This window comes from Azospirillum sp. (assembly GCF_050789165.1).
Window position 1 is genome coordinate 1 of sequence record NZ_JBOZRT010000134.1, and the last position, 53,686, is coordinate 53,686.

The 53,686-nt window shown below is 67.2% G+C and carries 64 protein-coding genes and 1 pseudogene (1 of these 65 cut by a window edge); 14 read left to right on the forward strand and 51 right to left on the reverse strand.

Annotation, left to right across the window (positions count from 1 at the left end; genetic code table 11):
• The 21 genes from ACRWK7_RS28310 to ACRWK7_RS28410 form a co-directional block, all read right to left on the reverse strand.
• A partial coding sequence (locus ACRWK7_RS28310; RefSeq protein WP_431860046.1) for a hypothetical protein occupies positions 1–473 on the reverse strand: 473 nt, incomplete at its 3' end.
• Entirely contained in the window at positions 470–1,576 is a 1,107-nt protein-coding gene (locus ACRWK7_RS28315; protein ID WP_431860047.1) for a DUF5131 family protein, read from the reverse strand. The genes ACRWK7_RS28310 and ACRWK7_RS28315, both read right to left, overlap by 4 nt.
• Entirely contained in the window at positions 1,569–1,871 is a 303-nt protein-coding gene (locus ACRWK7_RS28320) for a hypothetical protein (RefSeq protein ID WP_431860048.1), read from the reverse strand. The genes ACRWK7_RS28315 and ACRWK7_RS28320 overlap by 8 nt, the downstream gene beginning before the upstream one ends.
• Positions 1,868–2,377 (reverse strand): hypothetical protein, encoded by a 510-nt coding sequence (locus tag ACRWK7_RS28325; protein WP_431860049.1) that lies wholly within the window; start codon positions 2,375–2,377, stop codon positions 1,868–1,870. Before ACRWK7_RS28325 ends, ACRWK7_RS28320 begins: the two co-directional genes overlap by 4 nt.
• Positions 2,378–2,382: 5 nt before the next feature.
• The gene (locus ACRWK7_RS28330) at positions 2,383–4,434 is read right to left on the reverse strand and encodes a DNA cytosine methyltransferase (RefSeq protein WP_431860051.1); all 2,052 of its coding nucleotides are present in this window, start codon (positions 4,432–4,434) and stop codon (positions 2,383–2,385) included.
• 149 nt (positions 4,435–4,583) lie between these two features.
• Complete coding sequence (locus ACRWK7_RS28335) at positions 4,584–4,919, reverse strand: hypothetical protein (RefSeq protein WP_431860053.1); 336 nt, start codon at positions 4,917–4,919, stop codon at positions 4,584–4,586.
• A gap of 428 nt (positions 4,920–5,347) precedes the next feature.
• Positions 5,348–5,860 carry a hypothetical protein gene (locus ACRWK7_RS28340; protein WP_431860055.1) on the reverse strand — a complete coding sequence of 171 codons (513 nt, stop codon included), beginning with the start codon at positions 5,858–5,860 and terminating at the stop codon, positions 5,348–5,350.
• A 280-nt stretch (positions 5,861–6,140) separates the two neighbouring features.
• Positions 6,141–6,329 carry a hypothetical protein gene (locus ACRWK7_RS28345; RefSeq protein ID WP_431860056.1) on the reverse strand — a complete coding sequence of 63 codons (189 nt, stop codon included), beginning with the start codon at positions 6,327–6,329 and terminating at the stop codon, positions 6,141–6,143.
• A gap of 2 nt (positions 6,330–6,331) precedes the next feature.
• Entirely contained in the window at positions 6,332–6,682 is a 351-nt protein-coding gene (locus tag ACRWK7_RS28350; protein ID WP_431860058.1) for a hypothetical protein, read from the reverse strand.
• A 3-nt stretch (positions 6,683–6,685) separates the two neighbouring features.
• Positions 6,686–8,392, reverse strand: coding sequence for a hypothetical protein (locus ACRWK7_RS28355; RefSeq protein WP_431860059.1), 1,707 nt, complete (start codon positions 8,390–8,392; stop codon positions 6,686–6,688).
• A gap of 301 nt (positions 8,393–8,693) precedes the next feature.
• The gene (locus tag ACRWK7_RS28360; protein ID WP_431860061.1) at positions 8,694–8,930 is read right to left on the reverse strand and encodes a hypothetical protein; all 237 of its coding nucleotides are present in this window, start codon (positions 8,928–8,930) and stop codon (positions 8,694–8,696) included.
• Positions 8,927–9,247, reverse strand: a complete 321-nt coding sequence (locus ACRWK7_RS28365) for a YkgJ family cysteine cluster protein (RefSeq protein ID WP_431860063.1) — start codon at positions 9,245–9,247, stop codon at positions 8,927–8,929. Before ACRWK7_RS28365 ends, ACRWK7_RS28360 begins: the two co-directional genes overlap by 4 nt.
• Positions 9,247–9,987: a DNA-methyltransferase gene (locus tag ACRWK7_RS28370; RefSeq protein ID WP_431860065.1), complete on the reverse strand. Its 741-nt coding sequence runs from the start codon at positions 9,985–9,987 to the stop codon at positions 9,247–9,249. The genes ACRWK7_RS28365 and ACRWK7_RS28370 overlap by 1 nt, the downstream gene beginning before the upstream one ends.
• A complete protein-coding gene (locus ACRWK7_RS28375) occupies positions 9,984–10,271 on the reverse strand; it encodes a hypothetical protein (protein WP_431860067.1) in 288 nt (95 codons plus the stop codon). Before ACRWK7_RS28375 ends, ACRWK7_RS28370 begins: the two co-directional genes overlap by 4 nt.
• Positions 10,268–10,546, reverse strand: coding sequence for a hypothetical protein (locus tag ACRWK7_RS28380; RefSeq protein WP_431860069.1), 279 nt, complete (start codon positions 10,544–10,546; stop codon positions 10,268–10,270). The genes ACRWK7_RS28375 and ACRWK7_RS28380 overlap by 4 nt, the downstream gene beginning before the upstream one ends.
• 101 nt (positions 10,547–10,647) lie before the next feature.
• Positions 10,648–11,628 carry a hypothetical protein gene (locus ACRWK7_RS28385; protein ID WP_431860070.1) on the reverse strand — a complete coding sequence of 327 codons (981 nt, stop codon included), beginning with the start codon at positions 11,626–11,628 and terminating at the stop codon, positions 10,648–10,650.
• A gap of 2 nt (positions 11,629–11,630) precedes the next feature.
• On the reverse strand, positions 11,631–12,611 hold the full coding sequence (locus tag ACRWK7_RS28390; protein WP_431860072.1) for a hypothetical protein: 981 nt from the start codon (positions 12,609–12,611) through the stop codon (positions 11,631–11,633).
• Positions 12,608–13,660 (reverse strand): hypothetical protein, encoded by a 1,053-nt coding sequence (locus ACRWK7_RS28395; protein ID WP_431860074.1) that lies wholly within the window; start codon positions 13,658–13,660, stop codon positions 12,608–12,610. The genes ACRWK7_RS28390 and ACRWK7_RS28395 overlap by 4 nt, the downstream gene beginning before the upstream one ends.
• Positions 13,661–13,937: 277 nt before the next feature.
• Complete coding sequence (locus ACRWK7_RS28400; RefSeq protein ID WP_431860076.1) at positions 13,938–14,141, reverse strand: hypothetical protein; 204 nt, start codon at positions 14,139–14,141, stop codon at positions 13,938–13,940.
• Positions 14,142–14,143: 2 nt separating this feature from the next.
• Positions 14,144–14,539, reverse strand: coding sequence for a hypothetical protein (locus tag ACRWK7_RS28405; protein WP_431860078.1), 396 nt, complete (start codon positions 14,537–14,539; stop codon positions 14,144–14,146).
• 2 nt (positions 14,540–14,541) lie between these two features.
• Entirely contained in the window at positions 14,542–14,772 is a 231-nt protein-coding gene (locus tag ACRWK7_RS28410; RefSeq protein ID WP_431860080.1) for a hypothetical protein, read from the reverse strand.
• Positions 14,773–14,884: 112 nt separating this feature from the next.
• Between ACRWK7_RS28410 and ACRWK7_RS28415 the strand changes: the two genes are divergently transcribed.
• The 7 genes from ACRWK7_RS28415 to ACRWK7_RS28445 all read left to right on the forward strand — a co-directional run bounded on the left by ACRWK7_RS28415 (position 14,885) and on the right by ACRWK7_RS28445 (position 20,195).
• A complete protein-coding gene (locus tag ACRWK7_RS28415; RefSeq protein WP_431860082.1) occupies positions 14,885–15,559 on the forward strand; it encodes a hypothetical protein in 675 nt (224 codons plus the stop codon).
• A 150-nt stretch (positions 15,560–15,709) separates the two neighbouring features.
• Positions 15,710–16,504, forward strand: a complete 795-nt coding sequence (locus tag ACRWK7_RS28420; protein WP_431860084.1) for a PD-(D/E)XK nuclease-like domain-containing protein — start codon at positions 15,710–15,712, stop codon at positions 16,502–16,504.
• Between the two features lie 17 nt (positions 16,505–16,521).
• Entirely contained in the window at positions 16,522–17,658 is a 1,137-nt protein-coding gene (locus ACRWK7_RS28425; protein ID WP_431860086.1) for a hypothetical protein, read from the forward strand.
• An 84-nt stretch (positions 17,659–17,742) separates the two neighbouring features.
• On the forward strand, positions 17,743–17,967 hold the full coding sequence (locus ACRWK7_RS28430; RefSeq protein ID WP_431860088.1) for a helix-turn-helix transcriptional regulator: 225 nt from the start codon (positions 17,743–17,745) through the stop codon (positions 17,965–17,967).
• Positions 17,964–19,724 (forward strand): AAA family ATPase, encoded by a 1,761-nt coding sequence (locus tag ACRWK7_RS28435; protein WP_431860090.1) that lies wholly within the window; start codon positions 17,964–17,966, stop codon positions 19,722–19,724. The genes ACRWK7_RS28430 and ACRWK7_RS28435 overlap by 4 nt, the downstream gene beginning before the upstream one ends.
• A gap of 11 nt (positions 19,725–19,735) precedes the next feature.
• Positions 19,736–19,915 (forward strand): hypothetical protein, encoded by a 180-nt coding sequence (locus ACRWK7_RS28440; protein WP_431860092.1) that lies wholly within the window; start codon positions 19,736–19,738, stop codon positions 19,913–19,915.
• A gap of 4 nt (positions 19,916–19,919) precedes the next feature.
• Complete coding sequence (locus tag ACRWK7_RS28445) at positions 19,920–20,195, forward strand: hypothetical protein (RefSeq protein WP_431860094.1); 276 nt, start codon at positions 19,920–19,922, stop codon at positions 20,193–20,195.
• Position 20,196: 1 nt separating this feature from the next.
• Here the strand turns inward: ACRWK7_RS28445 and ACRWK7_RS28450 are convergent, their stop codons facing one another.
• Positions 20,197–20,502, reverse strand: a complete 306-nt coding sequence (locus tag ACRWK7_RS28450; protein WP_431860096.1) for a hypothetical protein — start codon at positions 20,500–20,502, stop codon at positions 20,197–20,199.
• 193 nt (positions 20,503–20,695) lie between these two features.
• Here ACRWK7_RS28450 and ACRWK7_RS28455 point away from each other — a divergent pair.
• Together ACRWK7_RS28455 and ACRWK7_RS28460 are read left to right on the forward strand one after the other, a co-directional pair.
• A pseudogene (locus ACRWK7_RS28455) lies at positions 20,696–20,824 on the forward strand (helix-turn-helix domain-containing protein); the annotation flags it as partial.
• Positions 20,825–20,860: 36 nt separating this feature from the next.
• Positions 20,861–21,328, forward strand: coding sequence for a hypothetical protein (locus ACRWK7_RS28460; protein WP_431860254.1), 468 nt, complete (start codon positions 20,861–20,863; stop codon positions 21,326–21,328).
• Between the two features lie 215 nt (positions 21,329–21,543).
• On the opposite strand, the gene ACRWK7_RS28465 is transcribed toward ACRWK7_RS28460, so the two are convergent.
• Positions 21,544–22,353: a replication initiator protein A gene (locus tag ACRWK7_RS28465; RefSeq protein WP_431860098.1), complete on the reverse strand. Its 810-nt coding sequence runs from the start codon at positions 22,351–22,353 to the stop codon at positions 21,544–21,546.
• Positions 22,354–22,594: 241 nt separating this feature from the next.
• On the opposite strand from ACRWK7_RS28465, the gene ACRWK7_RS28470 reads away from it, so the two are divergent.
• The 3 genes from ACRWK7_RS28470 (at position 22,595) to ACRWK7_RS28480 (ending at position 24,339) form a co-directional block, all read left to right on the forward strand.
• On the forward strand, positions 22,595–23,266 hold the full coding sequence (locus tag ACRWK7_RS28470; protein ID WP_431860100.1) for a division plane positioning ATPase MipZ: 672 nt from the start codon (positions 22,595–22,597) through the stop codon (positions 23,264–23,266).
• Positions 23,253–23,546 (forward strand): hypothetical protein, encoded by a 294-nt coding sequence (locus tag ACRWK7_RS28475; RefSeq protein WP_431860102.1) that lies wholly within the window; start codon positions 23,253–23,255, stop codon positions 23,544–23,546. The genes ACRWK7_RS28470 and ACRWK7_RS28475 overlap by 14 nt, the downstream gene beginning before the upstream one ends.
• A 406-nt stretch (positions 23,547–23,952) precedes the next feature.
• Positions 23,953–24,339: a hypothetical protein gene (locus tag ACRWK7_RS28480; protein WP_431860104.1), complete on the forward strand. Its 387-nt coding sequence runs from the start codon at positions 23,953–23,955 to the stop codon at positions 24,337–24,339.
• A gap of 33 nt (positions 24,340–24,372) precedes the next feature.
• Here the strand turns inward: ACRWK7_RS28480 and ACRWK7_RS28485 are convergent, their stop codons facing one another.
• From ACRWK7_RS28485 to ACRWK7_RS28615, 27 genes are all read right to left on the reverse strand, one after another.
• A complete protein-coding gene (locus ACRWK7_RS28485; protein WP_431860106.1) occupies positions 24,373–24,798 on the reverse strand; it encodes a hypothetical protein in 426 nt (141 codons plus the stop codon).
• A gap of 129 nt (positions 24,799–24,927) precedes the next feature.
• Positions 24,928–29,115 (reverse strand): LamG-like jellyroll fold domain-containing protein, encoded by a 4,188-nt coding sequence (locus ACRWK7_RS28490; protein ID WP_431860108.1) that lies wholly within the window; start codon positions 29,113–29,115, stop codon positions 24,928–24,930.
• 15 nt (positions 29,116–29,130) lie between these two features.
• Complete coding sequence (locus ACRWK7_RS28495; protein WP_431860110.1) at positions 29,131–30,333, reverse strand: hypothetical protein; 1,203 nt, start codon at positions 30,331–30,333, stop codon at positions 29,131–29,133.
• An 11-nt stretch (positions 30,334–30,344) separates the two neighbouring features.
• Positions 30,345–32,324, reverse strand: a complete 1,980-nt coding sequence (locus tag ACRWK7_RS28500; protein WP_431860112.1) for a DUF4815 domain-containing protein — start codon at positions 32,322–32,324, stop codon at positions 30,345–30,347.
• 10 nt (positions 32,325–32,334) lie between these two features.
• Entirely contained in the window at positions 32,335–32,730 is a 396-nt protein-coding gene (locus tag ACRWK7_RS28505) for a hypothetical protein (protein ID WP_431860114.1), read from the reverse strand.
• A gap of 167 nt (positions 32,731–32,897) precedes the next feature.
• Entirely contained in the window at positions 32,898–34,343 is a 1,446-nt protein-coding gene (locus ACRWK7_RS28510; protein ID WP_431860116.1) for a hypothetical protein, read from the reverse strand.
• Positions 34,340–35,440 (reverse strand): baseplate J/gp47 family protein, encoded by a 1,101-nt coding sequence (locus ACRWK7_RS28515; protein ID WP_431860118.1) that lies wholly within the window; start codon positions 35,438–35,440, stop codon positions 34,340–34,342. The genes ACRWK7_RS28510 and ACRWK7_RS28515 overlap by 4 nt, the downstream gene beginning before the upstream one ends.
• Entirely contained in the window at positions 35,437–36,051 is a 615-nt protein-coding gene (locus ACRWK7_RS28520) for a GPW/gp25 family protein (RefSeq protein WP_431860120.1), read from the reverse strand. The genes ACRWK7_RS28515 and ACRWK7_RS28520 overlap by 4 nt, the downstream gene beginning before the upstream one ends.
• Positions 36,048–37,112 carry a hypothetical protein gene (locus ACRWK7_RS28525; protein WP_431860122.1) on the reverse strand — a complete coding sequence of 355 codons (1,065 nt, stop codon included), beginning with the start codon at positions 37,110–37,112 and terminating at the stop codon, positions 36,048–36,050. The genes ACRWK7_RS28520 and ACRWK7_RS28525 overlap by 4 nt, the downstream gene beginning before the upstream one ends.
• 96 nt (positions 37,113–37,208) lie before the next feature.
• Positions 37,209–37,997: a hypothetical protein gene (locus ACRWK7_RS28530; RefSeq protein WP_431860124.1), complete on the reverse strand. Its 789-nt coding sequence runs from the start codon at positions 37,995–37,997 to the stop codon at positions 37,209–37,211.
• Positions 37,994–39,442 carry a hypothetical protein gene (locus ACRWK7_RS28535; protein ID WP_431860126.1) on the reverse strand — a complete coding sequence of 483 codons (1,449 nt, stop codon included), beginning with the start codon at positions 39,440–39,442 and terminating at the stop codon, positions 37,994–37,996. Before ACRWK7_RS28535 ends, ACRWK7_RS28530 begins: the two co-directional genes overlap by 4 nt.
• On the reverse strand, positions 39,442–42,177 hold the full coding sequence (locus ACRWK7_RS28540) for a hypothetical protein (protein ID WP_431860128.1): 2,736 nt from the start codon (positions 42,175–42,177) through the stop codon (positions 39,442–39,444). The genes ACRWK7_RS28535 and ACRWK7_RS28540 overlap by 1 nt, the downstream gene beginning before the upstream one ends.
• A gap of 277 nt (positions 42,178–42,454) precedes the next feature.
• A complete protein-coding gene (locus ACRWK7_RS28545; protein ID WP_431860130.1) occupies positions 42,455–42,766 on the reverse strand; it encodes a hypothetical protein in 312 nt (103 codons plus the stop codon).
• Positions 42,766–43,188: a hypothetical protein gene (locus ACRWK7_RS28550; protein ID WP_431860132.1), complete on the reverse strand. Its 423-nt coding sequence runs from the start codon at positions 43,186–43,188 to the stop codon at positions 42,766–42,768. The genes ACRWK7_RS28545 and ACRWK7_RS28550 overlap by 1 nt, the downstream gene beginning before the upstream one ends.
• Before the next feature lie 11 nt (positions 43,189–43,199).
• Positions 43,200–44,915: a hypothetical protein gene (locus tag ACRWK7_RS28555; RefSeq protein WP_431860134.1), complete on the reverse strand. Its 1,716-nt coding sequence runs from the start codon at positions 44,913–44,915 to the stop codon at positions 43,200–43,202.
• Between the two features lie 14 nt (positions 44,916–44,929).
• Complete coding sequence (locus ACRWK7_RS28560) at positions 44,930–45,151, reverse strand: hypothetical protein (protein ID WP_431860136.1); 222 nt, start codon at positions 45,149–45,151, stop codon at positions 44,930–44,932.
• A complete protein-coding gene (locus ACRWK7_RS28565; protein WP_431860138.1) occupies positions 45,144–46,004 on the reverse strand; it encodes a hypothetical protein in 861 nt (286 codons plus the stop codon). Before ACRWK7_RS28565 ends, ACRWK7_RS28560 begins: the two co-directional genes overlap by 8 nt.
• A gap of 62 nt (positions 46,005–46,066) precedes the next feature.
• Complete coding sequence (locus tag ACRWK7_RS28570) at positions 46,067–46,915, reverse strand: hypothetical protein (RefSeq protein ID WP_431860139.1); 849 nt, start codon at positions 46,913–46,915, stop codon at positions 46,067–46,069.
• A gap of 22 nt (positions 46,916–46,937) precedes the next feature.
• The gene (locus tag ACRWK7_RS28575) at positions 46,938–47,588 is read right to left on the reverse strand and encodes a hypothetical protein (protein ID WP_431860141.1); all 651 of its coding nucleotides are present in this window, start codon (positions 47,586–47,588) and stop codon (positions 46,938–46,940) included.
• Positions 47,588–48,400 (reverse strand): hypothetical protein, encoded by an 813-nt coding sequence (locus ACRWK7_RS28580; protein WP_431860143.1) that lies wholly within the window; start codon positions 48,398–48,400, stop codon positions 47,588–47,590. The genes ACRWK7_RS28575 and ACRWK7_RS28580 overlap by 1 nt, the downstream gene beginning before the upstream one ends.
• A 92-nt stretch (positions 48,401–48,492) precedes the next feature.
• On the reverse strand, positions 48,493–48,783 hold the full coding sequence (locus tag ACRWK7_RS28585) for a hypothetical protein (RefSeq protein ID WP_431860145.1): 291 nt from the start codon (positions 48,781–48,783) through the stop codon (positions 48,493–48,495).
• A 74-nt stretch (positions 48,784–48,857) separates the two neighbouring features.
• Positions 48,858–50,306 carry a hypothetical protein gene (locus ACRWK7_RS28590; RefSeq protein WP_431860147.1) on the reverse strand — a complete coding sequence of 483 codons (1,449 nt, stop codon included), beginning with the start codon at positions 50,304–50,306 and terminating at the stop codon, positions 48,858–48,860.
• 41 nt (positions 50,307–50,347) lie between these two features.
• Complete coding sequence (locus tag ACRWK7_RS28595; RefSeq protein WP_431860149.1) at positions 50,348–51,016, reverse strand: hypothetical protein; 669 nt, start codon at positions 51,014–51,016, stop codon at positions 50,348–50,350.
• Positions 51,016–51,867: a hypothetical protein gene (locus tag ACRWK7_RS28600; protein ID WP_431860151.1), complete on the reverse strand. Its 852-nt coding sequence runs from the start codon at positions 51,865–51,867 to the stop codon at positions 51,016–51,018. The genes ACRWK7_RS28595 and ACRWK7_RS28600 overlap by 1 nt, the downstream gene beginning before the upstream one ends.
• 197 nt (positions 51,868–52,064) lie before the next feature.
• Positions 52,065–52,259: a hypothetical protein gene (locus ACRWK7_RS28605; RefSeq protein WP_431860153.1), complete on the reverse strand. Its 195-nt coding sequence runs from the start codon at positions 52,257–52,259 to the stop codon at positions 52,065–52,067.
• Complete coding sequence (locus ACRWK7_RS28610) at positions 52,256–52,522, reverse strand: hypothetical protein (protein ID WP_431860155.1); 267 nt, start codon at positions 52,520–52,522, stop codon at positions 52,256–52,258. Before ACRWK7_RS28610 ends, ACRWK7_RS28605 begins: the two co-directional genes overlap by 4 nt.
• Positions 52,519–52,740, reverse strand: a complete 222-nt coding sequence (locus tag ACRWK7_RS28615; protein WP_431860157.1) for a helix-turn-helix domain-containing protein — start codon at positions 52,738–52,740, stop codon at positions 52,519–52,521. Before ACRWK7_RS28615 ends, ACRWK7_RS28610 begins: the two co-directional genes overlap by 4 nt.
• A gap of 133 nt (positions 52,741–52,873) precedes the next feature.
• Here ACRWK7_RS28615 and ACRWK7_RS28620 point away from each other — a divergent pair, with 133 nt between their 5' ends.
• A complete protein-coding gene (locus tag ACRWK7_RS28620) occupies positions 52,874–53,098 on the forward strand; it encodes a hypothetical protein (RefSeq protein WP_431860158.1) in 225 nt (74 codons plus the stop codon).
• A gap of 13 nt (positions 53,099–53,111) precedes the next feature.
• A complete protein-coding gene (locus ACRWK7_RS28625; RefSeq protein WP_431860160.1) occupies positions 53,112–53,369 on the forward strand; it encodes a hypothetical protein in 258 nt (85 codons plus the stop codon).
• A gap of 14 nt (positions 53,370–53,383) precedes the next feature.
• Here ACRWK7_RS28625 and ACRWK7_RS28630 read toward each other — a convergent pair whose 3' ends face one another.
• Positions 53,384–53,686, reverse strand: partial view of a ribbon-helix-helix domain-containing protein gene (locus tag ACRWK7_RS28630; protein WP_431860162.1) — the 3' portion only. 30 nt of this gene lie beyond the right edge of the window; 303 of the gene's 333 nt are visible here — the last part of the coding sequence; the start codon falls outside the window, past its right edge — the gene reads right to left on this strand; the stop codon is at positions 53,384–53,386.

Sequence of the window (53,686 nt, forward strand, 5' to 3'; positions counted from 1 at the left end):
AAGGGGCCATGCTCGTCCGGGTCTTCCCAGCGCTCAACCTCGCGGCCAGCGTCGTTGACGGCCCGCATGTCCTCCCGCCACTCGCGCAGGCGGTCGCGCAGGTCCACCAGCGACTCCTTAGCCTCCCGGCCGCACAGCTCCTCCTTGATCGCAGCGAAGGTGGCCTCGCTGTCGTACTCCTGCCGCAGGTTGGACTTGCCCAGCAGGTAGTCGTAATCGCACTCGGCCACCCACGACACGGCGTTCACCCACGAGTTCATGGCGTGGTAGTGCGTCAGGGTAATCTCGCCGATGTCCCCCGCGACACTGAGGGTTCCGGGGTGGCTCCAGGTCACCGTGTACCAGTAGGCGCCGCCCTTCTTCCCCTCGCTGGACACCAGCCAGGACTTCGTGTCCGCCGGCGCCAGCTCGTGCTTCCCGTACCGGCCGGCCAGCAACTCGTCCAGGTAGGCTTTCGTCTGCTTGTAGTTCATGCTGCCACCTGCGGGTATTCGTCGTGGGTCCGGTCGTCCAGCTCGCGGCCGGCGGCCTTCTTGCCCTTGCGATGCAAGGCAGTTCCGTTGCCGCCATGTTCTTCAGCGGCGCCCCAGGCGATGGATCCGTCGGGCCAAGCGATGTCGGGGGTGCCGGTGCCGTAGCATTCGGCAATGCCGACCTCGTAGAAGCCAGGAGCCCATTCGCCCCACTGCTTGAAGAGGAAGGCGGTGCCGGCCGCGGCGCACTGGTCCCGGATCGAGCGCACCCAATCCGGGTGCATCGGCCGCGCCTTGGGCCCGCTCTCCCCGCCGACGATCACCCAATCCAAGCCATTGATCAGCGGTGGATCAACCGGGAGCCCTCGGCACCCGCACTCGCGGCCGTCGCAGCACATGGCTGGGCCGTTCTGGAACAGGCCAGCCGGATACTCCAGATCCACCGGCCCCAACAGCGGCTCCATGCTCAAGAACCGCACCGCGGCCGGCGTCGCCAACAGGTGTGGAATGCGCTCGTCCGCCCGGCGCTGGTCCTCGACCGACACGCCCAGCCACACGTTCGGCAGCGGCCACGCCGAGCGGTCAGCCTCGTAGTCGAAGCGCGGCAGCAGGCCGAACGCGCGTTGCAGATCGGCGATGGAGTGGCCGGTGATGACCGACACCCCGTCCGGCCCCCGGCAGCTCTCCACCACGCGCTCCCAGGAGAACGCCAGCATGTAGGCGCGCATCCGCTCCGCGCGCTTGGTCAGAACCTGGAACGTGTGCTGCCGCGCCAGCGCCATGACGGCGAATACGCGGTCAATGTCCTGGTCGGTCAGGCCCTCGTGGAACAGGTCCGACATGCTGTTGACGAAGATGCGGCGCCCGCGTTTCCAGCGGAGCGGCTGATCCAGCGCCGCCTCGTGCAAGCGCACCTCGCCGGTCCACACCGGGCGGTCGTTGGCGATGCGGGTGAGCCCGGCGTACTTCAACGCGCCCATGCGCTCCAGGCGCGCGGCCTCGCCCATGGCGTAGCAGTTGGTGCAGCCGGGCGTGGTGAGGGAGCACCCCACCACGGGGTTCCAGGTCGCTTCGGTCCACTCGATTCCGGTCTTGTCACCCACGGGCCGACTCCTTCTCCTTGAACACGCCCACCGCTTTTCCCAGGCGCGTGGCAGCTTTCACGCGGTCCTCCGCGGCCTGCCCGAGGCGACGGCTGTCGTGGTAGTTCGGCAGGTCCTGAAGGTGATGGATGGGGCGGAGGAGCGCCGTGACGTCCTCCTCGATGGCGTACAGGCGCTTCAGCTCCGCGCGAGCGCTGGCGAACAGGTTGGGCGCGTCCGGGCCGCTGGTGGCCCGGAGGCCGGCCGCAGCCGCCTCCAGGTCCTTCATCAGGTCGTAGTTCTGCGCCATGGTCACGCCGCCTCCCAGCCGCACCGGGAGCACGTCAGCACCCGGTCGGTGCAATCGCCGCAGGGCGGCGCGATGTGGCAGGAGCAATTCTCCGGCGGCGGCAGCTCCAGGGTGCCGCCACAGCCGTCAGGGCAGGGCCCTCCCTCCTCCGGCTCGACCGGCGGACGAGGCACCACAGGTGCAAATTTGGCTTTCCCCGTGCCGTTCATCTCGACGCGCACCGTCCCCAGCTTCGCGCCCGGGCGATTGACGTCCATCCGGCGCAGAAGCCATTCGGGCAGCCAGCGGTTCGCCCAGACGTTGATGCGGACCACCCCCGCCATGTGCTTCAGCACAGCGTTGAAGTCGGCCTCCGTGAGGAGCGGAGCACCACATTTCGGGCAGGGAGCATTGAGCAGCTTGGGATAGTCCTCCAGCCGCGCAGTGTCGTCACGATAGCCACAGCCAACCGCATCGCATTTGATGCCGCTGATGCTGTGCCCCAGGACTTGGTATGTCTTGCTCTTGGCCATGGCGGTCACTCCGCGGCTTGAAGTTGACGGGACGGCGCGTAGAGGGTGTGCACGGCGTTCGCTTCAGCGAGGAGCCGCGCCATGCGCTTCGGGACGCTGTTGCCCACCAAGCGCATCGCTTCGGTCTTGGTCAGCGGCCGGCGCACGCCGTCGATTTCGATTTCCTCGGGCATGGTCAGCTCGTGCGCCGCGGCAGCCTCCGCCGGCGTGAGCATCCGCATACCGATGTCGACCACCAGCCACGGGCCGACGGTGACGAACTCACGCTCGTCCCAGACGCCGTGTTCGCGGAGGAAGTCCGCCACCAAGCGCGCCCGCGCCAGCTTCTCGGGCGAGAGCTGGGGAGCGAGTTCGGCGCCGGTGATGCCGAAGCGGTCGTTGGTCGTCAGGGTGTTGAGCGGCGCTCCGCACTCCTGGTGCTGCCCGCCGACGCTGTAGTACTCGGTGAGGAAGGCGGCCGTCACCGCATCGTGCCCGCCGCCGCGCCCGCCGCCGGTGCACATGGTCCCCGCCGGATCGGTGACCGGCTGCCCGTCGCGCGAGGTGCCGCGCAGCTCGGTCAGGTACGCCGCGGCCACCTGCTGCTGCGTGCCCACCGTCGTCATGGTGGACAGCGACTCCTCCATGGCGTGGCCGGTCACGCCCGTGTTGTGCTGCACCATCCAGGCGCCGACCAGCGCGTGGTGCTCGGTCTGCGTCTGCGCCGCCAGCGGCGCCTCTGCCGGCTGCCCGACGCTGCCGGTGCGGTGCTCCTCCAGGAACGCGCCGACCACACCGAACCGCGGCGCCCCGGCCATTACCGTGTCGATGGGAGCCCGCGGGGTCTGGCCGACGCTGTTCTCCTGGAACTTGGTCAGGTGGGCCGCAACGGTGGTGGCGATGTCCTTGTCGGTGTGCGTCGAAAGAGCTTCGCGCTGATCGTACCGCCAGTCTTGGCCGCTGGGACGAACCTCAACACCCATCACGGCAAACTCGCCGCCCTTAACCCCAGCCGTCAGAACGCCCAACGGCTTGGTCCCGTCGTTAACCCGCGTCCCGGTGTGGGTGGTTGGCACCACCGTCGGCCCGATCAGCGCCACCTCGCCCCGGTGCGCGCCGGTGAACGTCGGGAAGGGCTGGACCGGGTCAATCTCCGGCCGCTCGCCATGGTGCGTCAGGTAGATCAGGAACGGGCGCTCCGCCTCGATGACGAACCGCTTCATGCCCACCGCAATCCGCTGCCGGGTGGCCGGCGCCAGCTCCTTCGAGCGGTCGAAGATCGACGGCAGCGGGAGCCGCCAGTTGATGATCTCCGCCGCCATGCGGTACGGCAGCCGCTGGCCCGAGAGCACCAGGTCGGAGCCCCGAGGCGCGTGGGTCTTCGGCATCCACATGATGGGGTGTTCATCGTTGAACACGCCCACGCCGAACAGCCGCTTGCGGCCGGTCGGAACGCCGTGCTCGGCGCAGTTCAGATCACGGTCCTCATACCGGACGCCGAGACCCTGCATGTGCCGCACCCACCGGCGGTAGGTCTTGCCGAGCCGCTTCGGGTCCCGCACGAGGAATTGCTGTTGCACAGGCACCCGCTCGCCCTTTTCGGCGGCGACAGCAATCTCCTTGGTCTTGCCGGGCTTCTTGGGGTGGGGAACCTCGACGCGCTTCAACACGCGGCCGGTCTTCGGGCAGCGTTTGGCGATCAGGGGCCCCCAGCCCCGGATTTCCCGCACGTTCTCCAGGTAGACCACCTTCGGCCCGCGCCCGCGCTTGCGCAGCTTGCCCACCCAGCGGCAGCCCTGCCACGGCATCGACCGGACGCGCGGCGAGCGCGGGGCGCCCCCCTTCGCGACGCTGTGGTCACGACAATCCGGGGACATCCAGAGGATGTTGACCTCGCGCCCGTCGGTCGCGTCGAGCGGGCAGACCTCGTAGATGTCCGCGTGGAGGTGCTTGGTGTGCGGGTTGAGCGCACGGTGTGCAGCGATGGCCACCGCGTCATGGTTGACGGCGATGTGGACGGGAAACCCGGCCTCCTCCAGGCCCTGGCAGGCGCCGCCCATGCCCGCGAACAAGACCACGTTGATTGCCCCATCCAGGGGCCATTGCGGCACAGGGCGGGCGGGACGGCGCCGCTCGTTCCTCCGCCGGCCGCGGGTGCGATCCCGGCGAGGATGGACGACAGCCTCCACCGGGAGCATGGTCTGGTCGAACAGCAAGCCGTCCATGGTCACCGTCCCCGTGCGGCGAGGAGCTGGCGCGGGTCGGTGTCGAAGACATCGCCGGGCGAGTGGATGACGGCCGCGGCGTTCAACGAGTGCTCCTCGACCACGCCGGGGAAGTGGTTGACCAGCTCGCCGATCCCGCTGTCCGCCGCCTTGCGCGCAGCGGCGTAGGACTCCAGGAGACGCACCGCGCGGCCGGTGGCGGCGGCGGACTCCGCCTGGTGGGGGAAGCCGCACCACTGGCAGGTCTCGCGGTCGGTCATGCCGTGCTGGCAGCTCGGGCAGACCACACCGTCACGACGGTTGGTCAGATCGGAGGAGGGCATCAGCGTCTGGGCCATGGGCTCGTCTCATTGTCTAGGATATTTCCTATTCTGTGAGACAAGCCGGGCGCGTTGTCAACGCCAGAAGTCGCCACGCGCCGCCAACGGGCGAAAAAGTGAGCGACTAAGACGTGAAAGTCGCTCAGTTGCCTAACTAGCCTAGGTAGCCTAGCCCCTTGACACGCCCGCCGGACGTGCCAGAATGGCGCTTCAACCTCACCCCTACGAACGGTTCGGCCGCTTAGCGGGTGCCGTGGGCTCGACCCACGGAGCCAGGAACCCCGAGCGTCCGCGATTAGGGGCTGGCTGAAAAATCGCGGGCGGCCTTCACAGCCATCAGTGAACGAGCGGGCGGCCTTCGGGCCGCCCGTTGCGTTTCCAGCTCCCAAAAGGAAAGGGCCGCCCGGGTAGGACGGCCCTGATGCGGCAACACGGTGAGGCAGCCGCTAGGCCGGGCTGAACGTCACCATGTACTCCTTGCCCTCCTCGAAACGCTCGTAGGCGCCCGGGTTGGTGATCGTCAGACTGACCTGCCCGGAGGGCGTGGCCTTGGACCAGGAGGCGTTCGGGCCGTTCGGATCGCTGTCGTACACGGGGTGCAGGTGCACCGTGCGGTGGCTGTCGCCGGCCTGGATGTAGTGGCAGCGCATCTTGGCCGTGACGGGCGACGGCTGCGCGTCGACCACCGGCGAGAGGGCGGACTCGAACAGCGCCTTGGAGCACCAGGTCTGGAACTCGTCGTGGACCATGAAGTAGTCGCCGGCCGCCGGCTGGTGGTCGGGGTTGGAAAAGAAGCGCGCGGGAACCGCGACGGTGTGGTGCTCGCCGCTCGGCAGGGCGATGGTGACCTCGCCGCGGTCGGGCGCGGCCGACACGATGGGGGCGGCGAAAACCTGCTGGTGCGACATGAAGAGGGCGAGGGCGGCGCCGACGGCGGCGCAGAAGGCGGTACGGGGCATTGGTCCTCCAGATTGCCGTGGGATCGGCCGGTGACGGCCTTTGACGCCAGCCACGGTGCTGTCACGACCGCGTACACCTCGCCAGAAACGCGAAGGGCCGCCCCGAAGGACGGCCCTTGTCTGGGATGAGGCTATTTCCGCCTATGACATAGACCGAGAATTGGTCACCGGACGGGGCCGGATAGCCTCTTGGTTCGCCGCGTCGCCCAGCACGACACCCGGAATCCCCCGTCCGGCCATCGCCGCAGCCTCCACGAGGAGCAACGCCACCACCATCACGTCACGACGGCGCGGCGGCCAGCACCTGTTCCCTGTACCACTCGCCGTGCAGCGGGCAGCCGTCACCCAGGACGAACCGCGGCAGCCCGGCGAGCTGCGGCCGGCCCTTGCCCTGGTGGTTCTCGATGATCGGGCACCGGCAGCCCTGGTGCAGGGCCGCGGTGCTGCCGGGGGCGGGGATCGTCTCCACGATTACTCCCCCTCGTGTTCGATCACGAGCGCGGCGTAGTCCAGGCCGTCGGGCAACGGCGCGGCTACCGTCTCGCCCAACAGGTTCTCCGCCTCCTTCGGGAGGATGCGGTCCGGCGTGACCAGGAACATCCAGGGGTGCGCGTGGACGGCCTCCGCCACCAAGCGCGGCGGCATGCGGAACGCCGCGGCGGCGGCGCCGACCGTCGTGTCACCGTCCTGGCATGCCGACCAGAACTGGATGGCCCGGCCGGCGAGCCGCATGCCGGGGTTGCCGTCGCCCTCTCCGTCCTCGCCGACATTCCAGGTGTCGGGATCGTCGCCGAAGCGCTCGAACGCGTAGCTGGTGCCCATGGTTCAGCCCTCCACCGACGTGTTCACCACCTCCGGCCCGCCAGCGCGGGGCGCCCAGTTGCTGCGGACGGAGCACAGGGCGCAGACCTGCGGCACCGAGTTTTCCGATACCGGCTGATGCGCGCACGTCGAGCACCCCCATTCCGCGCGCGCATCCTCGATCTCCTCCCGAGTGCGCAGCACGCCCGTCTTGACCAGAACCTCAACCGCCGGTGCGCCGGCGACTCTCTCCTCCAGCTTGGCCAGCAGGTCGACCGGCTTCAGATCGGCGAGCGCCTGGAGGATCGACCGCGCCTCGCCAGCCAGCTTAGGGTCGCGGAGCACCTCGGACTCGCACACCCGCCAGCGGAAGCCACTCAGCAGGGCGGACAGCCGCTCGGCCGCAGCGCGCCAGTCCTGCCGGGATTGCATCATGACGCCGCGCTCCTCCAGAGCCTCCAGCACCTTCGCCGCCTGCGGGTCGCAACCGCAGACCGGCCAGTCGCATTCCTGCGGATCGTTGGCACCCGTCGAGCCGGAGCGGGCGTGGCAGGTGAAGCCGCTGCGGCCGGTCTCGGCCAGCACGCTCCCGGCGAACTCGACGGCGTGCCGCTTCCCAATCCATTGGAGGCAGCCGGGCGAGTCGTGCCAGTTGGTGGGGTTGGCGAAGTTGCCGAGGGCGTCCTTCAGACGCTGCACCTCGGGCCCGCCGCTGGGCAGCGCCACCACCCAGCGGCCCTCGTCCAAGGTCAGCGGAACGGTAGCGGCGGCTTGGCGCACCTCCTTCTCCGGGTGATCGAGCGCGGCGAAGACGATCCGCGCCAGGGCCTCCTCCAGCGGGATCTTCGGGGCGTTGGCCAAGTCCGACAGATCCTCGACCGTCGGCAGACTGGAGCCGATTGCGTTGGCGAGCCCGCGCACCTGGCCGGACAGGGTAAGCACCATATCCGCCGTCTTCCTGCGCAGCGCCGCGACCTCACCCTCCAACTCGGCGACACGCACCAGCAGCAGGTCGCGCTCCGCCTCCGCGTCGACGGCGCGCGGAACCCAGCGCTCCAGCAGCGCCATGCGCTCGGCGTGCGCCTCAACCGCAAACGGCCCAGCCAGATCGACCGCGGCCTTCAGCTCATCACGCTCTGCCTCCAACTCGGCGACTCTGGCGTGCAGCTTCCTGTATCCCTCGTAGCCGGCATGCGCGACGACGTCGGCGGCACGGCTGAACTGCCGAAGCCGCTCATACGAATCCCTCAGCTCGATCACCTCGCGCTCCGCGGTGCGGCGGCGCTCAACCTCCCGGTTGTTGGCCTCCAGCAGCTCCGTGGTGCGGGCGGCGTGGTGCGCGCTCGCCTCGTCCAGTTGGTCGGCCAAGCGCCGGCTGTTGACCTCAGCGGCGTCCAGTCGGTCCAGCAGCCACGCCACCAGCCGGCCCTTGTCGGGAGCAATCAGATCGCGCTTCTCGGGCGCTTCAGCCCGCCACATTTCCAGGCCACGCAGATCGGCTTTGCGGTACAGGTCGAAGGACTGTTCCAGACCGACAGCCTGCATGAAGACGGGCGGGATGGCGCGCAGGATCACGTCCACCCAGCCGGCCACCTTGTGGCGGTCAGTCCCCAGGTAAGACATGCCGGCGTTGTATGCCTCGGCGAGCGCGGCCAAGTCGGGCAGCGCGGCTGGATCGAGCCCAGCGGGAAGGGCCAGGGTGAGCGGGTAGGCGGAAGTAATGGCGTTCATGCGGCGGCTCCTTGCGCGGCAGAGGTTGATGGGATGGCGTAGTAGCCGGCAGCGCCGCGCTCGCGCGTCCGGCGGGAGGCGCTTAGGACTGGCGAGCGGACAGAAGTCCTTCCATAAGTTTCATAGCCGGTATTACGTAAAATCGAATCCATTGCTAAGCCTTTGATATTCCTAATGATCGGACCAATAACGGCAGGCGAAGTCGGTCCTATCGGCCGTCGGCACAACATCTGGTGGGTCGGACTGCCTGAAATCCGCCGCGAGACTGCGGACAGGAATCCAGGCGAGGAATGAAAGCCGCTCATGCGGAGCACAGCGCACAGGCCGGAATGCCGGCGAGGCTGGTGCTCCAGCGGCGGTACTGGAGGAGGAGCACGCACCCGGCTTCGGTCAGCTCCAGGCCGTCGACGCCCAGCTCGACCAACTCCAGCAGCACGAGCCGCAGCACCAGGCGCATGTCCGCCCAGCCGTCGGAGCCGGCCGCGATGCGCTCCATGAGCGCCGCCTGTGCGGCGGTCAGAGGTTTCGGGGGCGTCATGCAGCGCGATCCTTCAGCAGCGTCATGCAGCCCTTCGGCTCGACGTGGTGCACGCACAGGAAGTCCTCGCCGGGGTCGTAGATGCGGCAGGTCTCGGGACGGTTGGCGTAGTCGGTGCAGCGCCCGTCAGCCCCCAGAAGCGGGCACCACCAGCGCCAGAAGCCGTTGTCCCGACGATAGAGCGGGACGAAGGGCATCCACTGCCGCGCCACCATGGCCAGCAGTTCCAATCCGATCTGACGGTGCGTCCTGGCCCCCAGCTCGAAGCCGAAACAGCACGCGCCCGGGCGAATGCAGGTGTCACACAGACTCGCCATCAGGCAGCCCTCCCGAACAGGTCAGAACCCAGCCAAGCGCGCGCCTTGTCGGCCATCAGCGGGTCCAGCTCGGCGCCAACGTAGTTGCGGCCGGCCATCTGGCACGCCTTGCCGCCGGCGCCCGATCCAGCGAAGAAGTCGCCGACCAAGCCGCCCGGCGGGCAGCTCGTGCGGACCAGGATCTCCAGCAGCGCGTCGGGCTTCTGCGTGCGGTGGATCGCGCGGCCGTGCATCGACCGCATGTAGATCACCGACCGCATGAGCTTCGGCCCGCCGTCCTCGGAGACGTAGACGGACTCGGCGTCACCGCCGTTGTGCGGCGGGCGCTTCTTGCGACGGACGGTGCGCGGCGTCTCGTCGGCTGTGGTCTGGACCTCGTTGTAGACCGCCTCCCACTCGACGTCGGCGCGGTAGAACTGCACGGCGTGCTCGTGCACGCGCCGGAAGCGGTCGTTGTGCATGTTGGAGCCGTTGTGCTTCTCCCACACGACGTCCTGCGCCATGTGCAGCCCGGCCGCCTCGAACACCGGCCCCATCTTCAGGAAGAACCGCATGGAGCCGAACACCCACAGGCTGCCCGTCGGCTTCAGGTTCTCCCGGGCGGCCACCTCCCAGCCGGCCACCAGCTTGTCCCAGTCCAGCGACGTGTCGCCGTAGGGCGGATCGGCGAGGATCATGTCGAACGGGCCCTCCGCTGGCATGACGCGCCGGCAGTCGCCGGTGATGATGCGCACCGTCATGCCCGCTTCCTCCGCGCCGGCGCCGCGGGGTAGCGGGCGGCCTCCTCGGTGCCGGCCGGGGTGGGCTGGAGGCGGCGGCAGTCGCCGGGCGCAAACTCCAGCATCCGCTTGCCGACCAGCAGCAGGTACGTGCCGGTGGCGTGCGGAAGCATCTCCCCGGCGGCCAAGCCGCGCAGGTCGAAGCTCCCCTTCTGCATGACGACGGAGCCGGCTTCGACCACCGCCTTCAGGCACTTCCGTTCGGCGTCGGTCAGGTCGGTCGGGGTGATGGTGGCGGTGCTCATGAACGTGCTCTCCGCATCTTCCGGGCAGCCGCGACCAGCGCGACGTGCACGGCGGCCCAGGTGGGCTCCTCGTTGATCCTCCGGTGACCGAGCGCGAACAGGACCTCGATGGGGCGGAGCTGGCGCGCCTGCATGTCCATGAGCTGTTCCAGCGCCTCCTCCTCCAGCTCCTTCAGCACCTCCAGCGGCTCGACGCAGGGGCGCACCGTCTCGTCGGCGATGAAGCGGCGGAGGTTCGGGAACTGCGGCAGCGGCTTGATGCGGGCCGGGAGCATCGGGACGATTCTTCCCGGAACCGTCCCAATCCCATTTTGGGAAGTCCCGTTTTGGGATGTCCCATTTGGGACGCGGAAACGGGACGCCAGCAGGGGCGGGCTCATGACGCCATCGCTTTCTGGTCGGCCATCTGCCGCCAATGGTCGGTGTTGGGGCGACGGCGCAGCAGCGCGACCAGCGGGTTCACCCACGCGTCGGCGCCGAACTTGCCGTGGCTGTCGGGCAAGCCTTCCTCTGCCAGCGCCTTCGAGGCTTTCAGCCATGCCTCCACGGAGCCGTGGCTGTCGGCCATCCACTGGCGCACCGTGGCCTTCTCCGCCGCGGTGGCGGGCGGATCGAGCGCGAACGCCGGGGCGGTGCTGGTGGACTGCGGGGCGACGGGGCGGAGCTGCCGTATCGCCCTGGTGACGCTGATCGCGTCGGTGCTCTCGACCGGGAGGGAGCGGAGCGTCGTCGCCAGCTCGCGGTACTGGGACAGGGTGACGCCTTCCCTCAATCCCCCCTCAATGTCGTCCTGGACGGTCTTCAGGGAGAGAGGGGTGGTGCTGACCCGCTGCAACGCCCTGGCAACGGTCTCGACCGTGTCACCTTCATCCCCCTCAGACGGGCCGGCTTCGCGCTCCAGTCCTTCTTTCGGTCTATCGGTATTAGATTCCTTCCTTTCCCTTCCCTTCCCTTCCCTTCCATTCCCCACAAGAGGCGTCACCTTCGCGTCGTTGTCGCGATCCCCACGCGTGCCGCACGCGTCGTCCACGGCTGGAGGAGGCGGGAGCGTAGTCTTGCTTTCCCGGTTGTTGATGATCTGGTGCTTCAGAAAGCTCGGGATGTGGGCGAACGTTTCTCCCCTAACCTCATACAGAACAATGACTTTCCGCCGGATCAGCTCGTCACAGAGTTCGTCAATGTCGCAATTATCGGCCGGCAGGTAGCGCATCTTCAGGGTCAAGGGGCGCCAGCGGAGCCGCCCTTCCCGATCTGCCTCACACCAAGTCGCGATGAACAGAATCCGGGCCAAAGGCGATAGCAGGACGATGTCCTCGGACGTGAAGAAGTCCGGCTTGATGGTGCGGATGCGCGCCATGATCAGCACCCCTCCTGGTGCGCGTCGGGAGCTGGGAAGAGAGGCGTGGCGCCCGCGTCAGGCACGCGGCGCGCACCCGTTGTTGACGCGTCACGCACGCGTGGAGCACGCGTCACCGGGGCGGGATCACCCACCAAATCGCGCTCCATGCGGTCGATCTGGGACCGGAGGTAGCCGAGCTGCTGGCGCACAGCGCCGGCATCGGCCCCGGGCTTCAGCCGGGAGATGCGCTTCTTGGCCTCCTCCATGCTGCCCCAGTCCGGCCATGCGTCGGCGCTGATGCCGAGAACGCCAGCGAGCGCAGCCCACGTCTCCTTCACCTGCTTCCCGTGGTAGGCCAGGGTCTGGATGGCTTTCGTGAGCCCCCAGCTCCCGTCCGCCTTGTCGGGGCGCCCGGTGAGGGACAGCAGCTCCGTGGCGGCCTTGCGCACGGTGTCGGCGTCCCGGAACAGGTCGGCGACGTCATTCCCGATCTCGCGGGAGACGGTGTCGCGGGTCCGCCAGCGGGAGATGTCGCGCGGCTCGACGGCACGCCGCCGGTCCATCCTCTCCAGGCCGTCCAGCATCAGCTTCTGCCACGCGGGCAGCGGCAGGTTGTCCAGCACCTTCAGCGTGGGGGCCTTGATCATGCGCCAGCCGCCGGGCCCACGCGCCATCAGGCCGCAGCCGGGCGGGATGTCGCCCTTGCCCACCAGCCCGGCCGGCACGGCGAAGACGACCGCGCAGGCGAAGGCCAGATAGCTCTGCCACTTCCCGGAGGTGACGTCCGAGCGGAAGTCGGCAACGCTGACCTTCACCTCGTAGGCGAGCGGCGTGAACCGGCTGTAGACGCGCGGGATGGTGTAGACGTCCGGCCGCGGCGATCCGGAGGGCCCGAGCTGCATGTTCGTCCACACCAGCCGCTCCGGGCCGTCGAGATGCGCGGCCAGATCATCGGCGAGGGCATCGTGCTTCCACTCGATGGGGGCCAGCAGGTCGTTCATGCTGCGGCTCCTACGAACAGGTCGGTCTGCCCCTTGTTGGCGCAGCCCTTCGCCGAGGGGTCGTACTCAGCGAAGGGGATGCCCAGCTTGGACGCGCGGATGGCCCAGCGTTGGAAGTCGCCGAGAGTGAAGTGACCGATGGGGGCGTTGTGCCCACCAAGCGGCATGGTGCGGTTCTCGTCGCCGTAGACCATCGGGTACGGCCGCATCCCGAGAGTCGCCATCTTGTTGAAGCGGCGGAACACGGTCTCCCACGTCTCCGCCGGCGAGTAGCCGACCAGCATGTAGACGAACAGCACGTTCAAGTTCACGCCGGCCTTGACCAGGTGCTCGACGCCGCGGAAGAACGCCGACTCGTGCCCTGGATCGTCCCAGGCGGTGTAGATGCGCCGCCGCGTGAACCCGTCGTCATAGAGGGGCATGCAGGCCAGGGCCTCGGCCTCGTGGAAGTGCAACTTGCGCAGGTTCACGCCCTGGTTGATGCACACCTTGAAGCCGCCGCAGACCACCTCCACCACGCGGTCTTCCCAGTCCCTCGCGGGCTGCCCGAAGAAGTCGTTATCGAGCAGGATCACCCGCTTCTGGTGGTCGCCGCCGCGCCAGATGTCCGAGATGGTGCTGGTCGACCGGGCGGCACCTTCCTTCCACGGCACAACGCAGAAGCCGCACTTCAGCCGGCAACCGCGCTGTGTGAATCCGATGCTCGCCTTGAACTTCGGGTAGATGCTGTAGTCGTGGTGATCGTAGCTCTCCACGCCCAAGCCGAGAGCCTGTTCGACGGTCAAAGCGTTGCCTGTTCCGGTTCCACCAACGATGGCGTCGGGGAAGTTTTCAGGCTTCAGGAAGGTGACGATCGCCGATGACGCGTCGCCGAAGATCGCGCTGCCGTACACCCGGTCGTAGTGACCATCCAGCATGTCCCGGACGGGAGACGTGCGGAACACGACCTCGTGCCCTTGCGCGCGGTGCCAATGGGCTATCCGCATCAAGGCGAGGTTTGGCACCTTCAGCTTCTTGTCGAGCTGGGTGATGCGGACGCGCATCGTCATGCCGCCGCTCCCGTAGGCGCCGCGCAGCGCGCCACGAAACGGGCGACGTCGGTCTCCCTGTACTTTACGAAGTGCCCGATTTTGACGTGCCGGAGGCGGCGGCCGGGCCCGCGGTAGTCGGGGCGGCGCCAGTTGACCAGCGTCCAATAGCTCACGCCGAGACGCGCGGCCGTTTCCTTCCCTGAGAGGAGTTTCATCGCGGGTCTACTCGCAAAAAGAGACAAAATCGGAGGGCGAAGAAAAGCGCCGGTGGTGTCCGGCGCTGACGCGGGCTCGGCTACTTGCCGGCCTTGGGCTTGAGCATCGACCGCAGCACGAGGTAGGTCGGCTTGCCGTCCACCTGCCCCAGCGACAGGACCGCGCCGCGCCGGTAGAGCCACCAGAGGCGCGCGCGCTGCAACAAGGTGCTCGGGGTCAGGATGTAACCGGCCTGGCTGACTTCCTCGGCCCCCACGAGATGCGCGGCGGTGATGTGGACCATGGCTAGGGTTGCTCCTCGATGAGGACGACGGTCTTCTGGTCAGCGCGGTGCTTGACCAGGACGGAGACGGGTTCGAGCTGGAGGCACCGGGGGTTGTCGTCGGCGATGATGCCGAGCCCGTTCGGGTGCCGGTCGGAATGGGGGAGGAGGCAGTCGAGCAGGTGCTTGAACCCGCCGATCATGCCGTCGACGTCGGGCTCGCGCAGGCTGTGGCGTTCGACGCGCACCTTGGCGCGCGCGAATGGAACCGCCGGCCGCTTGCCGGAGGTGAGGATCTTGACTTCCCAGGAGAGGGCTTGCTGGTGCTTCCGGCGCTTCGACCAGTGCATCCGCAGGAGCTGGTTCAACAGCTTCGTCGGCGCGCTGAGTGTGAAGGAGAGCGATCCAGCACCTTCCATGGTCAGGCGGCCTCCGCCGTCGCACGGGTGTCGGTGCCGTGCTTCTCCTCGTAGGAGGTCATCCAGTTGTAGACCTTCTCGCAGGTGTCGGTGCGCGGACGGCGCGGCTTCTCCGTGTTGCGGAGCTGGCGGACCAGGGCGGGATCGTTGACCGATTCCTCCCCGAACCGCGTCGGGGAGACTTCGGGGTGTCGGGCTAGGAAAGCCTCGACGTCGGCGAGGAAATTTCTCATTCCTCGGCTATATCCTATTCATGCCTAGCAAATCAACTGGGTTTACCCCTAGCGGTCGGGGCGGCTAGGAAATATCCTTGTATGAGTATCAAGCCACGCTATGGGCATAGCTATGGAACAGGGCCGCGAACTGGACCGCGTCCGCGAACTGATCGTGAAGAAGTCCCGCGAAAAGGGTGTCACCCTTGCGGAACTCAGCCGCCTTGCCGAAAGGAACGAGGCGTACGTTCACCAGTTCATTTACCGCGGGAGCCCCAAGCATCTGCCGGAGGATGTGCGCAAGGTCATCTCCATTTCGCTGGAGATCCCCGAAGACGACCTTCTACTGTTCCCCGTGATCCCGAAAGCACTGCGTGGGCGGCAGCCGTCCGTCCGCCACGCTGACGTGGACGCTCCGGCGCAGCAGTCCGCCAGCTCGGCCGTTGCGGTGCTGGCGGCGCCGGGCCTGCCGGTGTTCAACGACGGCGATACGTTGGACATGGACAGCCCGCGGGAACACACGCCATGCCCGCCCTACCTGGTCAACATCCCGGGCGCCTTCGCCGTGTGGGTGGCGGCCGCCACCGGCCGGCTTCGCCCCGGAGACCTTGCCTACGTGCGGCCGAACCAGCCGCCGCGGCTCGGTGACACTGCGGTGGTGGTGCAGGATAGTCGACTCGCCATGATCGGCGAGCTGGACCGCATGGACGGCGGCACCGTCTCCCTGAAGCAGGATGACGACCAGGCGCGCGAGTTCAAGCGCGAGGACGTGCGCCTCATGAAGGTGGTCGGCACCTACATCGGCTGAGCGCGCGAGCGCCTCCGTCCGGGCCCCGGCACTGGCTGCCGGGGTTCTTTTTGCCCTCGCTCTAGGATATTTCCAATTTCACACTTGCGGGTGTCTTAGATATTTCCTATCCTCGCCGCTCATAGCCGCATCTAGCCGCTAGGAGCGATCATGGAACCCGGCATCTATCCCAACATCCCCGAGGACGAGTACCACGCCAGCAACGGCGTCTCCGTGTCCAAGCTGAAAATCTTCGCCAAGGCGCCGGCCAAGGCCCGCTACGGCGAGAAGAAGGAGGCCAAGGCCCTCTCCTTCGGCAGCCTGATCCATTGCGCCGTCCTCCAGTCCCACCTCCTGGAGACGCTGTACCACCCGTGCGACCTGGAGCGGCTGAACCCGCGCGACGGGGCGTATAAGGAAGAGGCGGCCAAGGCGATGGGTCGCGAGCTGGTCAAGCGGCCCGAATTCGAAAACGCGTTGCGCATTCGCGACGCTGTGCACAAGCACCCCGTCGCCGCGGAGCTGCTGAAGCCCCAGCTCCTGGTCGAGCAGTCCTTCTACTGGATCGACGAGGAGACCGGCCTTCTGTGCCGGGGGCGCGCCGACGGCATCCGCCCGGAGATGCGTATTCTGGTGGACCTGAAGTCCACCGAAGACGCCAGTGAAGTCGAGTTCGGCTGGTCATGCCGCAACTACAAATACCACTGGCAGGATGCCTTTTACCGGGACGGCGTTGAGGCGGCCTGCGGCTGGACGCCGGAGGCGTTCATCTTCCTCGCCGTCGAAAAGGAAGCGCCGTTCCTGGTCGGGGCCTACGAGCTGTCCCCCGCCGATCTGGAAGAGGGGCGCCAAGAGGTGCGTGCGCAGCTCACCCGCTACGCCGACTGCCAGCGCAACAACGACTGGCCGGGTTACTCGCCCACCCTCGAAACCCTCACTCTCCCCCGTCGGGCTGTGTACGCCTGAAGAAAGGAATCGGCCCCATGGCCCAGGTTCAGACCGTTGCAGACCTCCGCGGCGGCGCCCAGCAGCGTCCCGCCCAGCCGCCGGCGCGCCGGCCGGCGAACTCCGTGCAGCCCGTCGCCCCCGAGGCCGCCATGCCGACGATCACCGTCGGCTTCGGCGACCTCGCCTCCTGGGAGTTCACCCAGCGCGTTGCGCGCGGGCTCGCCTCTTCCACCCTGGTTCCCGCCCAGTACCAGCTCCGTATCCGGGACAAGAAGACGGACGAGTGGTACGACAACCCGAGCGCCATCCCGAACTGCATCATCGCCATCAACATGGCCAACCGCATCGGCGCGGACGTGCTCATGGTGATGCAGAACCTCTACATCGTGGAGGGTCGGCCGAGCTGGTCTTCGCAGTTCGTCATCTCCGCCATCAACTCGTGCAAGCGGTTCACCAGCCTCCAGTTCAAGGTGACCACCGACGGCACCAAGGACGTCGAGTACTCCATCACCGAATGGACGTGGGACGACGCGAAGAAGAAGAACGTCAAAAAGTCGGTACCGGTCAAGACCACCGTGCCGAACATGGTCTGTGTCGCCTGGGCGACGGAGAAGGCCACCGGCGAGCGCCTGGAATCCCCGCCCGTCTCCATGGAAATGGCCGTCAAGGAGGGCTGGTACGGCAAGAACGGCTCGAAGTGGCAGACCATGCCCGAGCTGATGATCCGCTACCGCGCCGCCACCTTCTTCGGCCGCCTCTACGCGCCGGAGCTGCTGATGGGGCTGAAGACGGTCGAGGAGAACCAGGACATCATCGAGGCCGAGCTGAACGACGAGGGCGTGTGGGCGCCGGTCGAGGAGGCCCCATCCGCCGATGGTGACCGCGCCCGCGGTCTGGTCGATGGTGACGAGCGCGACGACCAGGTGGAGGAGGATGCCGGGCCGGCCGATGCCGGCGCTGCGCCGCCGACCAGCAGCCAGCAGGCGCCCGCGGACACGGCCGCGCCGCGCCAGGACAGCGCGCCGGCTGCGGCCGACCAGACGGTGGAGGCGCCCAAGAACGCCCCCCGCCGTGCGGCTGCACCGGAGACGGCAGCCGCCCCGGAGAAGGCGCCGCCGGCCGGCCAGCTCAACCTCGCCCAGGCGGACGACGGGTTCGGCGACGCCGAGTAGAAGCCTGCACCTCCTACCTAGGCTAGGTAGATTACCTAGCCTAGGTAGACCATCCACACGCATCAGACGCCCAGGAATCCCGTCATGGCCAAGCGAAACAAGCCAGGGGACGAGCTGCCGAAGTACATGACCCGCCGTCAGGCGGCGAAGTTCCTGACCCTGTCGGAACGCACCCTGCGCCAGCTCGCCGAGGACGGCGACGGCCCCCCGTTCGTGAAGCTCGGACGGCGCGTCATCTACGACCGCGACGACGTCGTCAAGTTCATGGACGCCCGCAAGACCCGCCGCACCAAGGGAGACGACCAATGAAGTTCTCCGGCATCCAGTTACGCAACTTCCTCGCCCACCGTCACCTGGACCTCGCCTTATCGCCCCTGTCGCTGGTGGTGGGGCCCAACGGCGCCGGAAAGTCCAGCGTCGGCGACGCCGTCGCCTTCGGCCTGATGGCCGAGCTGCGCCGCGTGGCCACGAAGGGCGAGCGCAAGGCGCTGATCACCGACGGCGCCGATAAGGGCAGCATCACGCTCCAGATCGGCGACGCGGCGGTCACGCGCGACGTCGGCACCGGCAAGATGACCACCACCAGCGCCGTCCCGGTACCCGACAGCGCCGCCAAGGAGGCTATCCCCTGCCTCCTCGACGCCACCAAGTTCGCCGGGATGACGGCCGACGAGCGGCGCGAGCTGCTGTTCAAGGTGATGCGCGTCGCCGCCACGCCAGAGGCGCTGCTGGCGCTGCTGGTCGAGCGCAAGCACCCGGAGCACGTCCTGAAGCCCCTCCGTGCCGCCATGGCGGCCGGCACTGCGGCGTGGATCACGCTGGCGGAGCGCCAAGCGACCGAAGCGCGCGGCGCCTGGAAGGCGATCACCGGCGAAGCATACGGCGACAAGAAGGCCGAGACCTGGACGGCCAAGGCGCCGGACATGGTCGACGCGGACGAGCTGAGCCGCGCCAGCGAGCGGCTCGCCGAGCTGCCGAACGACATCGCCAACCTCCAGCGCCTGTTGGGCGCCATCGAGGGCAAGCAGAGGGCTGCACAGGAACAGTCGGAGCGTGCCGCCACGCTGCGCCGGAAGGTCGCCACCCTTCCCAACCTTCGGGAGGAGCTGGAGCGCGCGGCCGTGCGCATGACGCAGGCGCACGAGGCCGTGGAGGCTGCCGAGCGGCAGAAGGCCGACGTCGACCACCGGACGGCCGAGAACTACCTGTCCTGCCCGCACTGCCGCGGCTCCGTGGTGCTGGGCAAGGGGGGATCAACGCTGTTGCCCTACGCGCTGCCGGAGAGGGTGGCCACCAAGACCGAGCAGGACACCGCCACGGACGACTTGGCAGAAGCGCGGATCTCCTTCCGCCGGGCCGAGGAGGCGCATCGTGCGGCCGTGCAGGTGGTGACCGATGCCGAGGCGGCTGAACAGGCGTTGGCCACCATCGAGGAGGTTCCCGACGGCGAGGTCTCGTCGCAGCGCGCGGCCCTGGATCACGAGCTGAGCGAGGCGCAGGCCGAGCAGACCGAGCTTCAACAGCGGGTGGCGAAGCTGCGCGGCGACCAGCAGGCCATCGACCGGGCCGCCGAGGTGACCAAGAAGGCGGCGGAGCACCATCAGGCGGTGAAGGAGTGGACGGCTCTCGCCGCGGCGCTGGCGCCCGACGGCATCCCCGGCGAACTGCTGGCCAAGGCCCTCGATCCGATCAACGCCACCCTCCGCGACCAAGCCGCGGCGACGCGGTGGCCGCAGGTGGTCATCGCGGCCGACATGACGATCACCGCCGGCGGCCGGCCCTACGGTCTCCTGTCCGAGTCCGAGCGCTGGCGGGCGGACGTGGCGCTGGCCGTGGCGCTGGCCATCCACTCGGAGCTGCGCTTCGTCATCCTGGACCGCTTCGACGTTCTGGACGTGCCGAGCCGCCGGCCGGCGCTGGTGTGGCTGCACCAGGTCACGCAGTCCGGCGCGCTCGACACGGCGCTGGTGCTGGGCACCCTGAAGGAGCCGCCCAAGGTGCCGTCGGTGGTGTCCGTCCACTGGCTGGGCGAGGCGACCGCCGAGCCGGCCAAGGCCGCAGCGTGACGGAGGAGACCATGCTGATGCGCTTCTTCAAAGCTGTGGTGGCCCTGGTTTTCGCCACACCGATGATCCCGCTGGGGATGATCTGGGGAGCCATGTGCATTGGCTTCCATGCTGGCGTCGAGATGATGGACGGCTACGCCAACGAGGCATGGGACCGCCACTCCACCCACATCAAGCGCCAGCGGGGGTAACGCTATGGTCCGGGACAACGCGGCGTTGATGCGCTTCTACGTCGACCACACCGACCGCTTCGGCGAGCGGCAGGTCGACGTGGTGCTGGCGCCGTGCCTGGAACTGGCGGAACGCTCCGCCGGCCGGCTGCCAGGCATGGTGCGTTCGCGCGACATGTCCGTTGATCCGATCTGGGACGTCGTCCACCTGCCGGACGGGGAGACAGTGTTCCGCTGGGACTGGGAAAGGCGAATGGCGGGACACGACACGCCCGCCATCTTCGCCATGGCCGCCGAGTGACCTACGTGAGGGGGGCCTTCGCCGCCTCCAGGTCGTGCAAGGCGCTCTCGACCATCTGCCAGTTGGGGTCCAGCTCCTCGCTCGTATGGTCCTGTTCACGGGCGTAGTGGAGCGCGATCCGCAGCTTGATCTCCGCGCTGGCGCGCTCGGAACCGCGCGGCGCACGCATGCCGCGCATAGCCCGTTCAACGCCGTACATCCCCATGCGCACCTCGTCCGCCTTTCGGCCGTCCCCTGACGCCATGAGTCGGGAGATTTCAACGAGCCGCTGGTTCCAGTCGGTCCAGAGAGTTTCGACGGTGTGCACGACGTTTAGCCCTTCCTTCGTGGGTGACCCCGGGTTGCAACGCAGCTATACCGATGGAGGTAACCGCTTGGAAAATTCCTATACCACAAATTTACGAATGGTCTCCTAAAACCGTATACGCGCATATACGCGATGGGGAAGCATGACATACCAGGGTATGGGCAGAACGAGCCAAGAAGCACCGCTAGGCAAAATGCCAGTTACATGGGCTGCCGAGGTGGAATCGTTTCGAGTACGGCATGGCTTGAAGCAAGAACCATTTGCTTTGATCGTCGGCGTTCGCCAAGGGACGGTGTCGAGATGGGTGACGGGCGAGGTTGTTCCTAAGCCGGAAGATCAACTCCGTTACAGGAGCCGCATGCTGGACTACGAGCGGACGGCCGGCTACCGCACGCGCCAACGGTTATCCGAGCCGATACTGCCGGAGCATCTGCGACTGATTATCAGTATGCACCCTGGCCCAACAGCCGCGTCACTGGTGGACCCGCATTGGCGCATGTGGGTTGCGTCGAAGCTGATACGTGACACCTTCCGAGAGCGTGGCGAAAGCCATATTGGAGCCGATATCGCCGGCCTGATGACGGAGAACGGGAAAATCGTTCGGAAGGAATGGTCGGTTGAGCTGGTGCGGCCGGGTAGCCAACTTGCATCGGTCTCGTTCAACGACACATCGGTGTTGAATCCTGGCCGTCTTGTGCGGAGGACATGGATGCCGGTCGAGGTGGACGGTGATCGCTACGTTGTTGTGTATGACCAACTTTTTGACGTGTATGTGGACCGTCTGCCCCCGCTCGATCTGGAGTGCGAGACGAAGGCGGAGTTGTAGCCATGGGGCACAGCTTCCCTATGACTTACCCACAGCCCCCTGGTCGTTAAAGAGTTAGACTCTTGGTGTTAGAACGTTAGAGGGGCGGATTTCGCTTACACGTCATAGGCTTATCAGCGATTCGCGTGCGCGAAGTACCGAATCAGCGTGCGCGGAGTACCGAGCGCAATTGTGCGCGAAGTACCGACTCGGCGTGCGCCAAGTACCGAGCGGATTCACAGGGTGCGCGGTCGGAACACGACGATTGGCCTGGAGCCGTTCAGCTCCGTTTCCAGCTCCACGGTGTAATCTGGCAGCGCGTTGCGCTCGATCACCTCCAGCAGGTCGCGCTTGAAGAAGCGAAGCGTGCGCGAAGTACCGACCTTGCGGGCCAGCTTCTCCAGGCCCACGCGCCACTCCGGCTGTTCTCCGACGTGTTTGCGGGCCAGTTCGTACAGACGGCGCTCCAGGCCCTTCTCCAGCTCGAAATAGGCTGGGTTGATGGTGAGCACCCGGCGATCCTGGACGATGGCCCGGAACATCCAGTCGTTCAGCGTCACCTCGATGGCTGCCATCACCTTCTTGCCGGTGGTCGTCGTTCGCTCGACCACCTTCCACGTCTCGATCCAGCCGAAACCGCGGCGCTCGCGCAGCTCGGCCGATTCGATGGTGGTCTCGATGGTGGTGCTGCGCAGCCGGTACAGCGCGTCCAGCAGCAGCTCGTAGGCGCGCTTTCCAGTGCCCCGGCCGGTTAGCTTCAGCAGGTCGTGCGCATGGAACTGGACGGTGCGGCTGACTGGCAGGCCGCGTTCGATTCGGTCGTTAATGGCGCTGGCGACGTAGATGAGGATGTCCTTGTCCCAGATCGTCGCGATGCCCTTCTCGCCGGCGGAGATGCGGATCTTGATCGCCCCGTCCTCGTAGACGATGGGCTCCGTCCTGGAGTGCTTCTGGAGGCTGAAAAACGGGAACTCCATCAATGCCCTATCGTCCTTCAGCGGCGCTGAGACGATGGTGTCCAGGAACAGGTCGACTTGCTTCCCCATGAGGCTCCCCGTGCGCGAAGTACCGATTCGCTTCCAGCCGGGCGTGCGCGAAGTACCGAGTCGGCCGGGCGTGCGCGAAGTACCGATCTCCAGCTTTGGTGTGCGCGGAGTACCGAGTCAAGAGCGACTTGTGCGCGGAGTACCGAATCATCCACGCCTAGCATTCCGACTACCTAGCCTAGCTAGGCTAGCGGGGCATCATGTGATAAGGAAATTTCCAATCAACCGAAAGGGGAGCCCCATGCCCGGTACGATCATACTGGTTGGGAACGAGAAGGGCGGCGCCGGCAAGACCACCAATGCCGTCAACATCGCCGCCATGGCGGTGGCGGACGGCCTGGACACCATCCTGGTCGATGCCGATCCGCGGCAGCACTCCGCGGCGAAGTGGGCGGAGCAGCGCAAGGAGTTCCACCCGGAGGCGCCGCTGGTGCGTTGCGTCACGGTGACCGGCAAGGACATCCGGCCGGAGCTGAAGGACTTCGCCAACCGCTATCAGGTGGTAGTGGTGGACACCGGCGCGCAGGATTCGCCGGAGCTACGCGCCGCGGCGACCATCGCCCAGGTCCTGTTGGTGCCTACCCCGCCAGATCCATTGGAATTGTGGGAGTTGCCCAAGATCGAGGCCATCTACGAGCGAGCCAAGGTGCTGAACCCGGAGTTGCGCCTGGTGCTGGTGGTGAACCGCATCCCCTACCAGAACTCCGAGCGCGCGCCGGGCGAGGTGGTGGACTGGATGAAGGAAAACGTGCCGGACCTGCCGAGCGAATCTCTGGTGCCGACGACCGGCCGCGCCGCCTACGGCAAGGCCACCAGCGAAGGGCTCGCCGTGTTCGAGGTACAGAAGCGGGACACCAAGGCGGTGACCGAGATGCGGCGCCTGTTCCGGGAGGTGATGAATGGCCGTTCCTAAAGGCAAAGTGCCCAAGCCGGGCGCTGGCGGCGCGCAGGTGCCGGCGCACGATCCAGCGGCCGATTTCATCGCAGCGGCGCCGGGAAAGAGCGCCTACCCTTGGCAGGCGCCCTACCTGCGCGACGACGTACGGAAGCAGCTCAACGTGGACATGCCGGAGAAGCTGCTGGCCAAGGTCGAATGGCTGGTGAAGCAGCTCGACACCTCGAAGCGACTCCTCGTGGAGCGAGCCCTGGAGGAGCTGGTCGAGAGGGAGTTCCGCGAACGCGGCATTGAGTGAGCAACGGCCGGTCCAGCCCGTGAGAAACGGGCTGGTCTCTTTCCTATCCGGCGCTTAATCCGGTAAGGCCGATTCGCTTCGCCATTGCCCATTGATTAAGATTTGAGCATTTGTTCGTTCAGTGTTTTAAAGGACTGCCGTCTTATCAACCTGCGAATGAGTTCCCAAGTCCCCACAAAAATGCGAAATTTCATATCCATATGAGGTAAAGATAGTTGCCAGACGGCATCACCCCTTTGGCTTCTCTGTCACCAAAAAGCTTAGTTGTCGTCGGATTGGAAAAATCCTATTTACAAGGGGTTGTTTCGCGTGGCTATGTAAAGACATCAAAACCAACGCGTGTGACCGGCTAGGAGCGGCGCCAAGAGGCGCTGATAGGAGCTTGGTCGGAGGCATGGAGGTGAGTATGGCTTTAACGACCGAAGGCGTGTTAGGTAGCGCCATAGTTAAGACGGTGAAGGGCTTAAATGCCATTCAGTCGCTGCAAGTAGAGGCCGGCGAAGCTCCGGTTGGCATTGGGCCGGTGATATCGGGCTGGGACAGCAACGTGCCGGTCTACTACGTGGACTTGGTCTTCGCCGACGGATCAGTGCAGCGGCTGATGTGGCGCAAGAGCACCAAGGGCCTGGACAAGAAGGCCAAGGGGAATGCGATCTTCGAGCGTATGAAGCTCGCTGAACGGTTCCGCGGCGACAACGTGGTTCTGACCCACGACCTCGTGAGCTTCAATGGGCTCGTCACCTGGGTCTCGCGCTTCACGCAGGGTGTTGGCGGGCAAGGGTTCAACGGATAAGCCCTTGCCCTCCTTCTGACGAACGCTCGCGTCCTAGACGCTGTCGGGGTCGCCCATGGCGGTCAGAGCGATGTTCACCCCACGGCGCTGAAGTTCGTTCTGGAGCCGCTGGAGCTTTTCACCAAGCTCCCTGACCTCGGTTTCCGCCTTCAGCCGCAGCTCCCGCTCCTGGTCAAGCTCGTCCCGGAGACGCTTCCGCATCTCGCGCTCGTCATCGAGGCGGTTGCGCAGCTCGGTGACGTCCTGCCGGAGCGTCTTGACGACCTCCATCATCTCCTTGAACGCCGCATCCCGGTCGATGGCCTCCGCGCGCTTGGCCTCGGTGCTCGCCTCCAGCAGCGTCTTCCGGGCCTCCGCCGCCGCCTTGCGCCGGCCGAGGAGCAAGGTGACGAGCTGAGAGACGGCCAGGCCGGCGAAGCCCCAGGCTTCCGGTCGCTCCAGGATTTTGCTGTAGTCCACGATTCGCGCGCCTCTGAATAGAAAAGCCAGCGCCCAGGATGCTGGCGCTGGTTCAGAGTGGCATCACGACCAACCTGTGGTGAGGAAGGGGCCACCATTCGGCGGCCCCGCTTGGAGTGTTGTCGCGGCTCAGGCGACGTAGTCAAAGACGTGCTGCGCGTTGCCGCCCTTGACGCGGATAAAGGTGAGCGTCTGCGCGCCCGTCGCCTTCTTGCGCTTGACCGTGTAGTCGAGCCCCGGCGTGAGCATCTGGTACTCGTCCATGGTCACCGTGACGTTGTCGAGGATGGGTGTGAAGCTCTGGTTGGCGGTCTTCAGGCTGGCCGCGATGTCGATGGCAGTTCCGAGCGTCGGGCTCCACCCGAGCAGGCCATTGGTCGCCGCCATCTCCGCCGAGGTCAAGCCGAAGGTGTCGAGGTTGGCGGCCGACAGCGATCCGAGGTTCGCCATGCCCGCCGGCAAATCCACCGCCGAGGCCGAACCTCCGATGTCGATCCGCGGGTGCCACAGGTAGAGCGTGCCGGTCTGGGTCACGTCGCCGACGCCGTTGCCGGTGGCGATCATGACGCTGAGGGTGCACGTCGCGCTCGCCGTGTTGGTGACGGAACCGGTGACGCGGTACCAGCCGCCGCCGACCGCCGTGGCCGTCATTGTGTTCGCCGTGGTGTTGGTCACGGTGCCGGTGGCGAAGTTCAGGTACGATACCAGACTGTTCCCAGCGGTGAAGGTGAACCGGCAGTTCTGGCTGGTGCCGGCCTTCACGTACATCGAGAACGTGCGCGTCAGCGTGTCGGCCGGCAGGGTGATGGTCTGCGTGACGCGCCCGTTGTTGGCCGTGTCGGCGTCCGTCAACAGCGCAGCGGTCGCGGTGCCATCCGGCGCGGCGACGCTGGCCGCTGGCGTCATCGTCGCGTTGCCCGCCAGCACCCACACCGCATTGGTCAGGTCTGTCGGGTAAGCGACGGGGTTCTTGCCGTACCACGTCGTCCGGCCGTCGAAGCTGACTGCGTACTTGATCGCCGTGCTCGGGTTGATCGTCTCCGCAACCGCCACGTTGTCGATGGAGGTGAACGCCGACACGTCGATGCGGCTGGTATTCGAGGTGGTGACGTAGTACGGACCGGTCACATACTGCTGGCCGTAGGCGAGGGTCGGCACGGTGATGGTGCTGCCGGTCCAGCCTCGGTCGGTGCCGACGCTGAACCGGATCTCGTCCATCTTTCCTCCAATGCGGCCGACAACCCAGGCGTTTGTGTTGTCGTAGATCGCACTGGGGATGCTCAGGATCGGCCCACGCACACCGTCGAGGTATGCGTACAGGCTAGTGCCGCTGCGGACAATGGCGATATGGTGCCACGTATTAAAAGTGACACCGGTCAGGAGCGCAACGTCGTTCAGCATGTCCCATGTCGAACCGTTGCTGCTGACATTGGCGCGGATCGACGTGGTGCCGCTATCGTAGTTGATGACGATGCCGGAACCCGTGGCCGCCACCCCCTTCGACAGGATGTAGTGTCCGGTCGCCGCGTTGACCCAGAAATCAACAACCCAATTCGCCGTGGTCATTTTGGGAATGGACGCGTCGGGAATGGAGATGAACTGCGCCCCGCCGCCAGAGAACGCCACGGCTCCGGTGCCGAACTTAGGGCTGGTCGTGGTGATGGTACCAGAGGTGGAGGCCGGGGCAATCCACACCCCATCCTTCACCGTCCGCGCGTTGGTCGCCTGGGTCAGCGCGGTGTTCTTCGACAGTTCCTTGACCCACTTCTGACCGACCGAGCCATCAAACACCCACAACAACGCGGTATCGTCGTCCTGGGTCAGGTTGCCCGGCGTGAAGTTGGCTTGATAGCGGGGCTTGCCGTGGGTGATGCGGACGCTATCGACAGCGCCGTTCAGGTAGAACGAGCCAATCCCAGCGTTGCCAAGCCAGAGGTTATACGCCTGCGCCGCGTAGCTGGGGTTGACCTCGGGGTTGACCGGAGAGCCACCCGTGCCGTTGACGTACAGGACGTAACCGCGGGGCTCGCGCACCAGCGCCACATGGTTCCAGCCGGCGATAAAGTTGGCACCACCGTTTGCCGACGCAGTGGCGACGCGGAACGAGGCGATACTGTTAGTGTTGTTCGTTTGGACGAAAATGGATGTCGTTCCGGTAGCGCCGACATTGGAGTCAATCGAGAACAACATCTGCGACGAGGCGGCGGGGTTGACGATGTAGAACCACCCCTCAATACAGAACTGCTCCCCAGGGGCGAAATAGATCGGGTGGCCGGCGCTCGGCGTCGCAAACTGAGCAATGGTATACTGGTTGGTGCCGTTCAGCGCCAGAGATGTGCCATGCCCACCGCGCGTCTGCGCCGACGACAGCGCGGCGCTGTTCTGGAATGTCAAGATCGGGATCGTCGTGTCACCGAACCCGTTGTTCCCGTAGCTGCTTTCGCTACTGTCCAGCGTCACCTTGTCGCCGTTGGCACCATCGAAGTGCAGCAACAGGATGGTGCGGTCATCGGTAGTGTAGGGGCTGGTCGGCGGGGTGAAGGTCGCGTTCCATGCGCACTCTCCGCGCTTGACGCGGATCTCGTCGAGGTGGCCGGCGAACCCGCCCGATCCGTTGTACTCGACACCGAAGTACCACGTCGCCCCCCATTGCAGGCTTCCGGTGCTGACGGCCAAGGTCTGCTTCAACACCCCGTTCACGAAGGCGTAGACGCTGGACCCGCTCCGGGTGAGCGCAACGTGCGTCCAGGTCGCCGTGGTGAACGCGTCGAGCACGAGGCCGTTCGCGATGTTCCACGAACTACCATTGCTGCTGAGGTACAGGGTGATGTTGCCGCCCGACAGGTAGAGCAAGGGTGCCCAGGCCGTTGTGCCACCTCGCAGCAACACAAGCCCATCCCCGCTGGTGTGTCGGAACCAGAAATCGACGGTCGCGTCGTCCGATCCTACCTGTAGGTCGGCGTGCCCCTTTGACAGCTGTACGGACAGCCCACTGGAGGTGGCGGACGACACGGCGGAGGACGCCCCGAACTTGGACTGAGCGGTGGAGACGCTGGAGTTAGACCCGAACGTGACCTCATGCCCGCTCCGGCTGTCGTCACGGATCAGCTGCGAGCCATGACCGTCATAGCCCTTGAACAGGTACACGGTGTCGGCGTCGCGGGTGAACTCGGCCGTCGGGCGGGTGAAGTTGGCGGTGTAGCGGGCCTTCTTCGAGACGTGGAAATTCGAGAGCCAGCCGTTGAGGCTGTAGCCGTTCGGCCCCGATGTGGCCATCCTGCCGAGCCAAATCTGCGAGTTGGTGTAGTTGGTGGTGTCGGCGGCCGACCCGACGCTCACACCATCGACGTACAGGGTACGGGTGCCGTTGTAGCGAACGATGGCGACGTGGTGCCACACCTGCGCCGCGCTGGTCGCGCTGGCGACCATACCAGCTGCACCGTTGGTTAGGAACTTGCTGGTTCCGTAGTTGTACGACAAGTAGGCGACACCACGGGCATCCCCAGTGTTGGCATCGCGAAGGTCGAACACATACCCTTCGTTGTTGGCCGGCGCGGCTTCAAGGCGCACCCAGGTCTCGATGGTGAAGTCCTGGGTGGTCCCGAAGGCCATCTTGTAGGACTTCGGGATGTTGAAGTAGGACTCGTCCTGAAAGTACATGCAGTGCGTGCCGAACGGCGTGATGCCGCGCTCGTCTACGATCTCCGTTGAACCGTTGGCCCCGTCAGCGTGGATCAGCAGCTTGGTGTTGCTGTCGATCACCGCGCCGGCCGTGTTGTGCAGCACAAAGGTGCCACCCGTGCTGTCGGTGCCGTTGACCGCATCCTGCTCGACGTACTGCGCCCGCGTGTTGAAGTCGAGGTTGAACGCTTGACCCGCGAACTGCTCGTAGACGGCCAGGATAGACGAGCCGGTGATGGTGGTGGTCTGACCGGACACCACGTAGGCCGGCGCCGACTGGTTGATCGTGGCGCCGCCCTGGCCGTCGATGCGGTATTGCTCGTTCCCCCCGGCGTTCACCTTGGTCAGGGTGATGTTGGTGCCGGCGGCGAGCTTGATGTCCAGCGTGCCGGGCGTGGTGTCTGCTGGGCTGACCTTTATGCCAGCATTAACCTGAAGCGTCTCGACAGCGCCCTGAAGCGTGCCGATAGCCTCGTCTTTGGCCGCAAGGTCCTCGTCAACGAGCTGGGCATGAGCGTCCAGGTCGCCTACGGCTCCGCGCAGCCGATGGATATCATCCTCCAGCTTGTTATCCTTGTGCGGCAGCGCCAGGTTCAGGTGCGACGTGCGGTCATCGGTGACCTGATAGTCGGTCATCAGGCAGGCTCCCTATCAGGTGATGTACGCGCGGAGCTTGCGGGCCCGCGGGCGGTAGATCGCCGTGCCGGAGAGGGTCAGCTTGATCCGCGTGGTGGTGGCGGTGAAGCCGGTCAGGACGTAGGTGCGCTCCTCCCAGCCGTTGCCGGCCGGCGTGGCGGACGCCAGGGTGATGTTCGTCCAGGTCGTGCCGTCGGCGGCCAGCGCCTGCACCTGGACCGTGGAGGTGCCGGGCGTGAAGGTTTCCAGCGTCACCGTGATCTTGACGCCGGTACCGGCGGGAATGGCGCGGGAGACGTAGGTGCCGGTGTCCTTGAGCGTGCCGAGGATCGGCTGGACGCCAGGGAACAGCACCGGCGAGCGCAGCGCCGACCCCTTCAGCACCGCCGCGACCGACACGTTGCCGTTCACCTTGGCCGGCAGGCTGGCCACTTGACCGCTGGCCACGCGGACTTGGCTGTTGTCGGGCAGCGTGAACAGGAAATCCACGTTGCAGTCCGCGGCCGGCTGTTCGACGCTGGCCACCGCGATCAGGTCGGAAGCATCGGTCGCCGAAATCGTACCCAGCGGCACCGTCGCGGTCAGCGTGTTGAACCGGGCGCCCAGCAGGCGGAACGTCAGGTCGCGGTCGTTGTGCGGCGTCCAGGTGGAGGCGTTGGAGCTGGAGAGCAGCACGCCGATCTGGTACGGCTGTTCGGTGATCCAGCCGCTGACCTGGTCGAACTTGCCCAGCTCCGCCACGGCCAGCGCGTGGTCGGCATCGTCGGTCAGGACGACGATGGCGTACTCGGTGTTGGCCTCCACCCACAGCGGCGGGAAGGTCACCCGGGTCGGCACGCCGCCCAGCAGGATGTCGCTCGCCTTGATGATGCCCTGCGCCAGGATGTCGCCGTTCGGCACGCCGTTGACGACGTTGCGGATCTGGACCAGGACCGGCGCGGAGCCGCCCTTGGCGGTGAACCACAACTCGACGCCGCCGATGTGCCGCCCAGTGCTCAAGGCGAAGGTCTGCGCCAGCGGGTCGTGCCAGTTGCGCTCGATGGTCAGCACGCGCCGGCGCGTTTCGTTGGTGATCTTGTTGCTGCCCACGAAGGTCGCGGAGCCGTACGACCCGCCGGCGCCAAAGAACTCGACTTTCTTGGAGCCGCCCGGGACGTTGGCCGGGATCTGGAAGGAGCCGGTAACGACGCCCGCCGCGTTTGCCTGTCGCTTTGCCATGCTCTACCCCCTTAAACCGGCGTGACGTCGATGCCGTCGAACAGCACCTTGTCGAGGACTTCGGTCGGCCCGAAGCCGTCGATGTTGAAGTTGACGGTGATCTGCCGCAGGTACGTGTCGACCGTCTGCGTGGACACCACGACGTCGGTGTCTTCGACCACGCGCGAGCCCGTAAGCGTGCTGTTGCCGGGCACGAAGTGGCCGGTCTCGATGAAGCGCTGGGTGGAATCGGACGTGAAGCTGGTGACGGTCTGCGTCCAGTAGTCCACCTCCGGCGTCAGCCTGATCTGCGCCGGCACCGGCGAGAACGCTTGGTAAGGGTTGATCTTCATGCTGCCCGAGCGCTTGGTCTGTTCCAGAACCGGCTCCAGCGTGAAGTTGAGAAGGACGCGGTCGGACCCCCTCGGATCGGAAATGTCTGCGTCGATTGCCAGCATGAGCTGGCCGTTGAAGATCGCCGCCGTCTGCGCAATGCCCTGGTCGCGCAGGTCGTCGTCCAGGAACGGGTCGGCGAAGACGCCCTTCTTCGAGGAGGGATCGGAGAGCGAGACGTTGATCTGCAACGCCTGGAGGCTGACGAGCTGGTACAGGTTGTCGATCTGCGTCCGCATCGTCCCCAGCTCGTCCATGGGGATCGCGAGGATGGCGTCGTTGACCACCGACCGGCTGGCGGTCCAGGTCTGCTTGACGGTGGCGACCGGCAGCAGGCCGGCCGGGACGGTCGGCGACTGGAGGTTGCTGTCGCTGGCGACGCCCACCAACCACACGGTCTCGCCGTCGCCATTCAGGCACAGCCGGTCAAGGCGCGGCAGCGCCCATTCGTAGGTCGTGTTGATGAGGGTGCCGGGCACCGCGCCGGTAACCGTGAAGCCGGTGGTGTCCGGCGCCGTCGGGGTGACCGTCTTGATGTAGCGGAACACCACCTTGTACGAGCTGCCGGGGGCGATTTCGGCGCCGGGCAGCGACCAGTCCACCTTGTCCGACGTCAGCTTGTAGTCGGTGCCCTGGAGGTAGGTGGTGCCGCCGGTGAAGGCGGCGCCGTTCCAGGTTCCCCCCTGGTTGACCGCCACGATGGAGACCACCGGCGTGTCGGGAAGCGCGTCGAGCGCTCCGGCGAAGCCGCCGTGCGTCACGTCGACCACCTTCTCGGCGGTGATGGTGACCAGGTTGATAGCCTGCACCGGCCCGTGGTTCAAGTTCACGCGCTCGGTGCCGCCGACGGCAGTGTGCGGCTCGCTGATCACGGTCTTCAGGTCCGGCGCGGCGTCGTAGACCAAGCGCTGCGCGTGCGCCAGACGCACCTCGCGGCCGTTGATGCGGGCCTCGCCCTCCTGGAGCGAATAGACCTGCTCGCCGGTGCCCAGATCGGCGAGCTGGGTCAGCTTCAGGCCGGAGGAGACGTAGTAGCCGCCGGCCGACTGGCGGTCGTAGCGCTCGATGGCCACCGACACGCCGTCGATCTGCGGCGGCGGCTCCTTCGTCTGGATGACGCCGTTGACCACCGTGTAGACCGGGTAGAACTCGCCCGTCTGCCCGTCGCCCTGGTAGCCCCATGCCGTGTCGACGCGCAGACGCGCCGCGCCGGGCTCGGAGTAGTTCAGCACGTCCTGTGCCGGGTCCTTGAGGCTTGGGTCCTCCAGCTCCGTCACCACCACGTCGGTCAGGTAGACGCCGACGTACACCGTGCCGTTGACCGGGATGGTGAAGCTGGCCGGGGGAACGCCGCGCACGGCGCCCCGCAGGTACAGAGCGCCGCTCTCGGCGATGGTCGCGCCGGTGTCGGGATTGACGATCAACTGCGCGTCCCGAACAAGCGCCCCGTCCTTGAACAGCACGTCACCGATCTTGCGCAGACGGTCGATCTGCGCTTCCTGGATTTCGACCAGCTCCGCCGACTGGACGACACGCCCGGTACGAAACAGGTGCCGCTCGTACTTGCCGTGATCGCCCGTGCCGTAGCGGCTGAAGTAGTCCTGTAGCTCGATGGCCATTACGCGGTCCTCACAGGGTCAGCACGAACTCGAAGCTCTGCCGGGTGGCGGCGCTTCGGACGATCTTCGGGATGCGTTGCAGGGCCAGCAGCGTGCCGGGGCTGGTCAGGTCGGCCGGCTCGAAATACGTCTGCCCAGGCGGCAGGCCGCTATCGACAATGGTGCCGATGAACACCCCGACCTCGCGGATGTGCGCGGCAGCAGCGTCGGCATAGTCGAAGTTGAAGCGGACGTAGAGGTGATTGGTCGGCGCCAGGCTTTCGGCGTAGCGGCCGGTCGGAACGCTGATGTCGCCGCCAGGGTCCGGCGTGCAGTATTTCAGCACCGAGACCGCGCGCCGCCCCAGCTCCTGCACGAGCGCGACAGCGGAGGTGGGTTCGGGTACCGGCGTGGTGTCCCACGCCACATCGCCCACACCCCACGCGAGGTGAATGGGCTGGGCCGCAACAGCAATGGCAATCGCTGTGCGGCCACTCGTCGTCAGGATAGCCATTACGATCGACTCCAAGGGCAAGCACCTTTGAGCCGATCATCGCGTCACGACCTGCGGAGATGGCGCGCCGCAATCCCCGGTCAGGGGAGTGTTTCGTAGGCCATGGTCACCACCGGGTCGGGGTAGGCAACGTGCCCCCAGCGACGTGAATCCCAACCGCCTGTCCAACTGTTCCCATAGACCTGCGGGGTTTCCAGGTAGTCGATGTGCACCACCCCCATTGGGGCGTCTGTCGGCAGCGGGCCGGCCGCGCCAAAGTGCCATTCCTCGGGCGAAATTGCGTCCTGCGGCGGGTACTCCGGCGCATCGTTCGGCACGAATGGCACGCGCTCCGTCACCCACTCCAGGATGGGAAGCCAATCGAGTGCCCATTCGTAGTCCGACAGCCGGCCCGAGTGCGACAACCGCATAGGCGCGCCGCGCTCGCGCCGCATCCGGCCGGGCAGGTGCGCCTGCTGGCTGCCGAGCGGGGCCTGTTCGCTGAGCACGATTTCGCCGCGGCAGTAGGTCCGCCTAGCGCCGATGTCGGGCGGCGGCGCCAGCTCCCCGCCGGAGCCCGACCACGCGTCGAAGATGGCGAATTGCGGATTCCGCCGGCGGAACGTGCCAGACGGGTAGAAGTTGTAGCCGAGGATGTGCCCGTCGTAGTCCTTGACCCGCCACGAGTAGACATCCTCCCCGGCGAAGCCGACGCCGGTGCCCGCGTTGATGACCACCGGGTAAGGCGGCGGCAGCGTCACCGGCGGGATCAGCAGCGTGCCGGCCGGGCGGTCCAGTTCGGCCTCTCGCATGACGGCATCCCAGTCCTGGAACTCCGGCGAGACGAACTGGAGCGTGTGGTAGCAGAACTCCCGGCCGTCCGGCAGGCGGTCGGTGCCGCCCAGCCGGGACCGACCGAGCACCATCATCTCGCGCCAGGGCTCGCGGGACTGGACCGCGGCGCCGGTCAGGCGTTTGATGTTGGCGCGCATCGCGACCGGGTTGGAGCGCGGGCGCCGCGGCTCCCAGATGATCCGCTCCGCCAACGCGGCGTCCGATTCCTCGGCGCGCCGGATGATGCCGAAGTAGCTCCCCCAGAGGTCCGTCCACTCGCCTTCGGACTGCCGAATGACGAGCTGGCGAAGCATCTCCTCGATGTCCGTCTTGGCGCGCGTCAGCACGCGTCCAACGGCATCGGTCCAGCCCCACAGCAGCGTGGAGTAGGCGCGCAGGTGGTCGCCGTTGCTCCAGTCCTGATCGCCCTCGCCTTCCAGCAAAGCGAGCGCGCTGGTGTCGAGCGCCTCGCCATCGGCGTGGACGATCTGGCAGCCGGCCGCGGCCAGCTCGTCCCGGACGGCGCGGATGGTCTTCCCCTCCAGCGGTACCTCCAGGTCCGGCAACGCCGGCCTGAAGACCGTCAGGACATCGTCGGCCACCGTCCAGCGCAGCCCGCCGGGGGCACGGACCCGCAATGCTGGGAAGTCGCCGGGGGCCCGGTCGAAAACCCTGTGCAGGCGCCCGAGGAGGCGATGCTGCATCGTCGTCATTGCCAGTTCACCGTCAGGATTCCCGGAACCAGGACGGCGCTGGCCGGGCATGGCACCGTGAAGCTGGGCGTCACGTCGCCAGCGCCGGAGACGCGCGGCAGCACCATGACGGCGTTGACCAAGTCCACCGGCCGGAGGCTGCCGCCGCTGCGCGTCGCGCGGATGACCGCGGACATGGCCCCCTTGATCTGCGCTTCCGTCTCGTCGGTGCGGTTCAGCGCCGCCACCTCCGCAGTGATCGACGCGTTGATCGGGATCTCCGTCATGGCCCTGACGTCCACACGCATCCCCGCCGGCCGAAAGCCGGGCACCAGCTCGCCGTCCGCATCATCGTAGCCGTCGATGACGCGACGAACCTCCTCCACCAGCGCGGCGCTGGTGTTGCCGGAGCCGTTGTAGACGTACAGGCTGACGTGCCCTGGCCCCTCGTCCACCGACACGCGCTCCACGCGCTCCAACACCGTGCCCGAGCTGGGATCGAGGAGCTGGACGTTCTTCGCCGCGTAGACCAACGAGCCGACGGTGCCCCGCGCCAGCGACTTGACGTACTCGGCGAAGCGCAGGCGGCGTTCGTCCTCCGTCTCCTCGCCGCGGCCGTTGGCGAAGGCGGTGGGATTCGTCACGCTGGTAGCGCCAGACGCCGAGGAGACGATGACCGTGATGGTATCGGCGAGCGTGTTGCCGTCCGGGCCGGCCACCAAGGCGGTGGCCACCACGTCTGCGTGGTCCTGACCGACCGGGATGGTGACGGCCTCGATGGTCTGGTACTGGACACCGGTGGTGGACGCCACGACCACGCCGACCGGCAGGACGACGGGCTCCGTGTGGGCCGGGTCGCAGGAGAAGCGCACCAGCCCGGACGCGGCGACCGCCGGCTTTAGCGTGAAGTCGAAGGAGCGGTAGATGGCGGTCGGGATCGCCTCCACCAAGCCGTGCACCATCTGCTGGTACAGCTCGTCAATCTCCAGCGCCGGAGCCTCGATCAGGGTGCGGGCGACGCTGCCGACGTTGTAATCCGTGATCTTCGTCGTCACGCCCCGCATGTGGTTGACCATCGAGGCGACGATGGAGATGAAGTCCTTGATCTGGAAACTCACGACGTCACCCCCACGGGCAGGTGCTTGCCGTCGACGGTGACGGCGGTTGACTCCACGCGGACGCTGTCGCCGGAGATGGTGGCCACGGCGCTCGCGACGCGGTCAACCCGCGGGTCGGCGCGCAGCGCGCGTTCCACCAGCACCGCGGCGAGCTTGTTGGTGGCGGCGCCGCCCTTCCGGCCGATCAGCTCGTAGACCCCGCACCCGTAGTCCGGGTGGAACAGCAGTTCGCCTGGGCGGGTGACGAGCCGGTGCGTCAACGCCTGCTTCAGGTTCGTGGTGCCAGACACCGTCCGCAGGTCGCCGGCCTCGTCCACCTCCAGCTTCCCGCCTGCCAGCGCGACGTCGGTGCCGAACACGTCATCCCGGTCGGTGACCGCCGACGGCGTCGGCGCTGCCGACGGCACCATGAGCGTCGCGCCGACCAGCAGCACCCGCGGGCCAGCCGTCGCCGGATCGTCGGTGATGTAGGGCGGCAGCAGGTTGTTGAGGTTGGCCAGATCGTACCAGCGCCGGGCGTCGCCCAGCTCGCGCGCGGCGATGGTCTGAAGGCTGTCGCCGACGCGGACCTCCGCCTTGCGGTAGCCGCTGACCGTCTTTGTCCAGCTCATGCCGCCACCCTCATGCCGTCGGCGATAGAGCCGAGCATCTGGCCGACGGCGGCCGTGCTCGGGCGCGTGATCAGGGCGTCGCGGCGCAGGGTTTCGATGGCCTGACGCGCCGCCGGCGTGACGGAGACGCGCGAGGCCGCTGGCGGGTACATGGAGGCGAACGGATTCTGCGCCGAGAAGGTGGACCAGGAATGGCCGCCGCCCGTGGACGAGCAGGTGGACGCGCCGAACAGGTCATCGAACGAGCGGAAGTACTTGCCGGCGTTGAAGCCGTTTTCCATCGTGCAGTAGGCGTCGTGGAACATCGACGCCATGCGCTGGATGCGGACCCGCACGGTGCTGACGAAGTCCCCCGTGCCGGCCAGCGCCCGCATGGCGTCGCGCCCCGCCGCGGCCAGCGTCATGCCGGAATGCAGCAGCGCCCCAACCGTTTGGTCGAACAGACCTTGGCCGCCCCGCGCCAGGTCGGCGATGGTGCCGAACACCTTGACGGCGAGGTTGATGAACGCCCGCACGTAGTCGCTGATGGTCTTGAAGACGTCGGTGACCCACTTCACCGCGTCCTTCAGCCAAGCGATGATGTTGTCGAGCCCGAGCGCCGCCTTCAACCAGCGCAGCGCGTCGTTGATCGCGTCGGTGATGGCATCGAAAGGGCTGGAGGGCTTCGTGGCGTCGCCCAGCACCGCGAGCTGGATGTTGTACTTCATCAGCAGCGGGGACGTCCTGGATCGCCGGAGGACGAAAGAGCGCGGCGCCACCACCACGTTGATGTCGTCCAGGGTGTCCACGAAGATCAGCTCGATGTCGCGCGGGCTCTTGCCAGCCTGGATCGCGTCCGCGCGCCGCTTGTGCCATTCGGTGAACACCGTCTCGCGCAGCGTCTTGAACATCTCCTCGCCGCTCTCCGCGAAGCCGCCGCGCCAGCCCGTGGTGCCGGAGAGAGTGATGTTGGAGAGCCCGCGGTCAAACGCGTCCGCCCAGGCGCCGCCGAGCGCCTGTTGCACGGTCAGGCGGGAGGGCTCCTGACGCGTCAGGTCCTCCGGCCGGATGTTGAGGTTCATCTGGACCGGCGCGCCGGGCCCACCGCGGAGGTAGAACCCGATCTGCCGATCTTTCTGGCTTGGCGGTAGCATTCCGGCATGGTGGCATCACGACCGTCAGGCGGGCGGCGCCGTCTCGCCGCCCTGCGGGTCGGGGTGCGTGTGCGTCTTGAGCCCGATGCCGTCGGCGTTGACGTCGCCGCCGGTGACCTGGACGTTGCCCTGGATGCTCGCCGCCGCGCCGCTGCCGCCGCTGCCCGACATGCCGCCCTTGTAGGTGAGCGGCCCATCCACCATCACGGCCCCGGTGAACAGCGACTGCGGCGAATCAACCGTGAAGGCTGGCGTCTTGATCGTGACCGAGGTGTCCGCCTCGACCTCCACGGTGCCGCCGGGCAGCATCCTCGCCTTAAAGCCGGTGGTGACCAGGGTGATTTGCGCCGGCTGAGCGCCCGGCAGCGACCAGCCGCCGGCCGCCTTGCCGCCCAGGTCCTCGTGCTCGCCGTCGCCGACCCGCAGATAGGCGCCGCCCGGGTGGTACGCCTCGATGCTCCCATCCGGCGCGACGGTGACGTAGGTCCCGGACGGGTGCCGGTAGACCGCGCGGTCCTGTTCGGAGAACGCCACCTGCCCACCCTGCGGCTGCACGAACCCGAGCACGATGGGCCGAGCGCCGACGAAGCCACACACCGCGTGGACCGTGCGCCCGGCGCGATTAACCCCGCCCGCCTCGCGCTCGCTGCCCGGCTTCGGCACGTTGGGCGTGCTCCAGACGCCGCAGTCCGAGCCGGCGGCGCCGGACATGACCTGGACGTGGCCGCAGCGCCAACCGTCGTCCAGGAACACCAGATCGACGGTGCGCTGTGCAGGGTGGACTGCCACCACCTGCGCAAAACGAATGCTCATTTCGAGTAGGGCCCCCTCCGCCCTTCCGCCCAGTAGGGCGAGCCAGTGAACTTGCTGCGCTCCAGGAAGCCCGTGCCGCGCTCCAGCGTGACGTTGGTCGTCCACGAGCGCAGCGGGGCGATGTTGTGCGAGACGCGGGGCATGTACGCCTCGCTGGTCAGCTCGCCGCGCTTCAGCCGGAGAAACCGGCCGGCCTTCAGGTCCTCGACGCCCTGGAGCATGGCGCTGCCCTCTTCCAGCACGACGTTGTCGCGGTTCATGGCCTTGAGCTGGGCGCCGCGGACCTTGTGCCAGAGCACCACCTTGTCGCCGGCGGCGCCCTGCTGGGACGGCGGCAGCAGCGACGGAAGACTTGCCAGATCGTTGGGCAGCAGCCGGGTCTCCAACTGCATGCGCCTGACGCCGTACAGCTCCGGCTTGTTGTTGCCGTACTCGAAGTCCAGCGGTTCGCCCGCCTGGAGCGACGCGACGTTGACCATCTGCGCCGTATGGAGCATGGAACTGCCCGGAGGCACCCAGAAGAAGTTGGCCACACGCGCGTCAGAACGCTGGACGTCGAGTGCCAGGACCTTGTCAGCCTCCACTACGATGGTGCCGGGCTCGACCGCGTTCGGCATGATGAACTTCCCGTCAATGCCCTTGTAGGGGGCCTCGCGGAAGCGCAGCACCGGGCCGGCGTCCTCGTCTTCGACAAAGACCTCGTTCCACGGCCGGTCGGCGAACGCCTCGACCAGGTTCCACACCGGTCCCTGGAAGGGCGCCACCATGATGTTCGACGCGATGCCCTGCTTCACCGTCGCCTCGACGCGGAACTTGGCGATCTGCCGCGAGGAGAAGACGGAGAGCTGCTCGACCTGCTTGTTGATCACGCGCTCCGTCACCTGACGCATGAATTCGGAGACCGGCATCATGTTCGGGTCGATGCCGGTGGCCGCCTGCATGTGAAAGGTGGTCAGGTACGGGTTCGGGTTGCTGTCCAGGTAGGACAGCTCGAACAAAATCTGGTTGATCAGCCAGAACCGGCCGGCGTCCTGCCCGGTGATCACCACCGTCCGCTCCGGCACGCCGTCACCGCCGATTGCTTCGGAACGCCGCACAGCCTGGACGAAACCGCGCATGATCAGCGGCAGTTTCCGCCCGGCGTAGCGCTCCGGGAAGCGGGTGGCGCGGATCTCTACCATGTCGCCCGGCTCGACCAGGGCGTAGACCGTGTCGTCGCCCACCGTGTAGCCGGAGTCACCCACGCTGATCGAGAAGCCGCCTGCCGGCTCGTGCACGCTCTTGACGGTGCGGATGACGCCGCCCTCCCCCAGGACCGGCGTGAGATCGACGGCCATCGGGGAGCCGACGTAGCGCTCCGACACGCCGTCCTTGCGCCCGACGAGCTTGAACAGCACCACGGAGACCAGTGGCGTGTCGACCTGGATGCTGCCAGCGCCCGCCATCAGCCGATCCCCCACGGCCGCGGGTCGCCGATGTCGGTGACCGGCAGGTACTCGATACCCTTGACCTCGCCCTCTGGGGTCTCGTGGACGACGCGCAGCGGCGAGATATTGAAGTCGCCCTGTACGCGGCCGACGGTGCTGCGCGGGTCGCCCGCGGGCAAGGGCGTTCCGCCCGCCGGCCCCTCGCTGCGCGGGAGGCCGGGGGTCTGGCCTTCCATGCGCGTTGCGCCCGGCGTCTTCTCGCCGCCGTCCAACCGCACCTTGCCGAACTTCTTGCCGAACATCTCGCGCCAGCGGCCGGCGGTCATGCCGCGCAGGTAGGGGTTGGCATCCATGGCGTCATCCCCCACCAGACTCTCCATCATGGCGTCCTTGTCCGCCTTCATGATCTTGGCGCCGGTTTTGCCGCCGAAGTGCCAGCCGGCGTAGAGCGACAGGGGAGTGACCTCTACGTCGTGCCCGCGCAGTTCGGGAGCCAAGTCGTTGTTGATGTGCGCATCGGCCATCAGCCGGGAGAACTCGCGGTCGTAGCGCAGTGCCAGCTTCTGCTCTTTTGTCATGCCGGCGACGCGGAACCCGCCGTACTTATCGACGGTTTTCAGCCACGTCCCTTTGGTGAACTGGTGCCAGCCGGCGGCGCTGGAGCGCTCTGCCTCCATCTGCGTGCCGTTGGCGCTCTCCGCGCCTTCCAGCGCCGGCAGGAAGGAGGTTGGCCCCAAGCCCGGCAGGCTGGACGCCGGGTCCGGCTTGCGGCCGGGGAACGGGGCGGACGGGAGCCCGACGGGCGGCACAGCGGGCGCGCCGCCCGAGCTGGCGGGACCGCTCTGGTCGGCTGGCGTGCCGCCGGGCGGGCGCATCGACCACGCGCCGTGTCGGCGGAGCTGATCTTCCAGCTTCTCGTCAATCCGGCGGGTGGCCGCCTTGTCGCCTTCCAGGATCGCACGCATGGCATCGCCGAGCGGGCCGGCGAAGTGGTTCACGCCCTTGGCGATGTCCGCCACCAGGTCGCGGATGTTGTTGGTGGCCGGGATCAGGGCGGAACCGATCTTCGTCAGCTCGTTGGACAGGTCGGCCAGGGACTCGGTGACGCGCGTACCCTCGGTCTTCTCCATGCCGATCCGTGCCATCGCGCGCACCAGCTCCTGCTTCAGGCTTTCGCCCTGTTCGCTCTCGATGATCGAGCGCTCGCCGCCGCTCAGCTCCTTTCGGTCCAGCAGCTTCTTCCGCCAGCCCTCCAGCTCGTTGCCGTCCGCGCCCATGATGCTGGCGATGTCGGCGAGCGACGTCGGGTTGACGTTGGCCATGTTCAGTCCCATGGAGCCGAGCCAGTTGCTGGCCTTGCTCATGTCGCCGTAGTGGAACTTGCTCAGCGCCTCCGCCTGCCGGATGTTGATGCCGAAGTGGCGCGACAGGGCATGGAGCTTCTGGTACTCCGGCATCCCGTCGTACATGCGGTTGATTTCCTCCCGCATGATCTCGAAGTTGGTCGCACCGTCGTTGCCCGGCCCGAACGCCTGCCGCGGCGACTCGAACATGCCGCCGGCCAGCAGGTATTCGATCTGGTACGGGTCGATGATTCCGCGGCGCGCCAGGGCCCGGTAGGTAAGGTGCTGGGACGCCTCGCCGCCGGCGCCGCCCTGCGTCACTGCCTGGTTGATCTGGTTGATCAGGTGCTCCGCGCCCGCACCCTTCAGACCAGCGAAGCCGAGGGCGTTTAGGCCGGAGTACATCGCGGCGAAGCCCTCCGCGCCGGTGCGGTGGACGTTCTGCCGGGCGTTCGCCTCCGAGAAGCGCAACACGGCCTGCATGGTCTCCAGGACCTGTCCCGTCATGCCGCCTTCGCGCACCGCCTCGCCGATCATCAGCGCGAACCGCTTGGGGTCCTCGCCGAGGAAAGCGGCCTTGCCGAGGCCGTTCGTCATCGCTGCCGGGTCAAGGCCGTAGCCGCGGGCGAAGCCGGCGGCGAACCGCACTTGGTCTTGAGCCCGCAGGTGGTTGGTCTCGTTGGTCAGATTGACCCACGATTCCGACAGGCGCAGCGATTCCGCGTAGGTGAGCTGGAGCCCGTCGGTGGTGGCCCGTACAGCCTTGCGCAGCGTGTCGAAGTCCGTCCCGGCGTCCCGCAGGTGGCGCTGGTAGGCGTCGACGCCCACCGCCTCGTCCTGCGCCTGCCCGATGCCGGTGGCCAGCATCGAACCAACCTTCTGAACGCCGGCCAAGCCGATCATCCAAGGGATAGCGCGCTTACCGAAGGATAGAAGCTCCTTGGCTTCTTCCTTGATGCCACCAGAGCCGTCCGAGCTGCCGCCCGAACCACCACCAGGTCCGCTTCCACCAGCCCCACCGCCGCCACCGCCGGGCGTGCCGCCGCCCGGCGCCGGCGGAGCGTAGCGGGTCCCGTTGAGGATGTAGCGGCCAGCTTGGCTCGTGTGGCGCTTTCGTTCGTTCTCGTCCGGGAACGCGCGAACGTGCTGATCGTACCAGCCGCCCCAGTCCTGCGCCCCAATCCCGCGCACCGCCGCCGCCGTCGCGCCGCGGCCGATCTTCAGAAGGTCCTCGTAGTTCTTCTGCATCCGCTGGAGGTCGTCGGAGACGCCCTTCAGCTCCGGGTGGGACAGGTCCAGGTCCTTGAACGCCTTGCCCTCCTGGCCGGCGCGCCGGATGGCCGTGCGGATTTGCTCGAAGGCGTTGGCCACCGAGGACGCGTCGGCGGTGATCGGGATACGAACGCTCATGCACTAGCCCTCGAAGGTGTCCTGCACCACGGTCTCCCAGCCGTCTTCCTCGTCCGCCGCCGCTTCCTCCTCCATGCGCGCCAAGTCCGCCTCGAAGTCCGGGTTGTGCTCCTCCTCGCGGAGCTTCGGATCGTCCCAGAATCGGTGCGCCCAGTAGTCAAGCAGGATTTCGTCGGTGGTGGCGTTGAGGAAGCGGGGGTCCGTCGGTGGCAGGCCGTAACGGCGACGGAACGCGAACTCTACGGTCTCGGAAAGCGTCAGCCCCCACGCGCGGGCATTACGCTCCAGTTCCTTTCCGAAACTTCTCCTCCGTTTCGCGGAGCCTCCCGTAGACCATCAGGACCTTGGCCGTCGCGCCTTCGTCCAGGGGGTCGATGGTGTCCAGGTCCCAGCCGTCCGGCGCGCTCACCGTGAGCGCCGCGAGCGTCGCCATGGCCAGCGCCCACGACCGCAAGCCGTCGTCCTCAATGGGACCGCCGAGGATGCGCACAGCGTCAGCCTCGATGCGGATCTGGTCGCGCATGGCGCGGCGCCGGAACACGAAGGTTCCGACGCCGTCCACGGTGACCGAATGCGTCCGGTCCATCATCAGATCAGCGTCCCGACGACATCGAGGGCCTTGAACTGGGCGCTCGCCATCGTAATCCGGTGCGCCGACACGTCCACGTCGCCGCTATCGTAGGAGCACGAGACGTACTTGCGCAGCAGCTCGCCGGTGTCCTTGCTGTAGGTGCAGATGTCGAAGACCAGACCGGCCAGCACGTCGTCGCCGTTCTGGGGCGCGATACCGACGTCGCGCAGGTTCTTCTTCATCAGAACCATGGTGCTGACGGAGATGCTGTGGACGGCCTTGGTCGGGACGTGCTCCTGCACATGGATGTCGCCGATGCCGCTGGCGTCCTCCAGGCCGTAGTTGTCGTTCATGCGGACGGACTGGACCAGTCCCACCTCCTTGCCGTCGAACTCAACGACAATGCGGTTGCCGCTATGCGTCTTGATGTTGGTGCGCACGGTTCAGCTCCTTACGCGCTCGCCGAGCCGGAGTACGGCACGAGGTAGACGGAGTTGGGGATGAAGTTCACCGGAATGACCGGGCTGCACTCGTAGTCGACGCGCAGGACGTCGCCCTCCAGGGTGGCCGTGATGTTCCGGTAGGCCGGGGACTTGGCGTCGCCGACGATGACGCCGGGGCCCTGCGGCTCCGGCCGCGCCAGCTCGCGCAACGTCGTCTCGGCGATGCTGACCGCGCGGGCCAGCACGCGCGGCGTGCCCTTCTGGCCGCGCAGGATGTCGAGCGCCTGGCGGACGTTGCGCACCACGAAGTCGGCGGCGACGCCGGTGCTGACCTCGACGCGGTTGTAGTTGTCGTTGATCAGCCACGTCGAGATCGAGCGGACCACCTTGAAGCCCTGCGGCGTCTCCTCCAGGCACAGCACGCCGGCCATGATCAGGTCGTCGGTGTCCGTCGGGTTGCGCGGGTTGAACTCCAGGCCCCGCAGCTTCAGCGCCTTGTTCGTCAGCGGCGTGCCCGGGTTGGAGCCGGCGAACGCCGCGGCGATGACGGCGGCCGTCATGTAGGGCGGCAGCAGCACCAGCTTGCCCTTGGCGTCGTAGTCGTAATAGCCCTGCACCACCAGCGACGTGCGGTCGCTGTTGAGCGCCTTGGCCAGCGCCGGCGCACCGGCGATGCCGGTGCCGGTGGCAGCGCCGACGAGGCAGCGCCGCTCCTGCCGCGCGATGTTGCTCATGTAGGCGCAGTGCGCGTCGGCCGCGGCGTGCATCGCCGCGTTGCTGGTGAGCGGCACCACCCACTGGACGTCGGCCTTCTGGAGCGTCGTGAAGGCGTCCGTCCAGTCGCCGACGGTCGGGGTGGGATCGACCGCGCCGGACAGGTAGGTCCAGTCGATGTTGGCCGGCAGACTGCCGGCGCCGGTGGCGCGCGTGGCGCTGACGTAGCCCTCGCCGACGCCGTTCAGCCAGTCCACGATGGCCTGGAGGTTGGCGGTGACGGTGAAGGCCGCCGCCTTGACGTCCTGCGCGGTGACGAAGTCGAGGCCGGCCAGCGACGGCGCCTCCTCGCTGCCCACCACCGCCGAAGCGGTGAAGCCCGCCACCGCATTGATGCGGTCGACCAGCTCGCCGACCGTCGGGAAGCTGGTCAGGTCCAGCGCCGTGTCGGTGCCGTCCACCGACAGGGTGACCGCCGCGGTGGTCACGGTAATCGACGCCGCGGCGCCGGCGCCGGTGTAGCGGACGGTGAACGCATCGCGGGCGATGTTGTCCTGGCTGAAGTAGCCGTTGCCCACCATGGTGGAGAGCTTCTTGCCCTTGACGCTGCCGCTCTCGACCTTGACCTTGATCTGGTTGGCGCCCAGGCCGTAGTCGTCGGAGACGAGGTTGATGACGGCGGCGTTGCCAGCGTCCTTGAGCGTGAGGGCCGCCTGCGTGGCTTGGCCGACGCGGATCGCGATGACGGTCGACGGGGCGTTGGTCTCCGGCGACGGGTCGAACGCCTTCACCACGGCGGCCAGCAGCTCGCCGGACTTCAGCACGGCGACGGCTTCGGCCGGCGAGCCGAACTTGAGGATGGCGTTGGGCCGGCCGCCGGCGGCCTTGCCGATGTAGGCGACGAGGTTGCCGACGGTGAGCCCCTTCGGCGCCATCGCGGAATCGTCGATGACGCTCATGGTGGCCGGCGTCGTCCACAGCCGGCCGTTGAAGAACAGACGGGATGCCATTGCGGCTTACCTCCTTACACGGGGCGCGCCGCGAAGGCGGCGAAGCGGGACAGGTACAGGCTCTCCAGGTCGCGGAGACGGCCGGCGGCGGTCTCGTCGTGGTGGAAGGCCGCGATCAGCTCGACGCGCTTGTCTCCCGCCGACAGGCGGGTGCAGACCTCGTCCAGCGTGACGGGGAACTCGGACGCCTGGGCCGGAGCCGCGGCGTCCGTGGTGGTGGTGTCGGTCTTAGCCATTGCTGAAGGGCTCCATGCCGTACAGAGAAAGCGTCGCGTCAACGTCGGCGATTTCCCCGACGCTGTTGCTGACGTAGGACGAGCTGATGCAGACGAACGAGCCGTGCACCATGTAGAGCGGCGCGTTCTGCGACTCGAAATCTTCGGTGTCTTTTTGCGTGAACTCGACCTGCTGGAGCCCGTGCGCATCGAAAACAGGGAGGTTCGCCTGGATGATGCGCTTCAGGGCGCGGCGCAGCGCAATGCGCTCGTCCGGGTTCAGCGAGACGGCCACGATGTTGAGCGTGGTCCGCGCCAGCCAGCCCTCCGTTTCCGTCCAGCCGCCCTCGTCCTCGTGCTCGTCCGGGAACAGCAGCTCGCCGATGGCTCGCTGTGAGGGGCTGTCGTCCTCCAGGTGCACGGAGACCACCGGGAACGTCACCTTGTCCTTCGCCGCGAACGGGGCGGTGAGGACGGGGATCGCCCCGGACTGCGGCTTCAGGGCGCCGCGCTTGACCTCCACCGCCAGCCCCGCGGCCAAGCGGTCGCGCACGATGCTCAGCGGGTCGATGTCGTCGCCCTGGTAGGTGGCGGCTGGCGCGACGCTCGCGCTCGCCGAGACCGACCAGGAGACGCCGTTCCAGGCGTAGGCGCGGTAGAAGTAGGCCACGCCGTTGACCAGCGCCTTGTCGTCCAGCAGCACGTTGTCCGTCGATTCCGGCTGCCCGGCCACCAGCACGGCGCCGGGGTCGTCCGGCCCGGCGAAGGCGTCGGCCGTACGGCGCAGCAAGCGCCAGTACACTGCGCCCGGAGGCGGGGTGAGGAAGACGCGGACGGCGTTTCCAGAAGGGAGGGGCTGAAGCAGCGTGATCATGCCGGCATGGTGCCGTCACGACCTTTGCTGATGTTTGTGGAAGGTTGACAACGCTCTTAGAGCTATCCGCCGAGGAGGCGCTTCACGTCCTCCTCGATGGCCTTGCCGAACGCCTGTTCCGCGACCGGCTGGAGCTGCTGCGCCACCGTGCGCGCCGGCCACTTCCCTTCGACCGCCGGCGCCTTCCAGCCAGGCGAGCCCTCGATCATGACGCGGAAGGTCATGAACTTGCTGTGCGCCGCGCCGCCCCTGGCGTTCGGCTTGCGGAAGTTGACCATGCCCTCCATGCGCTTCGCGAGTGGGCCGGTGACGCCCAGCTCCGCTAAGTCGCTCTTGCCCATCCTGGACCCCCAGGAGTAGGTGCGCGCCGGCACGGTGATCTGCTGGCGCGTCTTGATGTCATAGGCCCCGGTCCCTGACAGCCTCCGGTGCACGCCGGTGATCGCCGACGGCGTGCGGCCGGGCCCGTGCCACCAATCGTGCACCTCCTGCGGCATGTTGTTGCCGAGGACGGAGTTCGGGTTGTTCCAGCGGAACGGGATGATCAGGTAGCGGCGCCCGTCCTTCGTCAGCCGGACCTTCAGCGAGTAGTCCAGCATGCGCTTCAGATCGCGCGCCGGCATCCCGTGCTCGATCCCGGCCGCGTAGGCGAGGTTGGTGTAGACCTCCGCGCTGAAGTCGCCGAGCTGCCGGAGCTGGATGGAACGGGCGTACTCGCCTGTGCGCGGGTTGATGACCTTGCCGTCGGGCAGCGCCATGCCGCTGGCGTACTGCACCCATTGCCGGTGCGCCGCCGCGGAGATGGCCGCGACCGCGTGCGACAGCGTGGGGAACAGCCCGCCGGTGAGCGGCGAGTTCTCCGGGATCAGGTGGGCAACCTCCACGCCGATGCGGAAGGTGACGGGCGGCATGCTTCCTCCTAGCCTACCTAGCCTAGGTAGCTGACTGGCTGCCGAACAGGTCGAAGCGGCGTAGCACCATCCGGCGCGGTAGGGGCGCCCCGGCGAAGTGCGCGCGGTCCTGCGGCAGCTCCTTGAACATGAAGTACTCGGGGCGCTTGCGCCCGGTGATGCTGTACTGGATGCCCGGGTCCGGCGCGGCGGCCGGGTCCGACCAGGTCGGGACACCGTCGGCGCCGACGGTCGGAACACCGCCCTCGACCAGCTCGCCGCTGCCGGGGTTGATCCAGAACACCCGGTCGACCTGCACCATCGGGAAGCGGACCCGTTCGTCTCCCTCGCGCGTCAGGTGGATGCTGAACGGCTCGGAGCTGTTCTCCATCACCACCCGGTCGTTCTCGCCTGCCGAGTACAGCGGGGAGTCGGATGGCACCGACAGCACGACGTCGCCACTCGCCCAGAGGCCGAAAGCGGCCCACTCCTTGACCACGCGCATTGAGGCGAGCCCGGTCCAGGCGGAAACCGGCTCCGCCCAGAGCCAGCCGAGACCGGCGCAGTGCGGGCATCCCTGCTGTGCCGCGCCCGAGTAGGGGTCGCGACACGGGCACAGCGCGGCGCGGCGCCAAGCAACCGCCTGCCCCATTTCCCCCAGCAGCTCGTTGAACCACCCGGCGTCCAGTTCCATCACATCACCATGACGCGGATGCCCTGGAGGGAGTCGCGGATCGTCGCCACCTTCTTGTCAATGGCGTCCCGGTACTTCTCCGCGTCCCAGCTCAGCGACTGCGACAGCCCGTCCACCGACGCGCTGGCGGACTGCGGCAGGTACTTGTCATCGACCACGGAGAGCACGGCGGCCTTTTTGATGACGTCGGCGATGTCCGGGTGCTCGACCTCTACGTTGGTCAGACCAGCCGAGTAGCGCACCTGGAGCATGAGCGGCACTAGGCGCCCGCCACCCAGCGTCGAGAGCAGGTAGGTGTTCATCGGCAGCGTGACGGCGCCCTGCACCGGAACGAGGCTGATGCGCCCGTACTTCTTGTCGGGCCGAATCCACTCGGTCGGGATCGAGAACAACTTGGAACTGGGAGAGGGGTAGGCGAAGGTGATCGAGTGGACCTTGATGATGGGCTTCTGGCGCAGCTCGATCAGCCCCCAGGTGTTGCCCCGCCACAGGTCCGGGTCGTAGTCGTAGCCGGGTTCCTCCAGCACCTCCGTTCCGTCCGTGAAGACCTCCTTACCAGAGGCGGTCAAGGCGTCGATCTCCGCCTGGGGCGTGCCCGCCGGGACGGTGACCCAGGACGCACCGAGCGGCACGATCTCGCGCGGCGTCAGGAAGACGCGAAGCTGGCGCTCGATCAGCTTCTCCGCGGCGAGGAGCTTTCCCCATAGGTAGTCGTCGCTGACCGCGGCGTCGGGGCGCATCCCCTTTCCGAGCCGCATGAGGCGGTCATTGCGCAGGTCGGGAACGGCGGTGTCTTTGGTGAACAGGCTCATGGCGGCCCTCCGGTGTGCATCGTCATCGTGGCATCACGACAAAGGCCCCGGGGGTGCCCGGGGCCTTTGCAGCTCGCGCCTTGCGGGGCCGCTTAGGCGGTCTGCCCGTCGCCCTTGTCCTCGGTCTTCTCCTCGTCCTTGCCGTCGCCGGACGGCGGCGGTTCGGTCTTCGCGGTTTCGTCCTTGACCGGGCCCGCCTTGGGGGCGGGCCCCTTCGGCTCCTTGGGCTTCGAGGCGATGACCTTGTAGCCGGGAATGCGGCCGAAGCGTTCCGCGGTCTCGTCGGAGACCTCCTCGCTGACCATCTGCCCGCGGTCCTCGCGGAACTTGATGCCGCTGATTTCCTCGGACGCGTTGGGCAGGTCGCAGATGATGCGAGCCATGGCGGCTCCTCCTCTCACTAGTTGAAGCAGGGGACGATCAGGAGGGGCGGCACGAGCCGCCCCGCCCGTCACGATCAGTTGAAGGGCCGCCAGATGGCGCCGTTCGGCAGGATGTTCTTGATCACCGCCATGTGCCGGCGCTTGGTGATGCGCAGGTAGCCGAACAGGAGCTGGGCCCACGGGATCACCGGCTGGTTGTTCGGGAAGAGCTGGAACTTCATCATCGGCAGGAGCTGGCGCCAGTTGATGGCCGTCTGCCCCGCGCGCATGTCCAGCAGGTACGCCTTGGTGGTGCCGGGGATGTCCCGGTTGTAGTCCACGTAGGTGGTGGTGTTGCCGGTGCGGCCGATGCGCACCATCTCGCGGAAATCGTCCACCGCGTTGGTGCCGTTCTTGCGGCTGCGGTAGATGACGTACCCGGTCTCCTCGCCGGCCGCCGACTTCGTGATGCTGAGCGTCACCTTGTCGCCGGCGCCGACCGCCACCTGGGCGGAGATCAGGCCCGTGGACTGGCCCTTGGCGTTCACGCCGGTCACCAGGTAGTAGTAGTTGCCCGCGTGGCCGGCCTTGAACTTCGATTGCGCGTCGGCGGCGGCGACGCCGGCCACCGCCGCCGGCTTGAGCCCGACCTGCTTCGCCGCGTAAGTCGGGTAGCGCAGCTCGAACGGCGTCTGAAGCTCCTCGTCACGGATGAAGATGTCCTCGGTCGTGCCGATGTTGCCACCGGTGGCGCGGATGCCCACGACCGGGGTGCCCAGCATGATCGAGTTCGGCGCGTTGTTCAGCGCGACGCGGAAGGCCGGATCGAGGCTGTTGTCCAGGTCCGCCTGCACGAGCGGGCTGAAGTAGATGTCGGTCAGCCGGCCGAAGTTGCCGAACTTGCGGATCTGCGCCGCCGCCTTGTTGATCGGCACGATGGAGTCGAGCGACGTGGCCTCGTGGTCGATGATGTTGCCGCCGTCGACGTGGCCGTCCGCCACGCCCTGCACCATCTGGGCGAAGATGCCGGAGAACTCGGTCGGAACCACCGTGTCGTCGCCCTCGAAGCACAGGTACTCGGCGTTCGACAGCAGCTCCAGGGCGCCGTTGTTGTACTCGGTGGCCTCGGAATCGGCGAGGGTGTTCTGGAGCGTCTGGACGAGCGAGACCTGACGCTTGGTCATCAGGAACTTCACCATGCCGACCCGGCGGGCGTAGCTGCCCGTCGACTCCTCGATGGTGCCGGTCTCGGTGTTCGTGCTGCCGCCCAGGAAGCCGCCGATGCCGTTCTGCTCGGTCCACTCGTCCACCGTCGCGCCGGCCTTGGGCTTGGCGAGGCGGTTGAACAGCTTGAAGTCCTCGTTCTCCTGGATCACCGCCTGCATGGTGGTGTCGAGGCTCTGGACGCGCAGGGCCGCGCCGCCGGTGAGCTGGGAGACGTCGGTGCCGTAGCCGGCCTCCAGCGCCTTGGCCAGAGCGGCTACGGCGTCGCCCTGCATCTCGCCGCTGGAGGCGCCGTCCGCAAACAGATTGGGGTCCAACATGGTCTGTCTTGCCTTCTACTTTAAGTTTTCGGGTGTCGGGATCAGCCGTTGCCCAGGGCCAGGTCGAGCAGCGCCTTCGGCGGGGCCTCGCCGCGGTTGACGTGCGCCTCCACGCGGGCGACCTGCGAGGCGGTCATGCGGCCCTCGCGCTGCGCGGTGAGCGCCTTCGACAGCAGCTCGCGCGGGGCGATGCCGTCGAACGCCTTGGCCATGGTGGTGGGGGCGGGCTTGTCGAGGACGGAGACCGTGGTCTTGCGGCCGGTGCCCTGGTTGCGCAGCGCGTCCAGGTCGGCGCGCATCGACTTCAGCATGTCGCCCTGGCTGTTGACCGTGCCGTGCAGGCCCTTGACCAGCTCCAGCGACTTCGTCAGGGCATCGCCCAGGTCCTGGTTCTGTTCGGTCAGGGTGGCGACGCTGGTCTCCAGCGCCTGATTGCGGGTCCACAGGGACTTCATCATCTCGGTCCCGTCGAAGGCTTCGACCTCCTTGCCGTCGACCATGACCTTGAAGGACTTGCCGAACGGCTCCTCGGTCTCCTTGCCGTCCTTGCCCTGGCCGTTCTCGCCGCCCTCGCCGCCACCATTCTCGCCACCGCCGTTCTCGCCGGCTGCGGCCTCGATGCGCTTGTCGTCGGCGCCGTCGTTGGGATGGGCCTTCGACATGGTCTCCAGCTCGTCCAAGAGCGCCTTGAACTGGTTGTTCTCCTTCATCACTCCGTCCTCTTGTTCAGACCGCTTTTCAGGTCGGCCAGGAAGCGTTCCGTCCACTCGGCGGCTTCGGCCCGATCCAGGCCGTAGTGCGTGGTGGCGTGGTCGATCAGCCGCTCGCTGGTGGGATGGACGCGCGCCTTGAGCACGTCCCCAGCGAGTCGGTCCCGGAAGTCCCAGTAGCTGTGCACCTGACGGTCGAGGCTTTGCCCGCGCAGGGCCGCGCCGCCGGTGAGCGTCGCGGCGTCCGTGCCGTAGCCGGCCTCCAGAGCCTTGGTCAGGTCCAGTCCGGCCACGCCCCAGCACTTGGCCAGCGGGCCGAAGGGGATGGTGGCGACGGTCGGGACGGTTTGGTTCACCGGCGTCTTCGAGAAGCCGATGTTGGTCCAGCGGACCTTGCGGATGACGGTGCGGCCCAGGTCCTGCGCCTTCTCCAGCACGGAGCCGCCGACCGACGGATACCAGCGCTGCGGCGGCTTCACTGCGGTCAGGCTTTCCCAGAACTGGTTCGCCTTCTCCGCCACCGCGCCGGCACCCTGGTAGATTTCGCCCTTGACGAAGGTGCGCGGGCCGTCAATTCGGACGTCTGCCGGCCGGCCGATCTCGTAGAGCGGATAGTCGGGGATGCCGGCCTTCGGCCCGAGCTGGGTGAGGTGGTCCAGGTCCAGGTTGCCGTAGCGCAGGTAGTAGCCGGCGGATTCGGCCAGCGCCTTGGCCAGCACGACCTCGCCCTGCTGGTCCAGCGCCTCGTTGGACGCTTCCAGGTAGATGAAGCGCCGCCCGCCCTCCTCCGAAGGCGTGGCCTTCAGCAGGTCGGGGATGCTCAGATACTGGGTGTCCGCAACGTCCAGCATTTCAGGTCCCAAAAAAGAAGCCGCCCCGCGCCCCGGCTGGGGCACGTTGGGCGGCCTATGGTTCCGGGTGACCGGAGGCCCTTGGTGAAGCCAAAGGGTTCCGTCACGACTTGCTGGCGGCGATAGCCGATTCGCGGTCGGAGATAAAATCTACCTAGGCTAGGTAGGTTAGTTAGCTCGGAAGTAGACCGGCCGGGCTACTTGAACACGAGGATCATGCGGGACTGGAGCGCCTTCGCCAAGTCGCGCGACATGTCGACGTCGCCCTTGCACTTCGGGCAGACCAACGCGACACCGCCGTTCGCCTGGAACACGAGTCCATGGTTCCGCACCATGGGCTCGCCCTTCCCGTTGACGTGCGCGAGGTTGGCTTGGCAATGCGGGCACTTCACGATCCCAGGACCTCCCGAGCCCGCGCGATGACGGTTTCGAGCTGGCCGCGCTCCAGGGTGAGCGCCTGGTACTGTTCGCCGGCATCCTGGTCGGTCAGTGCGCGCGGGCGCAGCTTGTCCAGGTCGGCGCACACGGCCGCCAAGCGCTCCTCCGCTGCGGCGAGGATGCGCCGTTCCGTCTCGGCCGTCTTCTCGGCGAGACCGGCCAGATGCACGAGACGCCGCTTCGCGGCCTCGATGTGCTGGGGTTGGCGCTTGCTCATGGCTCCACCCTGGCGTCACGACCGGCGTGCTGGCGTTCCAGCTCGGCGATGGCCAGTTCCACCACGCGCGGGATCGGCGCGCGCCGCGCAGGGTCGCGCGCCTCGAACTGGACGATGCGGCGGCGCCCCATCCCGAGGGCTGTCGCCAGCTCCGCTTGAGTGAGGCGCATCCGCTTGCGCTTGGTGATTAGCTCCTCCCTGGTCATCGGGCTCCTCATGGTTCGTTCCAACCATCCTATGCGCAGTTTCTGCACCAGTAAATAGGATATTCCCAATGGGAATAGGATTTTTCCTATTTACAAGTGTGCAGAAACTGCGCATCCTGGTTGAAAGATCAGGAGGAACCGAACCATGGCGACTGTCGCCACCATCACCACCCCGAACCGCCGCGCCGGCCTGATGCTGGGCATGGAGCGCGGCCAGGACGGCAGCTTCAGCGCCGTGCTCGGGATCACCATCAACCGCGGTTCGCGCCGCGCCGCCGAGGACCTGGCCGCCATCGAGGCGCCGAACCCGGTCACCGCCCGTCCGCGGCCGACGCTCGGCCTGGGCCGCTACATCGACCTGTTCGTCTGAGGAGGGATCGCCCATGGACGCGACCGCCGTCATCGCCGCCGGCACGCAGCTCGTGCAGGCCACCAGCAGCTTCATCGCCGCCGCCGCCGGGAAGGTGGACACGCTCGACCCGCGCACCGCCTTCTTCGTCGGGATCGCGACGTGGTTCCTGGTCGAACAGGCGGTGCGCCGCTTCGCCGGCGCGCTGCGCACCGCGATCCTGGTCACCGCGCTCGTCGGCACCGGCTATGCCGCGGTGACCATGATCAACGCCACTCCCTTGGCGCCGTGAGACCGGCCTTGCCCCTATGGCGCGGGTGCTGCCGGCGGAGTGCCTCCGATGGCCACCATGGCGGCGTGCAGGTGTGTCGCCGGAACCCAGCGGCGCCGCTCTGCGGAGCTGCGCCAGTAGGCCAGCACCGCGACGCGGAAGGCGCTGGTGAAGTCGACGCTCTGGTCCCGGTTCATGTCGATCATGTCGGCGACGATCCGGGCAGGCATGGTCAAGTCGGTGCACATCGCGTCGAAGGACTCCCACACGAACGCCTCGACGTACACCGACGTCCGGCCGCGGGAGAGAGAGAGCGCCCGGCGCTGCTTGGTGAGGGG

Coding starts and splice junctions, on each gene's coding strand:
- ACRWK7_RS28325 (WP_431860049.1), bottom strand. CDS start 2,377: ATGGCCAAGAGCAAGACATACCAAGTCCTGGGGCACAGCATCAGCGGC.
- ACRWK7_RS28335 (WP_431860053.1), bottom strand. CDS start 4,919: ATGGCCCAGACGCTGATGCCCTCCTCCGATCTGACCAACCGTCGTGAC.
- ACRWK7_RS28340 (WP_431860055.1), bottom strand. CDS start 5,860: ATGCCCCGTACCGCCTTCTGCGCCGCCGTCGGCGCCGCCCTCGCCCTC.
- ACRWK7_RS28350 (WP_431860058.1), bottom strand. CDS start 6,682: ATGGGCACCAGCTACGCGTTCGAGCGCTTCGGCGACGATCCCGACACC.
- ACRWK7_RS28355 (WP_431860059.1), bottom strand. CDS start 8,392: ATGAACGCCATTACTTCCGCCTACCCGCTCACCCTGGCCCTTCCCGCT.
- ACRWK7_RS28360 (WP_431860061.1), bottom strand. CDS start 8,930: ATGACGCCCCCGAAACCTCTGACCGCCGCACAGGCGGCGCTCATGGAG.
- ACRWK7_RS28365 (WP_431860063.1), bottom strand. CDS start 9,247: ATGGCGAGTCTGTGTGACACCTGCATTCGCCCGGGCGCGTGCTGTTTC.
- ACRWK7_RS28370 (WP_431860065.1), bottom strand. CDS start 9,987: ATGACGGTGCGCATCATCACCGGCGACTGCCGGCGCGTCATGCCAGCG.
- ACRWK7_RS28375 (WP_431860067.1), bottom strand. CDS start 10,271: ATGAGCACCGCCACCATCACCCCGACCGACCTGACCGACGCCGAACGG.
- ACRWK7_RS28380 (WP_431860069.1), bottom strand. CDS start 10,546: ATGCTCCCGGCCCGCATCAAGCCGCTGCCGCAGTTCCCGAACCTCCGC.
- ACRWK7_RS28385 (WP_431860070.1), bottom strand. CDS start 11,628: ATGGCGCGCATCCGCACCATCAAGCCGGACTTCTTCACGTCCGAGGAC.
- ACRWK7_RS28390 (WP_431860072.1), bottom strand. CDS start 12,611: ATGAACGACCTGCTGGCCCCCATCGAGTGGAAGCACGATGCCCTCGCC.
- ACRWK7_RS28395 (WP_431860074.1), bottom strand. CDS start 13,660: ATGACGATGCGCGTCCGCATCACCCAGCTCGACAAGAAGCTGAAGGTG.
- ACRWK7_RS28400 (WP_431860076.1), bottom strand. CDS start 14,141: ATGGTCCACATCACCGCCGCGCATCTCGTGGGGGCCGAGGAAGTCAGC.
- ACRWK7_RS28405 (WP_431860078.1), bottom strand. CDS start 14,539: ATGGAAGGTGCTGGATCGCTCTCCTTCACACTCAGCGCGCCGACGAAG.
- ACRWK7_RS28410 (WP_431860080.1), bottom strand. CDS start 14,772: ATGAGAAATTTCCTCGCCGACGTCGAGGCTTTCCTAGCCCGACACCCC.
- ACRWK7_RS28415 (WP_431860082.1), top strand. CDS start 14,885: ATGGAACAGGGCCGCGAACTGGACCGCGTCCGCGAACTGATCGTGAAG.
- ACRWK7_RS28420 (WP_431860084.1), top strand. CDS start 15,710: ATGGAACCCGGCATCTATCCCAACATCCCCGAGGACGAGTACCACGCC.
- ACRWK7_RS28425 (WP_431860086.1), top strand. CDS start 16,522: ATGGCCCAGGTTCAGACCGTTGCAGACCTCCGCGGCGGCGCCCAGCAG.
- ACRWK7_RS28430 (WP_431860088.1), top strand. CDS start 17,743: ATGGCCAAGCGAAACAAGCCAGGGGACGAGCTGCCGAAGTACATGACC.
- ACRWK7_RS28435 (WP_431860090.1), top strand. CDS start 17,964: ATGAAGTTCTCCGGCATCCAGTTACGCAACTTCCTCGCCCACCGTCAC.
- ACRWK7_RS28440 (WP_431860092.1), top strand. CDS start 19,736: ATGCTGATGCGCTTCTTCAAAGCTGTGGTGGCCCTGGTTTTCGCCACA.
- ACRWK7_RS28445 (WP_431860094.1), top strand. CDS start 19,920: ATGGTCCGGGACAACGCGGCGTTGATGCGCTTCTACGTCGACCACACC.
- ACRWK7_RS28460 (WP_431860254.1), top strand. CDS start 20,861: ATGCTGGACTACGAGCGGACGGCCGGCTACCGCACGCGCCAACGGTTA.
- ACRWK7_RS28465 (WP_431860098.1), bottom strand. CDS start 22,353: ATGGGGAAGCAAGTCGACCTGTTCCTGGACACCATCGTCTCAGCGCCG.
- ACRWK7_RS28470 (WP_431860100.1), top strand. CDS start 22,595: ATGCCCGGTACGATCATACTGGTTGGGAACGAGAAGGGCGGCGCCGGC.
- ACRWK7_RS28475 (WP_431860102.1), top strand. CDS start 23,253: ATGGCCGTTCCTAAAGGCAAAGTGCCCAAGCCGGGCGCTGGCGGCGCG.
- ACRWK7_RS28480 (WP_431860104.1), top strand. CDS start 23,953: ATGGCTTTAACGACCGAAGGCGTGTTAGGTAGCGCCATAGTTAAGACG.
- ACRWK7_RS28490 (WP_431860108.1), bottom strand. CDS start 29,115: ATGACCGACTATCAGGTCACCGATGACCGCACGTCGCACCTGAACCTG.
- ACRWK7_RS28495 (WP_431860110.1), bottom strand. CDS start 30,333: ATGGCAAAGCGACAGGCAAACGCGGCGGGCGTCGTTACCGGCTCCTTC.
- ACRWK7_RS28500 (WP_431860112.1), bottom strand. CDS start 32,324: ATGGCCATCGAGCTACAGGACTACTTCAGCCGCTACGGCACGGGCGAT.
- ACRWK7_RS28510 (WP_431860116.1), bottom strand. CDS start 34,343: ATGACGACGATGCAGCATCGCCTCCTCGGGCGCCTGCACAGGGTTTTC.
- ACRWK7_RS28520 (WP_431860120.1), bottom strand. CDS start 36,051: ATGAGCTGGACAAAGACGGTCAGCGGCTACCGCAAGGCGGAGGTCCGC.
- ACRWK7_RS28525 (WP_431860122.1), bottom strand. CDS start 37,112: ATGAACCTCAACATCCGGCCGGAGGACCTGACGCGTCAGGAGCCCTCC.
- ACRWK7_RS28530 (WP_431860124.1), bottom strand. CDS start 37,997: ATGAGCATTCGTTTTGCGCAGGTGGTGGCAGTCCACCCTGCACAGCGC.
- ACRWK7_RS28535 (WP_431860126.1), bottom strand. CDS start 39,442: ATGGCGGGCGCTGGCAGCATCCAGGTCGACACGCCACTGGTCTCCGTG.
- ACRWK7_RS28540 (WP_431860128.1), bottom strand. CDS start 42,177: ATGAGCGTTCGTATCCCGATCACCGCCGACGCGTCCTCGGTGGCCAAC.
- ACRWK7_RS28545 (WP_431860130.1), bottom strand. CDS start 42,766: ATGATGGACCGGACGCATTCGGTCACCGTGGACGGCGTCGGAACCTTC.
- ACRWK7_RS28555 (WP_431860134.1), bottom strand. CDS start 44,915: ATGGCATCCCGTCTGTTCTTCAACGGCCGGCTGTGGACGACGCCGGCC.
- ACRWK7_RS28560 (WP_431860136.1), bottom strand. CDS start 45,151: ATGGCTAAGACCGACACCACCACCACGGACGCCGCGGCTCCGGCCCAG.
- ACRWK7_RS28565 (WP_431860138.1), bottom strand. CDS start 46,004: ATGATCACGCTGCTTCAGCCCCTCCCTTCTGGAAACGCCGTCCGCGTC.
- ACRWK7_RS28570 (WP_431860139.1), bottom strand. CDS start 46,915: ATGCCGCCCGTCACCTTCCGCATCGGCGTGGAGGTTGCCCACCTGATC.
- ACRWK7_RS28575 (WP_431860141.1), bottom strand. CDS start 47,588: ATGGAACTGGACGCCGGGTGGTTCAACGAGCTGCTGGGGGAAATGGGG.
- ACRWK7_RS28580 (WP_431860143.1), bottom strand. CDS start 48,400: ATGAGCCTGTTCACCAAAGACACCGCCGTTCCCGACCTGCGCAATGAC.
- ACRWK7_RS28585 (WP_431860145.1), bottom strand. CDS start 48,783: ATGGCTCGCATCATCTGCGACCTGCCCAACGCGTCCGAGGAAATCAGC.
- ACRWK7_RS28590 (WP_431860147.1), bottom strand. CDS start 50,306: ATGTTGGACCCCAATCTGTTTGCGGACGGCGCCTCCAGCGGCGAGATG.
- ACRWK7_RS28595 (WP_431860149.1), bottom strand. CDS start 51,016: ATGAAGGAGAACAACCAGTTCAAGGCGCTCTTGGACGAGCTGGAGACC.
- ACRWK7_RS28600 (WP_431860151.1), bottom strand. CDS start 51,867: ATGCTGGACGTTGCGGACACCCAGTATCTGAGCATCCCCGACCTGCTG.
- ACRWK7_RS28610 (WP_431860155.1), bottom strand. CDS start 52,522: ATGAGCAAGCGCCAACCCCAGCACATCGAGGCCGCGAAGCGGCGTCTC.
- ACRWK7_RS28615 (WP_431860157.1), bottom strand. CDS start 52,740: ATGAGGAGCCCGATGACCAGGGAGGAGCTAATCACCAAGCGCAAGCGG.
- ACRWK7_RS28620 (WP_431860158.1), top strand. CDS start 52,874: ATGGCGACTGTCGCCACCATCACCACCCCGAACCGCCGCGCCGGCCTG.
- ACRWK7_RS28625 (WP_431860160.1), top strand. CDS start 53,112: ATGGACGCGACCGCCGTCATCGCCGCCGGCACGCAGCTCGTGCAGGCC.